This window comes from Bradyrhizobium sp. SZCCHNS3052 (genome assembly GCF_032484495.1).
GTDB lineage: Bacteria > Pseudomonadota > Alphaproteobacteria > Rhizobiales > Xanthobacteraceae > Bradyrhizobium.
The window spans coordinates 1-43,508 of record NZ_JAUETB010000021.1 but is presented as its reverse complement, the minus strand read 5'-3'; the positions used below and the strand labels follow the sequence as shown (position 1 = coordinate 43,508).

Genomic DNA, 43,508 nt, shown 5'->3' with positions numbered 1-43,508 from the left:
CGATGAAGGCGCGGATCGACGAGCTTGAACGGCAGAAGGCGGAGATCACACAGCGCCTGTCAGAGGCTCCCGCCGACGTTCCCGACATGCATCCCAAGATCGCCAACGTCTACCGCAAGAACGTGGCCCGGTTCACCGAGGCGCTCACCGATCCGGATGGCGGGCGCGAGGCAGCCGAGGCGCTGCGCTCGCTCATCGGCGAGATCGTACTCAAACCCGGCAAGAAGCGTGGCGAGGTCCATGCTGAGCTGCGTGGCGAGCTGATGGGTATCCTTGAATTCTCGAATACCCAGGAAAATCAACGGACTGACCGTCTTATGCCGGCGGTGGCTGCATGTCCCCGCAACCATTGAGACCGACACTCCCGTAGCCGACGAGGCTGCGGGAGTTTTGGTTTGTGAGCTGCTGTGCAGCTGAGGACAGTGCCGTCTCCCCCTGAAGCGTGGCATCGGAAGATCCGGGAATTATCACCAGGACGGCGCTCAGGCGACCATGCGAGCCGGCAGACAATCTGCGAAGCGCGTGAACTGAAGTATTGAGGCATCGGCGAAATTCACAATCCGTCTGCCTGCGGTACAACCCCATTGCCCTGGCGTGGGAGCGAGCTTGCACATTGCGCGAGCGCAGCCGCCGTCACGATGTCAGACGCAGCAGGTTGCGCACGGCAGGGCGCCATTCGCCGGTCATGGTGTATTCGAGGCCGAGACGTGCGCCGCAGGTGATCGCCAGCATCGTCAGCGGCGCCGAGATCGCCAGCGTCGAGAAAGCCGACAGGCCCTGTCCGATCGTGCAGCCCATCGACATGATGCCGCCGGTGCCCATCAGCAGCGCGCCGGTCATGTGACGCTTCAGCTCACGCGCGTCATCGCAGGCTTCCCAGCGGAAGACGCGCGAAAACATTGCCGCGACGAACGAGCCCAGGATCACGCCGGCGACGGAGCCGATCGCAAAGTCGGCCCGGCTGCCCGAAAGCGTGGCGATGTAGAGCACGGTATTGCCGAGCGGGGCAACGAAGGTCAGGGATGCCACGCGCGCCGGATCGAAATCGTCATTGCCGAGCCAGCTGGTGGCGAACCAGCCGAACGCCACCGCGCAGCCTACGGCGAGGCCGGAGAGCAGCAGGCGCGGCGATCTCACGAGGCGCCCGTCGGCCAATGCCCAGGCCGCGAGCGCGACCGCTGCGACGGAAACGGTTGCCGGCCGCGCATATGAGCCAAGTGCGGGCGACAGCAGCATATCCATGCCCTGGGTCATCGTTTCGGGCAGGCGTATGGAGAGCGGCTCGATCAGCGAGATGCGCAGGAATCCCGTGAGCCCGCGCATCGCGGCCAGGGCTGACACGCCCAGCACCAGAAACACGACGATGGCGCGCAGATCACCGCCGCCGATACGGACCAGTGTCCCGAAGCCGCAGGTGCCGACCAGGGCCATCCCGATTCCGAACGACAAGCCGCCGAGGATGGCGCCGCCGAGCGGAATGGACGACGTCAAGTAGATCGAGCGCGACAGGTCGATCAGGCCGAAGCTGGCGAGCAGCTGGGTTGCGACCAGCGCGACCGCGGCCGCCAGAGCGAAGGATTTGAGTCGCCGGGTATCGGCGCCGAAGAACGCGTCCTCCAGCATCGCGAGCGTACAGAAGCGGCCGGCGCGACCGGCGACGCCGAGAACGGCGCCCGCGAGGAGCCCACACATGAACGTCAGTGCTGATGGGCTGAGCATTCCTCTCCGACATCCTCGTTGGTTTCCTGGCATTGTGCGCCAGGAGCGGCGGGGACGCCAGACCTCTTGCGCCGCTACGGGGCGCGCCGATGCGAAGCCTGAGACCGCGAGGGCCAACCGGTCAGCGGCGGCGCTTGCGGACCGGCTCGCAATAGACGTCGTAGATCGCCGTCAGGATCTTGCGGACATCTTCGCTCGCAAGGCTGTAGTAGATCGTCTTGCCCTCGCGCCGCGTCGTGACCAGCCGGTCGAGCCTGAGACGGGCGAGCTGCTGCGAGACGGTCGACTGCCGCTCGCCCAGGAACTGCTCGAGCTCGGTGACGGATTTTTCGCCTTCGGCAAGGATGCAGAGCAGCAAAAGCCGGGACTCGTGGGACAGCGCCTTCAGCATCTCGCTGGCTTCCCGCGCCTTCTCGATCATCTGCTCGAGCTCGGCAGAGGTTTCGATGTCCTTCAACTTCGGCAGCGGCATGAATTCTGAATCCCTCGGTTGGCGTCAGGAGCGGGCCGGAGCCCCGCTTGTAGCATTCATTATGCGGCCGAGCAGCCCAAAGAAGAACGCATCGCCGGGATAACCGCGGATGCGTCCGATCTCGCGGCCCTGATCGACCACCACGAAGGTCGGGGTGAACGCTCCCGGATCGATACCGGAAAGGTCCGTCGGCAGCGGCTTGGCAAGGTCGACCCGTCGCAGCGGCAGCGCGCGCCCCTCGTCGGTCTTGTCATAGATCGGACCGATTTCCGCGTTGAAGCGGGCGCACCAGCCGCAGCCCGGACGTTCGAACATCACGAGCTCGGAGGCGAACGCCGGGGACGAGAGGCAAATGCCGGTCACTACGGCTCCTGCGAGCGTTGCGAATCCGCGCGATGCACGTCTGCTGGTCATGCCGAGATCCTCTCTGGACTTGGCGGCCAATCTATCATTAAATTCGAATATGTACTAGTGCGCGATTTCCGAATCCTGCCCGGCAGGCCGGGCACGTAGCGCTGGCCGACCGGGGGGAAAGATGGATCTCGACGTTACGCTGGGCGCCGCGCTGGCCGCGGGTCTGTTGTCGTTTCTGTCACCGTGCATTCTGCCGCTGGTCCCGCCGTTCCTGTGCTACATGGCCGGCGTCTCGGCGGCCGACGCGATCGGCGAAACCAGCATGGCCCAGCGGCGGCGGACGGTGCTGACGGCGCTGTGCTTCGTCGGCGGTTTTTCGCTGGTGTTCGTCGGTCTCGGCGCCACCGCCTCGGTGTTCGGAAGGTTCATTGCCGGCCATCTCAGCCAGCTCGGCATCCTCGCTGGCCTCGTCATCATCACGATGGGGCTGCATTTCCTCGGGGTGCTCCGGATTCCGCTGCTGTACCGGAGCGCCACGATCGACGTCGGAAGCAAGCCGGCCGGCCTGCTCGGTGCGTTCGTGATGGGACTTGCCTTCGCCTTCGGCTGGACGCCGTGTGCGGGGCCGGTCCTTGCCGCCGTCCTGATGATGGCCGGCGCGGAGGCGACGGTGGGGAAGGGCGCGCTGCTGCTCGCCGCCTATTCGGTCGGGACCGGCATCCCGTTCCTGATCGCCGCTGCCTTCACGGGACAGTTCATGACCATGCTCAAGGGCATCAAGCCGCATCTCCCCCTGGTCGAGAAGACGATGGGCGGCTTTCTCGTCCTGACCGGCGCGGCCTTTCTCGCCGGCGTGATCCCGCGGATGTCGGAATGGATCTTCGAGCGCTTTCCGTCGCTCGCCACCATCGGCTGATCAGCCGAAGCGGAAGTCCAATAGATTGACGAAGGACTGCAGTTCGATCTCATAGCGATGCACCAGGCCGGCGTCGCTCTCGCGCGCCGCGCGGCCGATCTCGCCGGCACTCGTCGTGGCGCCGTCGATCAGGCGGCGGAACTCGGCCTGGCTCGCCACGTCGGGCGCGGCGAGGCCGTTGCAGCGTTGCAGCCGGTCGCGCAGCGCTGTGCCGGCCTGGACGACCTCGCCAGGCTCGGCCTTGCCCGCAGCGAACCGCGCAGCTGCGTTGCGCAACGCGTCCATGACGGGTGACAGGTCGAACACGCAATCGCTGAGTTCGACCACGCCGGCGTCCTGCCTCAGGGCGTGAAGCGACCGGCGCAACGCGGCAATGGCCGCCGCAGCGCGTGCCCCGTCACCTGCGGTCAGCGCTTCGTCCGCCTGCTTCAGGCGATCGTTTCCGGTGGCGATCAGCTCTGCAAAGGATTTGGCCGAATAGGGCGCATTGGAGCGCTCGGCGAGCCGGCTGAGCCTGCCCCAGGCGATCCGGGCGTCGTCGAGCTCGATCTGCGCCAGGCCCACATTGCCGGTGCGGCCATAGCTCGCGGCTGTGCGCAGGCTGGCCATCGCCGAGCGCATGAAGGCAGCAACGTCCGCGTTCTCTTCGGCGTGCCCACGGACGCCATGTGTGAGGCATGACAGCACGAGCGACAGCATGATGACGCGGCGCAGCATCGAATGTCCTTTTCACATTCTGTTATTCGAATATCATGTATCGAAATTCCGTGGACTTGGCAAAGTGGACTTGGCAAAGCGCGCGAGCGGGCTGATGACGACGAACCGGACGATGACACGGCGCGATCTGGTTGCGCTGCTGCCTGCCGCGGCGGCCGTCGGCCTGGCGTCAGCGCCGGCGCAGGCCGACGCGGCGCTCGGCGACGACGGGCTCTATCACCAGTCCTGGTTTCTCAACAGCTTCCTGGACCTGCGCGAGGATCTCGAAAGCGCGGCGTCGGACGGCAAGCGGCTTGCGATCATGTGGGAGCTGCGCGGCTGCCCGTATTGCCGCGAGACGCATCTGGTGAACTTTGCCGATCAAGAGATCACGGACTACATCCGCGCCAATTTCGAAGTGCTGCAGCTCAACCTGCTCGGCGCGCGCAAGGTGATCGACTTCGATGGCAAGGAGCTTGCCGAGAAGGAGCTCGCCGAGCGCTACGCGATCCGCTTCACGCCGACGTTCCAGTTCTTTCCGCCATCGGCCGAGGGGGTCTCTGCGAAGGAGCCGCTCGCGCGCGAGGTGGCGCGCGCGCCGGGCTATCTCAAGCCGCCGCATTTCCTCGCAATGTTCCGCTTCGTGCGCGAGAGGGCCTATGAGCGCGGCACATTCCGCGACTATCTCGCTTCGACCAAGGGTTGAGTGCAGTGCGGCATCGAAATACGCTTGACACCAATCACATTATCAAATCATAATTATTGAATATGATGGATCGTAAGTCCGTCGTGTCATCGTAAGGCGAGGGGACGCCTCGCCGGTCAGGGTGGAAACATGCGCCGTTTGATTCCGGCCGCCTTGCTCTGCGTGTTGCTGTCGGCAGCCGCGCGGGGTGACGAGCCGATCAGGCTCGATGTCGTCGACTATGCCATTCCGAAATCGCTGACGGGCGCGCCCGGCAATGCCGATGCCGGCAAGAAGGTGTTCTTGACGCGGACGCTGGGCAATTGTCTCGCCTGCCATCAGGTGTCGTCGCTGAAGTCGGAAGAGTTTCACGGCGAGTTCGGTCCGTCGCTTGACGGCGTCGCGACCCGCTACAACACGGCGCAATTGCGCCTGATCGTCGCCGATCCCAAGCGCATCTTCACCGATACGGTGATGCCCGCCTTCTACAAGAACGACGGACTCAATCGCGTCAGGCCGGAGTTCGTCGGCAAACCCGTCCTCACCGCCGCGCAGGTCGAGGACGTCGTCGCCTTTCTCGAAACATTGAAGTAACCGCCTCTGGAGGATGATGCATGGGCGCAATCAACAGACGACAGGCGTTCCTTCTCGGCGGCGGTTTCGTCGCCCTGACGGTGCTGCCGATGGCCGCCAACGCCGAGCCGAGCAACGACGCGGCCGAGATGATCAAGAAGTTCACCGGCGGCAAGGAAGCGGCCAAGGGCAAGATCACGCTCGATCTGCCTGAGATCGCCGAGAACGGCAACACCGTGCCGCTCGCGCTCTCGGTCGAAAGCCCGATGACCGCCGAGAACTACGTCAAGGAAGTGCTGTTCGTGGCCGACGGCAATCCGAATGCCGGCGTCGCCACGCTGATGTTCACGCCGATGTCCGGCAAGGCCGAGGCATCGATCCGCATCCGTCTGGCGCAGACCCAGAACGTGATCGCGGTCGCGAAGATGAGTGACGGCTCGCTCTTCACGGAGCGCAAGACCGTCAAGGTCACCATCGGCGGCTGCGGCGGCTGAGACAGGGGAGAGACGAACATGGCAGACAAGCCGCGGATCAAGCTTCCGAAGGAAGCCAAGAAGGGCGAGATCATCCAGATCAAGACGCTGGTCTCGCATCTGATGGAATCGGGTCAGCGCAAGGATGCGCAGGGCAAGCCGATCCCACGCAAGATCATCAACAAGTTCACCTGCGAGTTCAACGGCAAGCCGGTGTTCTCCTGCGCGCTGGAGCCGGCGATCTCCGCCAACCCGTACATCCAGTTCGACGCAAGGATCGACGAGGAAGGTACGTTCAAGTTCGCATGGACGGATGATGATGGCTCCGTGGTGACGGCCGAAGAGAAGATCGCGTTGAAGGCCTGATCGGCAGCGTGTGATCGCTAGGAGGAGTGACGGATGTCCATTCGCTACGGTTCTCTCGCCGTCCTGGCTTCGGCCGCGCTGGCCCTGTCGGCAGTCGCGACGTTCGGCCAGGAGGCCGAACGGAAGGGCATTCCGGCGCCTCCCGGTCACGTCTTCAAGACCATCATCTCGGGCTATCAGTTCCGCACCAAGGAAACGCGCGCGCTCCAGGATGACGACCTGGAGAATCCCGGCTTCCTCGCGGTGGAGCGGGCCGCCGACGTCTGGAAGACGGTCGACGGCAGCGAAGGCAAGTCGTGCATGAGCTGCCACGGCGAGGCGGAAAAGACCATGAAGGGCGTCGGCGCCGCCATGCCCAAATGGAGCGATAAGCTCAACAAGCCGGTCAATCTCGAGCAGCAGATCAACATCTGTCGCACCGAGCACATGAAGGCGCAGCCCTGGGCCTTCAAGTCGAAGGAACTGACGGACATGACGGCGTTCGTCCGCTACCAGTCGCGCGGCATGCCGGTGGCGGTGAAGACCGACGGTCCGATGTCGCCATGGTTCGAGAAGGGCAAGGAGATCTACTATACGCGGGTCGGGCAGCTCGATCTCGCCTGCGCGTCCTGCCACGAGAAGAACAACGGCAAGTTCATGCGCGCCGATTTTCTGAGCCAAGGCCAGATCAACGGCTTTCCGACCTACCGGCTGCGCGATCAGCGCCTGATCCCGCTGCACGAACGGTTCGAGGGCTGCATGTTCGACGTTCGCGGCGTGCCCTACAAGCCGCTGTCGGACGAGTTCCTCGCGCTCGAAGTCTACGTCGCCTGGCGCGGCATCGGGCTGCCCGTCGAGACACCGTCGGTCCGCAACTAGCCGCGGACACAAGGAAGATACATCATGATATCGCGTCGCGAATTCGTTCAGGTCGCATTGGCGGCGGCTGCCCTGGCGGGTGGCTCCGGTCTTGCGGGTGCGACCCGCGCCTTTGCTCAGCAGAAGCTGACCGAGAAGGAGCTGCTGGCGTTCGATCCGGTCGGCAACGTCACCTTGGTGCATGTCACCGACATCCACGGCCAGCTGATGCCGCTGTATTTCCGTGAGCCGTCGACCAATCTCGGCGTCGGTGACGCCAAGGGCCAGCCGCCGCATGTCACCGGCAAGGATTTCCTCACCCGCTTCGGCATCGCGCCGGGCTCGTCGTCGGCCTATGCGCTGACCTCGGAGGATTTCGAGGCGCTCGCCAAGACCTACGGGCGGATCGGCGGGCTCGACCGCGCCGCCACCGTCATCAAGGCCATCCGCGCCGAGCGCGGCGACAAGGTCGTGCTGCTCGATGGCGGTGACACCTGGCAGGGCTCATGGTCGTCGCTGAAGACCCGCGGCCAGGACATGATCGACTGCATGGCGCTGCTGAAGCCGGATGCGATGACGGGGCATTGGGAGTTCACCTACGGCACCGAGCGCGTCAAGCAGGCGGTCGATGGTCTGGGCTTCCCTTTCCTCGGCCTCAACATCCGCGACACCGAATGGAACGAGCCGGCGTTCGAAGCCTCGACGATGATCGAGCGCGGCGGCGTCAAGATCGCGGTGCTCGGCCAGGCCTTCCCGTATACGCCGGTCGCCAATCCCCGCTGGATGATTCCGAACTGGTCGTTCGGCGTGCGCGAGGAGGATGTTCAGACCCAGGTCGACAAGGCGCGCAAGGACGGCGCCGGCCTCGTGGTGCTGCTGTCACACAACGGCTTCGACGTCGACCGCAAGCTGGCCAGCCGCGTCAAGGGTCTCGACGTCATTCTCACGGGTCACACCCATGATGCGCTGCCTGAGGCCGTGAAGGTCGGCAAGACGCTGCTGATCGCGTCGGGCTCCTCCGGCAAGTTCGTCTCGCGGCTCGATCTCGACGTCAAGGACGGCGAAGTGAAGGGCTATCGTTACAAGCTGATTCCGCTGTTCTCCGACGTGATCACGCCGGATCCGGCGATGGCGGCCAAGATCGCCGAGGTGCGCAAGCCGTTTGCCGCGGATCTCGCCCGCCCGCTGGGGCGGACCGAGACGCTGCTGTATCGCCGCGGCAATTTCAACGGCACGTTCGATGACCTCATCTGCCAGGCGCTGCTGCAGGAGCGCGATGCGGAGATCGCGCTGTCGCCGGGCTTCCGCTGGGGCACCAGCGTGATGCCGGGCCAGGACATCACGTTCGAGGACGTCACCAACGCCACCGCGATCACCTATCCGGCCGTCTATCGCATGGGCATGACCGGCACGCGGCTGAAGGAGATCATCGAGGACGTCGCCGACAACCTGTTCAACGTCGATCCTTACTACCAGCAGGGCGGCGACATGGTCCGCATCGGCGGCATGTCCTACGCCATCGACGTCAACAAGCCGCAGGGGCAGCGCATCTCCGACATGCGCCTGATCAAGACCGGGGCCGCGATCGATCCGACGCGGGAGTATCAGGTCGCGGGCTGGGCCAGCGTCAACGAAGGCACGCAGGGGCCGCCGATCTGGGAGGTCGTGTCGAGCTATCTGCAGCGCCAGAAAACCGTTCGTCTCGAGCCCAACCGGGCCGTCAAAGTCTCCGGAGTGTGACGACGATGTCCAAGGACAAACTACTTCCCTCAGCCCCACGCGCGTCGCGCCGTGGTTTCCTGACTGCAGCCGGCGGTCTTGCCGCCACGGCGCTGGCCTCGCAGGCGCGTGCCGGCGTCGGCAATCCCGCCAACCAGCCGCCGAACGTGCCGGAATGGACGCGGACCCTCGGCGAGGGCGTCGCTGTGCGCCCCTATGGCAAGCCGTCGAAGTTCGAGAAGGACGTCGTCCGCCGCGACGTCGAATGGCTGACGGCTTCGCGCGAATCCTCGGTCAGTTTTACGCCGCTGCATGAGCTCGAAGGCATCATCACGCCGAACGGGCTGTGCTTCGAGCGCCATCACGGCGGCGTAGCCGACGTCGATCCGGCCGATCACCGGCTGATGATCCATGGGCTGGTCGAGCGGCCGCTGCTGCTGACGCTCGACGAGCTCAAGCGCTACCCGCGCGTCAACCGCATCCACTTCATGGAATGCGCGGCCAACTCCGGCATGGAGTGGCGCGGCGCCCAGCTCAATGGCTGCCAGTTCACGCATGGCATGATCCACTGCGTGCAATATACCGGCGTCTCGCTGCGCACCCTGCTCGAAGAGGCCGGCGTCAAGACCAACGGCAAATGGCTGCTGGTCGAGGGCGCCGACTCCGCGTCGATGGATCGCAGCCTGCCGATCGAGAAGGCGCTCGACGACTGCATCATCGCCTACAAGATGAACGGCGAGGCGCTGTATCCCGAGCAGGGCTATCCGATGCGCCTGGTCGTGCCGGGCTGGCAGGGCAATCTCTGGGTCAAGTGGCTGCGCCGTATCAAGGTCGGCGACCAGCCTTGGCACACCCGCGAGGAAACCTCGAAATACACCGATCTCTTGCCGAACGGAAAGGCGCGGCGCTTCACCTGGGCGATGGATGCCAAGTCGGTGATCACGAGCCCGAGCCCGCAGGCGCCGATCAAGCACGGCAAGGGCTTCACGATCGTCTCAGGGCTGGCGTGGTCGGGCAACGGCAAGGTCAAGCGCGTCGACGTGTCGCTCGATGGTGGCCGGAACTGGTGGCCGGCGCGGATCGACGGCCCGGTGCTCGACAAGGCGCTGACCCGGTTCTACTACGAGTTCGACTGGAACGGCGAGCCGCTGCTGCTGCAGTCGCGCGTCCAGGACGAGACCGGCTACGTCCAGCCGTCCAAGGCCGAGCTGCGCAAGGTCCGCGGCTACAACTCCATCTATCACAACAATGGCATCCAGACCTGGCATGTGCAGGCAAACGGTGAGGTCGAGAATGTCGAGGTCGCCTAAGCTGATCATTGCAGTCGCAGCGCTGGCAACGCTCGCGGGCTCGGTGGCGTTCGCCGGCGGTCCGAGCGAGAAGACCGAGGCCAAGTCCGATGCCAAGCCGGCGCAGCGCTTCAACATCGGCCGCGCGCCGAGCGCCGAGGAGATCCGCGGCTGGGACATCGACGTCCGTCCGGACGGGCAGGGGCTGCCAGTCGGCAAGGGCACCGTCGCCCAGGGCGAGAAGCTGTTCATGGACAATTGCGCCAGTTGCCATGGCGAATTCGGCGAGGGTGCCGGCCGCTGGCCGGTGCTCGCCGGCGGCAAGGGATCGCTGACATCAGACAATCCGGTCAAGACGGTCGGTTCCTACTGGCCCTACGCCTCGACGCTGTTCGACTACGTCCGCCACGCGATGCCGTTCGGCAGCCCGCAGTCGCTGAAGGTCGACGAGTACTACGCGCTGGTCGCCTATGTGCTGTATCTGAACGACGTGATCACCGATCAGAACTTCGAGCTGAGCAACAGCAATCTCGCCACGATCAAGATGCCGAACGAGGGCGGGTTCATCATGGATGATCGGAGCACGAGCGAGAAGGCGTTCTGGCAGAAGGATCCTTGCATGAAGAACTGCATCGCGCCGGTCAAGATCACCGGACGCGCGACAGCGGTCGACGTCACGCCGGAAGACAAGGACGGCAAGCCGCGAGGCGTCGAGTGAGGATTGCCGGATGCAGCCGCCGCCAGATGCTGTTGGCGGCCGCATCCGTCGCCCTGGCCGGAAGCGGGGGTGCGTCCATCGCCACTGCAGCCGAGCCACATAGGCTCGCGTTGCAGATCAGCGACGAGGATCCGGCCAAGATGCGCGCGGTGCTCGACGTGGCCGCGAATGTCTCCCGCCACTATTCGGGCGAGGGCGCGGAGGTCGAGATCGTGATCGTCGCGTTCAATGGCGGCCTCGACATGCTGCTGGCCGACCGCTCGCCGGTGAAGGAGCGGGTGCTCGGCTTCGCCAAGTCGATGCCCAATGTGAGCTTCATCGCCTGCGGCAATACCTTGGAGACGCTCGCGAGCAAGGAGGGACGGCAGCCGCCTCTGCTCGACGGTGTCACGGTCGTCAAGACCGGGGTCGCGACCCTGCTGGAGCTGTCCGAGAAGAACTGGACGATCGTGCGTCCCTGAGGAATTTGCGATGCGGTGGTGGCTCGCTCTTGTCGTCTCGTTCATTGCGTCGATCGCCTTCGCGGCCGAGGAGCCGCGCGAGCTCACGATCGGCGGGCGTACGGCGCTCGGCACGCTCCGACTGCCGGCGCAGTCTGGACCGGATGTGCCGCTGGTGCTGATGACGCACGGCACGCTCGCGCACAAGGACATGGAGACCATCCAGGGCCTGTCCAAGGCGTTGGCCGAGCGGGGGATCGCCTCGCTCGCGCACAATCTCGTGCTCGGTCTCGATCGCCGCACTGGCATGTACGATTGTGCCAAACCCCATGACTATGTGACGGACGATGCCGTCGTGGAGATCGCCGCCTGGCTGAGTGAAGCGCGCAAGACGTCGTCGCACGTCTTCGTCCTCGGTCATTCGCGCGGCGCCAATCAGGTCGCGCGCTATCTGGCCGCCAATCCCAAAGCGGCGGTCGACGGTGCGATCCTGCTGGCGCCCGCGACGGCGAGCATCGAGGCCGGTTTGAGAGACGCCTATGCGGAGAGCTACGGCCAGCGATTGGCGCCGCTGCTCGACAAGGCTGAGGCAGCGATCGCCGCCGGGCGCGGCGGTGATTGGATGTCGGTGCCGGGCTTCATCTATTGCCGCGATGCCAAGGTGACGGCGCGCGCATTCGCAGCATTCTATCGCGCCGACCGGCGTCAGGATACGGCGGCGCTGGTCGCCGATGTGAGCCTGCCGGTTCTGGTGCTTGCGGCAGCGCAAGACAAGACGGTACCGGACGTGGCAGCGTCGTTCGCGCCGCTGGCGTCACGCGCCGGCAGCCGTGTCCGACTGGAGACGATTGACGACGCAGATCACTTCTTTCGCGATCTCGCCGCCGAGGATGCCGCTGATCGCATCGCAGGATTCATTGCAGCCGCGCGTTAGGAGCCACCATGGAACGTCGATCTTTGATGCAAGCCGGTCTTGCCGGCCTGTTTGGAATCTTCGGTGTCAGCAGCGCACGCGCGGCGACGGAATCTCCGCGCCAGCGCGTCGCCTATCATCTCGCCGATCAGGACCGCGCCCTGTTCGTTCTCGGCAACCTCCAGAACCACGTCGATGGCACCGGAGGACCTGGACGCGCAGACATTCGCCTGGTGATCCACGGTCCGGGCTTGCGGGCCTTTCATGCGATTTCGGCCGACCAGACCATCTCGGCTCTGGCCGAGCGCCTCATGAAAGCCGGCGTCGGCTTCGAGGCCTGTGCGAACACCATGAAGGCGCAAGGCGTGAAACTCGACGATCTCTTGCCAGGGTTCGCGGTGGCGGAGAAGGGCGGCGTCGTGCGCCTCACGGAGCTGCAGCAGAGTGGATACGCCTACCTGCGCCCGTGACGGGCGCATGCGTCCTTGCCGATGCCGCCCGGCATGTTGAGCGGCAGGCCTGAACGACGGGAGCGCCTGTGCTCACCGCATTGATCGACCTTCTGGGTGAGGAGCTGGTGTCGCTGCTGTGCGGGCTCGCGGCCGGCGGCGCGTTCGGCTTCTTCGCCCAGCGCAGCCGCTTCTGCCTCCGGGCGGCCACGGTCGAGTTCGCGCGCGGGCAGGGCGGTCCGCGGCTGGCGGTGTGGCTCCTCACCTTCGCGTCGGCGCTGCTGGGCACCCAGACGCTGGTGGCGATGGGCCTGCTCGACGTCTCCGAAGCGCGCCAGCTGGCGCAGCAGGGCAGCATTTCCGGCGCGATGATCGGCGGCACGCTGTTCGGCTGCGGCATGATCCTGGCGAGAGGCTGTGCCAGCCGTCTGCTGGTGCTCTCGGCCAACGGCAATCTGCGGGCGCTGCTGTCCGGCCTCGTCTTCGCGGTGACGGCGCAGTCGGCCTATCGCGGCCTGCTCGCGCCGGCACGCGAGTGGCTCACCAATCTTTGGCTCGTCGACGGCGGACCGTCGCGCGACATCATGAGCCTGTTCGGCGGGGGTACGCCCGAGAAGCTCGGCTTCGGCATGCTGTGGTTCCTGGCCGGGCTCGCCGCCGTGTCGAAGTTTCAGGTTGGCCCGAAGATCCTGCGCTCGGCGGTGGCCGCGGGCGCGGCGGTCGCCGGGGGCTGGCTCCTCACTTATCAGCTCGGCCAGGCCTCGTTCTCGCCGGTGCCGCTGAAGAGCCTGACATTCAGCGGTCCTTCGGCGGAGCTGCTGATGCAGGTGCTCGCCAGCCCGCAACTGAAGCCGGGCTTCGATCTCGGCATCATTCCGGGTGTGTTCATCGGCTCGTTCGTTGCGGCCGCGCTGGCGCGTGAACTCAATCTCGAAGGCTTCTCGGATGGGCGCGGCATGCGCCGTTACATGATCGGCGCCGTCCTGATGGGATTCGGTGCGATGCTGGCGGGCGGCTGCGCCGTTGGCGCCGGCGTAACCGGGGCATCGGTGTTTGCGCTCACAGCGTGGATCGTGCTCGGTGGCATGTGGTTGGGTGCGGCCGTCACCGATTTTGTCGTCGACCGCTGGCTGTTCGCCACCAAGCCGGCGCAGAGCCCGGTTCAGTCCCCCTCCGTCATGCCTTCTTGAGGCATCCTGCGGAAGCGAGCCTGCTTCTGCTGAGCGGCATTGGACATGCAGCGTCAAGGCGCAGCATCCATGAATCTCCGGGACCTGTCTGTCACAGGCTCGTCGACGCGTGGCGTGTCGGCGCACTTCAAGCCTCCGACGAAGAACATTGTCCGATCAGATCGGATCGAGCCCGAAGACACGCGTCTTTGCGTCGTCACGCCGGAGCGCAGATCGCGTAGTCCGCGGATCGGCCACAGGAGATGCGTGCCGACCACGGCATTCGGACCATCGTGCCCGATCATGACGTTGGTAGATTCCAGTCCGGAGATCCCGCCCGTTAACCAATTTGCGAAGGTCGGGTGATACCGTCGCGAGGGGACGACGCAATCATGCGGCGGACCGATACGAATCGCCGGGACTACGAAAGGCACGCGTGATGTCGCAACTCTCCATTCGAGCAAAAATGGCGGCCGTCATTGCGCTGCTGCTGGTGGCGATGACCATCGTCGGGTTGCTGGCCGTCCGCGGCATGCAGACAATCAATACGCATACCGAACAGATCGCCAAGAACTGGCTGCCGAGCGTGCGCGTGCTCGGCGAGTTGCGTTCGGCGATCAATCTCAATCGGGCGCAGCTGCGAGCCTACATGACGGCTGATACGACTGAGGAGAAGGACAATCTCGACCGCAATATGAAGGCAACGCTCGCCGTCATCGCGACGGCGCGCCGCTCCTATGAGGCGATGATCTCGTCGGCCGAGGAGCGCAGCCTGTTCGAGAGCTGGTCGCGGGGCTGGGAGCAATATGTCAGGGCTGCCGATGGTGTGCTCGAGGTGCTGCGCGCAGGGAACGGCAACGCGACCAAGCAGGCGAGCGATCTGTTCAACAAGACGGTCCGGAGCGTCGCCAATCAGTCGGACGAATTTCTTCGAAAGCTGATTGACCTCAACAATCGTGGCGCCGACGCCGAAACCAAGATCGCCGCGGATGGCTATGCCGAGGCATTTGCATTGATGTCGACGGTCATCGTCCTTGCCGTTCTCACCGGCATCGGCGTCGGAAGCTGGTTCGTTCGCGACATTTCCCGGTGCATCGCTTCCATCATCAGGCCGATGCAGGCGCTCGGTGAGGGTAACCTGGCGATTGAGATCCCCTATCGCGGTCAGAAGACCGAAGTAGGCATGATGGCCGACGCCCTGGAGGTCTTCAAGACCGCCTTGATTGCGAAGAAGCAGGCCGACGATATCGCTTCGAGAGAGGCAGAGGTGAAACTGGAACGCGGCCGGCGCCTCGACGAGATCACTGGCCGCTTCGAGGCCGTGGTCGGCGAGATCGTCGATACCGTGTCCACGGCATCGAGCACTTTGGAAGGTCACGCCGGCGGGCTCAGCAACACGGCGAGCCGCGCACAGAACCTGGCCACATCCGTCACCGCGGCTTCCGAGGAAGCCTGCACCAATGTGCAGTCGGTGGCATCTGCGACCGAGGAGCTCTCCGCGTCCGTCAACGAGATCAGCAGGCAAGTCCAGGATTCGGCCCGGATGGCCAATGAGGCGGTGGCACAGGCACGCAGGACCAATGAACAGGTCGGCGAGCTCTCGAAGTCCGCTGCCCGCATCGGCGACGTCGTCGAGCTGATCAATACGATTGCCGGACAGACCAATCTGCTCGCGCTGAATGCAACGATCGAGGCCGCACGCGCCGGCGAGGCCGGCCGTGGATTTGCGGTGGTCGCATCCGAGGTCAAGGCGCTGGCCGAGCAGACGGCGAAGGCCACGGGCGAGATCGGCCAGCAGATCTCCGGCATCCAGTCCGCCACCCAGCAATCGGTCGGTGCCATCCGCGACATCAGCATCACCATCGAGAAATTGCAGGAGATTTCGTCGACGATCGCATCGGCCGTGGAGCAGCAGGGCGCTGCCACGCAGGAGATCTCGCGCAACGTCCAGCATGCGGCGGCGGGAACGCAGCAGGTCTCAGCCAACGTTGCGGATGTGCAGCGCGGTGCCGTCGATACCGGAACCGCCGCATCCCAGGTGCTGTCCGCCGCGAAATCGCTGGCCGACGACAGTGCCAGACTGAGCATGGAAGTGAAGAAGTTCATCGCCGGCGTGAGAGCCGCCTAGGAACTCGCGGCGACTGAGAGCCGCGCAGATCCGATCTCGCCGCCATTCGCCGGCCCGCGTCGGAGTGCTGGACAGGTGCGCAGGCCCGGCCACCACGCGCCGGGCATCGCTTCTGCGTTGGCCTGCGAGCCTCATCTCGAGGACTTCTCCCGCGGCCGCGGCAAGCGGCGCGACCGAGTCGCGTGGTGACGATGGACCTGCGAGAGGCCGCGCCGACATGAACAGAGCGTGGGGCTGCGGCGGATCATGCGCCGCTGCGGTTTGCTCGGGGCTGCCATCCCCGAGGTCGTCCGTGCCGCTGATTCCTCGCCGTCACGCTGCCGCAGGATCTCGCCTTTCACCTATCGGCACCGGCCGATTTATAATTGCATAAATTCGAATATATGCATATAGTAGCGCGCGTCGGTCGCGGCGCTGGGCCGCGTCAGCGGGGAGGGCCCGTCGTGGCAATGATGAACGACGTCATGGTCAAGGATCTGGGCGAGTCCGGGCACATCGACTGGTCGCCTTATCTGGTCGGCGCCGGCATCGGCATCCTCAGCTGGGTGGCCTTTGCCGGGTTCGGCGACCCACTCGGCGTGACGACGGCGTTCTCGCGCATCGCGTCGCTGTTCGCCGTGCCGGTGATCGGATCCGACGCCGTCGCCGCCAACAGTTATTGGAAGTCGATGCCGCTGAAATGGGATTATGGCGTCTGGTTTCTGGTCGGCATTCCGCTCGGCGCATTCTTGTCGGCGGTCATCTCCGGCACGTGGCGGCTCGAACTGGTGCCGGAGGTCTGGCGGGAGCGCTTTGGTCCGTCGGTGTTCAAGCGCTTCGTCGCTGCGTTTCTCGGCGGCATCGTCATCATGTATGGCGCGCGTCTGGCCGGCGGCTGCACCAGCGGCCACGGCATTTCAGGCGGTCTGCAACTGGCGCTGTCGAGCTGGCTGTTCCTCGCCGTGATGTTCGCGACCGGCCTGGTTGTGTCGCGCGTCATGTTCCGCAAAGCATAGGAGGAGGGCCATGACGTCATTGATGAGCATCGCCGGTCCGCTGTTGATGGGCGCCGTGTTCGGCTATCTCCTGCAGCAGGGCAAGGTCACGAGCTGCAACGTGATCGAGAACCAGTTCCGGCTGCGCGACTTCACCGTGCTGAAGGTGATGGGCACGGCGATCGTGGTCGGCGGCATCGGCGTTCTGCTGCTGGTCGATACCGGCAACACCAAGTATTACGTCAAGGACGCCAACATGCTTGCGGTCGCGCTCGGCGCGGCGCTGTTCGGCGTCGGCATGGTGGTTTACGGCTACTGCCCGGGCACTGCGCTCGGCGCCATTGCCAGCGGCAGCGTTCATGCTGCAGTGGGCGCTTTCGGCATGATCGTCGGGGCGATCCTCTATGCGCTGAGCTTCGACTGGGTGAAGGCCCATGTCCTGAATGTTTGGGCGCTCGGCAAGGTGCGGCTGCCCGACATCACCGGCGTGCCGGATGGCGTCTGGTTCGCCGCGCTCGCGATCGGTGCAGGTGCGTTCTTCTTCTGGGTCGAAGCGTCCGCGGCCAAGGCGAAGCGGACACAGGGCTAGGCTGAGTCGCCCGAGTGCCCCTATGTCAAACAGTGAGAGGTTCCTCCCATGCTATCAGGACTGTTCAGCAGGTTGACCGGGTCGACCAGCGTGCCGGCGATCGAGCATGATGAGCTGGTGCGGGCGCATCAGCAGCGGAGCTGCGTCATCGTCGACGTGCGCGAGCCGCATGAGTTCAAGGGCGGCCACATCCCCGGCGCCGTCAATCACCCGCTGTCGCGTTTCGACCCGGGCAGCCTCGTGCACGACAAGCCGGTGGTTCTGATCTGCCAGGCCGGCGGCCGCTCGGCCACCGCCCTGCGGCGGGCGCTGTCGGCCGGGCGGCAGGATATCCGCCACTATGCCGGCGGCATGAGCGGCTGGCGGGCGCGCGGCGGTCCTGTCGCCTGAACGCGCCCTGCCGGACAGGTCGGACGCTCTGCTCTGTCAGCATGTTCCGACGGGACTTGTGAAGGGTTGAGGTGAAGTGATCTGCAACCAGCATGGATTGCGGCAGGTTAAGAGCAGAGTGTGCGGCGGAAGGCTCCGATAGCCGTTCCCGCCCCGCAGCAGCTAATTTGTTGTTGGTCCAGTCCATTGGTTGACTCGTTCAGGAATAATTAGTTGCAACGCTGCAATACTCGAACACCGGTCGACGTTCGAGGATCGCATGTTGAAGTTTGTTGGCTTGAGAACCCGGCTCACCCTTTCTCTGGTGATCGGTGCGGCAGCGACGGCCCTCTTCGTGCTGCTGGTCGCCATGTGGATCATCGGCGGCATCATCGACCGCGCCAATGAGCGCGAGCTCCACGCCCAATATGACGCCTTCAATTCGCGCCTGCAGCTGGAGGCGACCCGCGCGGAAGCGATGAGTGCGGTGGTCGCCAAGATCCCCGCTGTCCAGGACGCCGTGGCGCAGAACGACCGCGACGCCTTGATGCGGCTGTTCGGCGCGGGCATGGCCAGCCTGAAATCCGATTACGGCGTCGACCAGTTTCAGTTTCACACGCCGCCGGCGATGTCCTTCCTGCGGGTGCACCAGCCGGCCAAGTTCGGCGACGATCTGTCGGGATTCCGCAAGACGGTGGTGGCCGCCAACACCGACCGCAAGCCGATCGTCGGGCTGGAGGGCGGCGTTGCCGGCCTCGGCCTCCGCGGCGTCGTACCGATCGTTTCCGCCGGCAAACATCTGGGCTCGGTCGAGTTCGGCCTGACCTTTGGCCAAAACTTCTTCGACGAGTTCAAGCGCAGCCGGAATGTCGAGGTTGCGTTCCGCCTGGCTGGCGACACCGGCTTCAAGCTGTTCGCGACGACGATCGGGGAGACCTCCTTCTTCGCAAGCGGCGACTATCGGGAGGCATCGGCCGGCAGCTTCCTGTCGCGCCAAGGACAGCTCGAGGGTGTTCCGGTCGTCGCGCTGCTGGGCCCGATCAAGGATTTCTCCGGCAAGCCGATCGGGGCCGTCGAGATCATCATGGACAACAGCGAGTTCATCCAGGCTCGCAATCGCGCCGGGGCGTTGGCGATCGGGATGACGCTGGCCGGCCTCGTGCTGATCGCGCTCGCCGGGCTGCTGATCGCGCGCAGCATCTCCCGCCCGATCGTCCAGATGACGAGCGCCATGCGCGAGCTCGCCGACGGCAACCTGGACGTTCGCGTCCCGGCCGACTGGCGCAAGGACGAGGTCGGACAGATGGCACGCGCCGTTTCGATCTTCAGGGACAACGCCGTCCGGATGAGGGATCTGCAGGCGGAGCAGGAGAAGGCCCAGGCTCGTGCCGAGGAGGACCGGCGCCGCATGCTGATGGAGGTGGCCGATGGCTTCGAGGCCAGCGTCCGCGGCGTCGTCGACGCCGTGTCGGCTGCGGCCATCGAAATGGAGGCGACCGCCCGTTCGATGTCGGTGACGATCGATCAGTCGAAGCAGCAGGCCCTGACGGTATCGCAGGCGTGCGGCTCCGCGTCGGACAATGTCAACACCGTTGCCTCGGCGGCCGAAGAGCTGTCATCCTCGATGAACGAGATCAGCAAGACGCTCGAGCGTGCGTCGTCCGTGGTTCGCAAGGCCGCGGACGAAGGGCAGCAATCCAACGACAAGGTGCAGCGGCTCAACATTGCGGCCAGCAAGATCGGCGAGGTCGTCGCACTCATCACCCAGATCGCCAGCCAGACCAATCTGCTGGCGCTGAATGCGACGATCGAGGCCGCGCGCGCCGGCGAGTCGGGCAGGGGATTCGCCGTCGTCGCCAGCGAGGTGAAGACGCTGGCGACCCAAACGGCCAAGGCGACCGAAGAGATTGGTGCTCAGATCGCCGCGGTTCAGGCCGAAACCGCCGCCGCGGTCCAGAGCATCGGTATGATCTGCACCACGATCCAGGAGGTCGACGAGATCTCGACCATCATCGCCTCATCGATCGCGCAACAGGACGCCGCGACCCGCGAGATCGCCGGCAATGTGAACGTCGTCGCCGGCAAGACCCAGGACGTCACGCGCAACATCGCGGGCGTCACGTCCGGGGTCGTGCAGACCGGCCACGCCGCCAACGAGGTGCTGTCGGCGGCCGGCGAGCTCGCGCAGCAGTCGACCCGGCTGCGTAGCGAGGTCAACCAGTTCCTAGCCCATATCAGGGCGGCCTGACCGGTCGTTGGGTGGCTGAAGTACAAGCTCGCCGACACGCCGATCGCTCCGGCGTATCCGCCACGGGCGCGAGCCGGGGCGGGGGCTCCTGTCCCGTGGCTCATCCCTGCTTCGCGGCCGCCTTCTCGAGCCGCTTCGCCATCACGCGCCAATAGGTGGCCGGCATGAAGCGCTGCAGGAGATCCATGAAGCGCGCATCGCCGCCGATCAGGATGCGGGGCTCATTGCGCTCGATGCCCTCGATGATCCGCGACGCGGCGTCGCGCGGGCTGGTCCTGGCAAGCCGCTCGAACCGCTCGATGGCCTGCACGCGGCGCGCATTGTCGGTCATGCCCTGGCCGGCGCGGGCATTGCGCGCAATCGCCGTGGCGATGCCGCCGGGATGCACGACGGACAGCCGCACGGGACTGCCGGCGGCTGTGAGTTCGTGACGCAGGCTCTCGGAAAATCCCCTTACTGCGAACTTTGCCGCGGCGTAGGCCGATTGGCCGGGCGGAGCGATGATGCCGAAGATCGAGGACAGGTTGACGACGTGCGCTTCGCGCTGGCGCGAAAGATGCGGCAGGAACGCGCGCGTGCCGTGCACGACGCCCCAGAAATTGATGTTGAACAGCCACTCCATCTCCGCCTGATCGATCTCGGCGAAGCTGCCGAACAGTGCCACGCCAGCATTGTTGACGACGATGTTGAGGCCGGGATGCGCGCGGGTTGCGTCTACTGCGAACTGGGTGACTGCAGCCACATCGCTGACGTCCAGCCGGTGCGTGGTCACCTTGCGGCCGCTTGCGGTGAGCTCGGCGGCGAGGCTTGCGAGGCCCGCCTCGTCGCGGTCGGCGAGCGCGAGATCGCAACCGCGGGCCGCCAGCTCCTGCGCCAGCGCACGGCCAATGCCGCTGGCTGCGCCTGTCACGGCGGCAGATGCGCCTCGAATGATCGTCATTGTCGCTTCACTCCCCTGATCGACCGGTTCTGCGTGCCTGTTCCAATTGCAGCTGGGTTTTCTGCCACTTTTTCTGATTGGAACCGAACCATCCGGCCGTTCAGCTTTTAACTCACATTACTTTGCGAGCACACATTCGTGGAGGACCTGCATGGGACAGTCGCAACCTTTTCGCGCCACCGCACTGATCGTGGAAGACGATCTGGCGCAGCGCGAGATGATCACGCTGCTGCTCGAAGAGAGCGAGTACGACGTGATCGCGTGTGAGAGCGCGGAGGCCGCCGAACTCGTCCTGAACAAGCCGGGTCATCGCATCGTGCTGCTGATGACCGACGTCAATCTGGCGGGCCGCATGAACGGGGTCGAGCTTGCCCATCTCGCCAAGGCGCGTCACCCCCACATCAATGTGGTCGTCACTTCTGGCCGGCCGTTGTCGCAGCCGCTGCCGGGCGGCACGAAGTTCTGGAGCAAGCCGTGGGCGCCGCTGGACGTGCTGCGCGAAGCCGAGGTGACGCTCGAGCGCACGCCCGATATCAGGTGAGGCGTGTTGCGTGGCAACCGCCGACCGGTGGAGACGTAGGATCGGCTAGCGGGTCGAGCTGACTGAGAGCCGGGTGGAAGCCGCGCTCCCACCCGGGAAGTGCAACTACTTCTTCTTGGCAGCCTTCTTGGTCTTCTTCGCAGCTTTCTTGGTGGCCTTTGCGGCCTTCTTCGCCTTCTTCGCCATGGAATCCTCGTCAGGAGTTGATGGATTGCAACGCGACTTTGAGGCTTCGCTGGCGCACGCCAGCCATGCATCAGCCTCGGGTGTCGATCCCAGCAGATTCGCGAAGCTCTGCCTCACGCTGTCACCAGCGCGGTTGCGCTTATCCACAGCTCGATGCATTCGCCGGCCAGTTGCGCCGCTGGCGCTCGGGGGCGTGACAAGGTTAGCGGATCGTAAAAGGTGTCTTCATTGATTCAAAACCAAGGCGCAACCTTGGTTGGGCCCTTGAGGAACCGTTAACTGCGCCGCGCCCATGTTGCCTCGAGCAACAGGGTAGCTCATGAGCGCGGCGTTATTGAACATCGAGGACAGGACCTGCGGCGTCCTGCTGTCGGGATGCTGAACGTTCCGACGCTGTGGACCGCCTTCGTGGTCAATTTCCTCGCGTTGGGCCTGATCTGGGCCTACGTGATGCGCAGCTATCCCAATCTGGATTCGGCGCGGTACTGGACGGCATCTGCGTTCATGTGCGCGCCGGCGGCGGCGTTCGCGCTGACGCGGTTCTATTTCGGCTCGTTCGTTCCGCTGCTGGTCGGCGGCTCGCTGATGACCTTCGCGATCTGCCTCGCGGCGATGGGCGTCGAGCGCTTCTATGGCTCCAGGGCGTCGTGGCGGCTGAGCTTGACCGTCGTCGCGATGACCTGCTCGTCGATCGCATTTTTCCAATACGGATACGACCACGGCCCGCTGAGGATCCTGTGCTACTCGATCGGGCAGGCGGTCCCCATGGCGATCATCGCGCGGCTGGTGCTGGATGCGAGGCGCGGGCCCGTCAATCCGGGAGCGCGGCTGGCCGGCCTGCTGTCCGTTCTGATCATCGCGGTGTTTGCCGCGCGCTCGATCGGGGCGTTCATCGGCGCCGATTTCAATTTCAGCCGCTCCACCAGCGGTCAGGCCGCCGCGGTGCTGCTGCTGATCTTCCTGTCGATGTCGCTCAATTTCGGCTTCCTGCTGATGGCGGTGGACCGGCTGCGCAACGAGGTCGCCGACCTCGCGCTGCTCGACGATCTCACCGGCGTCGCCAACCGCCGTCACCTGATGCAGCGCCTGAGCGAGGAATGCGCGCGCGCCGAGCGCTCGCGGCGGCCGTTCGCGCTATTGGTGATCGATCTCGACGGCTTCAAGATCATCAACGACACCCATGGCCATGCTGCCGGCGATGCCTGCCTGCAGCACTTCACGCTGATGGCCCAGACCCGGCTGCGCCCCGGCGACATGCTGGCGCGCACCGGTGGCGACGAATTCTGCATCGTGCTGCCGGCGTCCGCCTTGCGCGAAGGCGCGATGATCGCGCGGCGCATCCTGCAGGTCTGCCGCGACGATGCGGAGGCCTGTGCCGGCGCCGAGGTGCCGATCGAGGTCTCGATCGGCGTCGCCGAATGGACCGAGGATGTCGGCGCCTTCCCCGACCGGCTGATGGCGCGGGCGGACCAGGCGCTCTATGCCGCCAAGAAGGAGGGCAAGAACCGCTATGCCGTCTTCGCCGCCGACCACGAGACGCCGACATTGGCGCCGGACCAGATCGAGCCGATGATGGCGCCGCCGCGTCGGCAGGATGCCGCTGCCGGGTAGCCGGTGCTAACGTTGCCGACCATGAGGCCGGTCCTGTTCTCCCTCCGCGCAGCGCTCGCGCTGCTTCTCGTCGCGCTGCCTCTGCCTGTTGCGGCTGAGGATCTCACGTCGCTCGCCCGTTCGTCCGGCACGCCGGACATCCCGGGACTGAAGATGGTCTGGCTGGCGCCGTGGGGCGATCCGCACCTCGCCCATCCCTGGACCAACATCATCGTCCACCAGACCGAGGGCCCGGCCGGGTCGGCGCGAGCGGGGGCGCTGGCGCAGGCCAAGAATCCGAAACGGCGCGGCGTCACCGTGTGGGTGGAAACCGACGGCACGGTGTATTGGGCGGTGCCGGACACCCTGGTGACCTTGCATGGCGACGGCGCCAACCGCAACGACAGCCGCTATATCGACAACGGCCCCACCTATCGCAAGGTCGTGCGCGACAATTCCATTGGAGTGGAGTTCGCCGGCAACTATCCCGACGTCACCACGCCTCCGACGGACGCCCAGGTCGCCGCCTGGCGCGTGCTCTCGAAGCTGCTTCGGCTGCGCTATGGTATCGCCCGGGAGCGGATCTATGCGCACAACTGGATCGACTACAAGGACGCCCGCTACTGCGAGGGCTGTGCGCTCGCCGAGCTCGCCCGCGCCGCGCCCGACTAACTGCACCTAACAAGAAGCCGGCGTCTCCGCCGGCTCCGATCGCATCCAAAAACCACCTTCAAGCAAGCCGCGCGTCTAGTGCGCGGCCTCCAGGGCCGCCGCTTCCTGCCTGGCGATGGCGCCCTTGACGGCGGACTGCACCTTCTCGAACGCGCGCACCTCGATCTGGCGCACGCGCTCGCGCGACACGCCGAACTCGGCCGCCAGGTCCTCGAGCGTCATCGGCTCGTCGGCCAGGCGCCGCGCCTCGAAGATGCGGCGCTCGCGCGCGTTGAGCACGCCGATCGCGCCGTTCAGCGCCTGCCGCCGGTGGTCGTATTCCTCGTGCTCGGCCATGATGGCTTCCTGGTTGGGCGTATTGTCGACCAGCCAGTCCTGCCATTCGCCCGCTTCGCCGTCGTCGCGGATCGGCGCGTTCAGCGAGGCGTCGCCGCCGAGGCGGCGGTTCATGTCGACCACGTCCTGATCGGTCACGCCGAGGCGCTTCGCGATCAACTTGACCTGATCCGGATGCAGATCGCCTTCATCCAGCGCGTTGATGCGGCTCTTGGCCTTGCGCAGGTTGAAGAACAGCTTTTTCTGGTTCGCGGTGGTGCCCATCTTCACGAGCGACCACGATCTCAGAATGTACTCTTGTATCGACGCCTTGATCCACCACATGGCGTAGGTGGCGAGGCGAAAGCCCTTCTCGGGCTCGAACCTTTTCACCGCCTGCATCAGGCCGACATTGCCTTCCGAAACGACTTCGGATATCGGCAGGCCGTAGCCGCGATAGCCCATGGCGATCTTGGCCACGAGCCTGAGGTGGCTGGTAACGAGTTTATGCGCTGCGTCGCTGTCGTCATGCTCGCGCCAACGCTTGGCGAGCATGTACTCCTCCTGCGGTTCCAGCATCGGGAACTTGCGGATCTCGGCGAGGTAGCGTGAAAGTCCCGATTCTCCGTTGAGAACCGGCAGTGTAGCTGTACGGGCCATCGAGCGCCCTCCAGTTGGTTCAGGCCCCCGATAGCGGCGGGCCAGGCAAAGCGGTCGCTTGGTTAAAGCCGGCCGGTTTGCGACGTTCCATGCGTCGACCATTCGACGCAGGCGCAACATACACCATTTTCGCCCCCCGGTGGAAGGATTCCGGGGGTCACGACCCCGTGTGGCTCCATTAAGTTTTTGACATGCTTGCGTTTTTCTGAAGGTCCTGCGTCATAGCGCCGCTCGCAGGGCCTCCCCCAAAAGAGAAAGATCCTCCGGAAGCTCCGATTCCCAGCGCATTATTTCTCCCGTCCGGGGGTGCTCGATCACCAGCAGATAGGCGTGCAGGGCCTGCCGCCCGAGCGCCGCCAGCGCGTCCCGCGCGGCCGGCGCGAGCTGGTTCGCCTTGGTCTTGAAGTGCGGGCCATAGACGGCATCGCCGAGCAGCGGATGGCCGAGATGGGCCAGATGCACCCGGATCTGGTGGGTGCGCCCGGTCTCGAGATGGCAGGCGATTAGCGACGCCACCGGCTTGCCGTCGCGGCCAGGAAAGCTCTCCTGCACCTCGTAATGGGTGATGGCCTCGCGCCCTTTTGCGCGCACCGCCATCTTGTCGCGGGCATGCGGATGCCGGTCGATCGGCGCATTGATGGTGCCATGCGACCGGTGCGGCACCCCCCACGCGAACGCCAGATAGCCGCGCTCCATCGCGCCGGTGCGGCCGTGGTCGGCGAACTGTGCGCTCAGCGAGGCGTGCGCGTGATCGTTCTTCGCCACCACCATCAGCCCGGTGGTGTCCTTGTCCAGCCGGTGCACGATGCCGGGCCGCTTGACCCCGCCGATCCCGGAAAGACTGGCGCCGCAATGCGCGATCAGCGCGTTCACCAGCGTTCCCGTCTCGTGTCCGGCGGCGGGATGCACAACGAGGCCGGCCGGCTTGTCGATGACGACGATGTCGTCGTCCTCGTAGATGATTTTCAGCGGGATCGCCTCGGCGGCGGGCTCGGCCGGGACGGCCTCCGGCACGTCGATTGTGATCGTGTCGCCGGCGGCGACGTGATAAGCGGGGTCCCGCACCGCCGCCGCGCGGAGCGACACCTGGCCGGCCAGGATCAGCGCCTTCAGCCGCGACCGCGACAGCTCCGGCAGCCTGGCCGCGAGCACGCGATCGAGCCGCGGCGAGCCTTCGTCGCCGGCGACCGTGACCGTCATCAGACCGTGGGATTGTGAAGTCGAGATGTCCATGAATTCTACCGTTGCGCCCGAGCCGTCCTCGCCCGAGCAGGCCCAGCTGATGGCGCGGCTGCGGCGCATGATGATGATCGCGGGCGTGACCACCTCGATCGCGATCGCAGTGCTTCTGGTCGCCATCGGCTACCGCCTTTTCCGCGGCGATGGAAGCACAGCTTCGGGCCCCGACCTCACCGCCATGCTCCCAAAGGGCGCCCGCATCGTCGCCACCGGCACCGCCGGCGACCGCCTGGCGGTGACGCTCGATGTGGGCGGCACCACCGAGATCCGCACCTTCGACGCCAAGACCCTGAAACCCACCGGCCGCCTCCGCTTCGCGGTGGAGCCGTGAGGGCAGGGCGGTTTCGCCCGGCCATTTCGGCCCTTTCTCTTTTTGACTTTGGCCCATCTCCCCGCCCGCGGGCAGTCAGCGCCTCCCCCGCCTGCGGGGGAGGTCGCATCGCATCGAAGATGCGATGCGGGTGGGGGAACTCTCTCCATTGGCACCGGCGACGTGGCGCCCCCACCCCAACCCTCCCCCGCAAGCGGGAGAGGGAGCCCACCGCCGTCGCGGCCGCCTGACTCCATCCCCATTGATGACCACTTCCCTCACCACCCGGGCAGTGAACTCCCCTCCCCCTTGCGGGGAGGGGTCGGGGGTGGGGGTCCCCACGGGGACTCTCTCCTCCGCCCGCCCCCACAAATTCTGCATCCCCCGTCTTGCGGCGCGGCGATTTCGAGGCTATGCGGTTCACCTCACGCTCCCTTCGTCTAGCGGTTAGGACGCGGCCCTCTCAAGGCTGAAACAGGGGTTCGATTCCCCTAGGGAGCGCCAATATAATCAATGACTTGCCTGGATTCCACGAAAGTCGTCGAATATCCGTGGAATAAGCGTTCGCGGACAACGGCGGACTTTCCGCATGCTGTCCGTCGGGGGCAGAGGTCCCCACGCCGGATGCGTCCAAAGCGATAGTGGCGACAGTTGCTGTCGAGCAGCGCTTGTCACATCATACGGTGCAGGCTGCCCTGACTGCGGCTGTCCAAGTATATGGACTTGGGTAGGCGGTCGTCCGGCTTATAACCTGAAGGTCATAGGTTCAAATCCTGCTCCCGCAACCTACGCAGCGAGTGCGAGGAAGCCTATCGATACCGGAATTTGATTCCATCGAAATCGGCCGCTCCAGCCCTCTTCAGTGTGAGGTTGAACACGACGAGGGAAATCACGCCTGTCTTCCTCGGCGCTGACCATCGTTCGAAATGGACGACATCTTCATCAGGCCAAGTACCCAACACGCAGCCTAATACGAGAGAATTGACGTGAATCCCTAAGGGGATTACGCTAATCCGCGTATTAGCGTCTTGAAGCGCATCGCTGCGCAAAAGGGAGTGTTATGGCGACTGAGAAGACTTTCGGCGGGGCCATCGCCGAGGCTCGAAAGGCAAAGAGCTGGAGCTTAAAAGATCTAGCATCGCGGATTTTGCGCGAAGATGAGGAGCCTATCTCACCGCAATATCTGAACGACATTGAACACGATCGCCGCAGCCCATCTTCTGATCGCATGGTGCAGCAGTTCGCTGACGTGCTCGGTATCAATCGCGATTGGCTCTACTACTTAGCGGGACGGTTTCCTGAGGATGTCCGAGTCCGCAACCTCACAGAAAAAGAAGTAACCGACGCGATGCTTGCTTTCCGAGGTGGGCCGCCCAAAGGAAGGACGCGGCGCTAGGGTGCGATACGTTCCGGACAAGACTGGCAGATTTTCCCAGCGCCCGCACTTCAAGCCGCAGGAGCTTGATCGGGAGTGCGAGAGTATCGTTGCCTGCTTTCTGAAGGAGCGTCGTGGGGAAGTCAGCTATCCCATTTCGACGGATGAATTAACAGTGCTGATCGAGCGCGACACGGAGTCCCTCGATCAATTCGCCGATCTTTCGGAGTACGGCCCCAATGTCGAGGGGCTGACCCTCTTTCAGCCCGGCCGTAAGCCGCAGGTCAAAATCTCGGCTCGTCTGGCAGAGGACGAACGTCGGCAAAATCGCCTTCGTACGACCTTGGCCCATGAGTACGGGCATGTCCGCTTTCATGCCATTCTCTGGGATATGGAGCCTCCCAGCGCCGATCTACTAAGGCGCAAACCTACCGCCAACATGCAAATCTGCTACCGCGATACCATGCTGGATGCCGCCCAAACGGATTGGATGGAATGGCAAGCAGGATATGCGAGCGGTGCGTTCCTGATGCCAGCATCGGCGCTTCGGCAGCTCATCAGGTCGTACATGGAACGGCACGGACTGTTCGGAGTCGTTGGCGAACGCGATCCTCACGGACATGACCTGATTGATATCGTGAGGGGTGGGTTCGAGGTTTCGGGCGACGCGGCCCGTATCCGCCTCCTCAAGCTTGGAATTCTCGGCCCGACAGGCGCCGGTCCCTCACTTTTCAGCTGGTAATCCACAGGCACCAGAGCCCAGCATCCCACGGGTTGTACTTGCTCCGCTCCCGTGATACGCTTTTTAGCAGATCGGCGGATATGCTGTCGAGCTGAGAAAGGCAATATTGATGTCAAAGCACTGCAAAAGCGGACTTGATGACCGTTGTCGTGACCGAGATGGCGAGATTCGCCAGAAGCGCGGCGACACCCTGATCGGAACATTGCGCAAGACTTACGGGGATGATTTTGCGCCCGGCGTTCGCAGCGACATGCGGCTCGACACGCTGCGCGATCGCATGGGCGCTTCGCTTTCCAAGATTCTCAAGGGAGATTGAGTATGTCGGACCACCAGCACGAAGTGCGTATCCACATCGATCAGAAGCAGCTGCACTCGCCGAACCCGACGTCGGGGGCAGATTTTTACGAACTCGGGCATGTGCCGGAAGGCAAGGTGCTCTACAAGGAGGTTGAAGGCGACCAGGAAGACGGGCTCGTGCGGATCGACGGCCCGACGATCCATCTAACAGATGACGAGCACTTCCATACCGGTGACGCTCCCGAGAAGCACTACATCATCATCGTCAATACCGATCCCGTCGTAATCGACCATGACGTTCTGACGTTCGATGAACTCGTCAAGATCGCGTTCCCAGTTCCGCCGACCGGCACGGACCCGGAATTCACGGTGAGCTTTGAACACGCCAAGAGCATCCCGCATCACGGCGACCTCCCTCAGGGCGGGTCCGTCACGGTCAAGAAACACGGTACCATCTTCGATGTCGATCATACCAATCGATCGTAGCCCTGACCTGCAGCGGCTACGCAAGGACGGCTACAACGTTCTCGTGACGAACGCCGGCAATCTGGTTGTTCAAGACGTGCCCTACGTCAACAACAAGCGCGAGATCGTCATTGGCGCGCTCGCGTCGAATCTCGATCTTGCGGGCGATATCACCGCGCAGCCGCAGGACCACACGGCCAAATTCGTGGGCGAATATCCCTGCGACAGCCAAGGGAATACGTTGACTGTCCTTCAGCATATCAGCGGGTCATTCGACCTTGGCAGCGGATTTATTGCCCAACACTCATTCTCCCGAAAGCCGGCGTGCGGGCATTACGAGAATTACTATGACAAGATGACGGCTTATATCGCGCTTCTCGGCAAGCACGTCGCGGCAATAGACCCCTTGGCCACGGCCAAGACACACAGGGTCATTGAGCCCGAGGACGACAACTCACCCTTCAATTATCTTGATACAGCGTCGGCACGGGCAGAAATCAATACAATTACCGCGAGGCTCGCTGAGGATGCGATCGCAATTGTGGGGATTGGCGGGACCGGTTCTTACGTTCTCGACATGGTCGCCAAAACGCCTGTCAAAAAGATCCATATCTTTGATGCTGATCGATTTCTGACACACAACGCCTTCCGGGCACCCGGCGCGCCAGCAATCGAAGCGTTGCGGGAACAGCCTCTTAAAGTGGAATATTTTGCGTCGATCTATGCCCATATGCATCGTGGAATCGTCCCGCATCCCGTCCTTATTGATGCGACGAATCTCGACGAGTTAAGCGGCATGTCGTTCGTCTTCCTCTGCATGGAAGGCGGAGCCGCCAAGCGCGCAATCGTGGACAAGCTTGAGGCGCTGGGGATACCGTTCGCCGATGTCGGAATGGGCCTCTATGCCAAGCGCAATTCCCTTGGCGGCATGCTACGTAGTGTCATCAGCCTTCCCGATGGTCGCGAAAGCGCTCGGGCTCGAATCTCCTTTGCGACCGACGATGCAAACAACGAATACGACAAGAACATCCAGGTTGCCGATCTCAACTCGCTCAATGCTTGCCTCGGCGTGATTGCCTGGAAGAAACTGCGCGGCTTTTACTTCGATTTAGGTAAAGAGCGATTTGTCTCTTATACAATTGCAAATAGCCTGCTCGCCAAGGGCGATACCGTATGAACAAGATTGACTCCATCCGCCCCGAATTCGTCGATCGGATACCGAAAGTCCTCGACAATGGAGTTGTCTACATCTCGCGGAAGTACGAAACGGCGGCCCATAGCTGCTGTTGCGGATGCGGCACCAAAATTGTGACTCCTCTTAAGCCGGGCCGCTGGCGATTGGAGACGCTGGGCGACTCCATCAGTATCTATCCATCAATCGGTAATTGGAGCGCTGGCTGCCAGTCTCACTACTGGATCAGGGGCAATCGTATAGATTGGGCGCTTGGCTTTACGCCTGCTCGGATCGCCGCGAACCGGGCAGGTGACCGGCGCGTACGGCAACAGGCGCACACCGAGCGCTACCTGAGAGAGCGGGGCTTCTGGGGCCGTTTTTGGGACGGTATCCGGGGCGTTTGGCAAGCGTTCAATGGCTGGTTTTGACGTCGTAAAGGAAACTTGCAGCCGGGCCTGAAATGCCCTGAAAACCATCCGACGACAATTGCCGGGTGCGAGGAACCGGCTTCCAACGGCAGGTTTGGCCGTGCGCGCCGACTTGCGTCAGCCTTGAGTTGCGATTGCCTGATATTCGCGCAAGTATTAGAAAAATTTGGCCGCTTATCGATTCTTCCCGGTATTCATGACAGCTTATTCGCCCCAACAGGGCACTCTCTTCGCCCCTCGGCAACTCTCGAAGGACGCTCTTGCGCGATTGCTCGAGACAGTCTGCGTCCGTATGACCCGTACCGCGCCTTCAGGATCGGCGGATTGTCCGGCCTGCCGCAATGCACATGGTCAGTCCGTTCCTGCCAGGCCGGAGGAGTGAATGACGACTCTTGATAATCCTATTCTCAATAGCCCGTTTGGGTACCCATCGCGCCATTGGGCGTTAGACGATGCGGGTAAACCGACAGGCGCAATAAAAGAGGAGCGGCGAAGATCCGAATACATCGTCCCAATCGCCACGTCCAAAAGAAAGGCAGGCGGTCAGGAAGAATTGGTGTTCGCCGACATCGAAGGGGCGTCAGCCACTCGGGCAAATGACACTGTCAATGAAATCCGGGCAAGCGTCGATGCCTGGAGGAATTTATCCACTATCCCGACCGGGGTTACCCATGAAACCGCACGCCTCATCATGCACTGGCGTGACAAGGCGCGTGAGCGACCGCTGTTCTTCTGTCAGGTCGAGGCCGCAGAAACTATTATCTGGCTCGCAGAGGTCGCCGCAAAAAGCGCCCGATATTCCCGCTTCCTGGACATCGTGAAAGACCGTTGCGAGGATGCCAACCCCGGTCTTCTCCGCTTGGCGATGAAACTTGCAACGGGCGCCGGTAAGACGACGGTGATCGCAATGTTGATTGCATGGCACGCGATCAATAAGGCGCGTCGTCCCAATTCAAAAGTTTTCTCGGATGCATTCCTTATCGTCTCCCCTGGCATAACGATCCGTGATCGGTTGCGCGTACTCATGCCGGAGGCGCCAGACTCGATCTATGATCGCCTCTCGATCGTTCCTCGCGACATGATTGATGATCTGAAGAAGGCCCGGATCGTCATTACCAACTTCCACGCTTTTCAAAAGCGCACAAAGACCGATATCGCCAAGGGCACGCGTGAGGTGCTGCGCGGTCGCGAGGATCAGGCGTCCTTCGACGAGCGTTTCCTCGAAACCGACGGCGAAATGCTCCAACGCGTAATGCAGCCGCTGTTGGGGCGTAACGGCATTATTGTCATCAATGACGAGGCACATCACTGTTACGAGGCGCGTTCTGGCGGCGAAGAGGTTGTCATGCGAGCCGAAGAAGAGACAGCCTCAGAGGCCAGGGCCGAAGCTGAAAGCAACAGGAAGGCTGCCCGCGTTTGGATCAATGGTATTCGGACGGTTGCGAAGCTGATCGGCGTGAAGGTTGTCTACGATCTTTCCGCGACGCCCTTCTTCCTCCGCGGCTCGGGGTTTCGCGAAGGTGAGCTGTTCGGCTGGGTCGTATCTGATTTTTCCCTAATGGACGCGATAGAGTCCGGCATCGTCAAGGTTCCACGTGTGCCGACCCATGATGATGTGGTGGCGCGCCAAGAGCCCATCTTCCGTCATGTTTACAAACATGTTCGCGAGAAGCTGCCTAAGAAAGGGCGCGCCAAGCAGAAGGACATTAGCCCCGACGAGCTGCCTCCCACTCTGGAAGCAGCTTTGAAAGCACTCTACCGCGACTATGACCAGCGATATCAGGAATGGATGTCCAAGGGAGCGGAAACGCCGCCCGTGTTTATCGTTGTGGCCAACAACACGGCCACATCAAAGCTGATCTACGACTGGATTGCAGGTTGGTGTGAGAATCCAGATGAAGAGGAGATCGCCAAACAAAAATGGAAGACCGGCAATCTCCCGCTGTTTCGCAATGTCGAAGGTGGCAAGCCGATCGATCGGCCTCGCACAATCTTAATCGACTCCGAGCAGCTTGATTCCGGCGAGGCGATTTCTGCCGACTTTAAGAAGATCGCCGGTGCTGAGATCGACGCATTCAAGAAAGAGCTGCGGCAGCGCGACCGGTCCCGCGACGTCGACAAGATCGACGACGCTGAACTCTTGCGCGAGGTCATGAACACCGTTGGCCGAAAGGGCCGTTTGGGCGAACAGGTCCGTTGCGTTGTTTCTGTTTCGATGCTGACCGAAGGATGGGATGCCAACACAGTCACGCATGTGCTTGGCTGCCGTGCGTTCGGCACTCAGCTTTTGTGTGAGCAGGTCGTCGGGCGCGCGTTGCGCCGCGTGTCTTATGAACCGGATGAGAATGGGATGTTCCGTCCAGAGTATGCTGACGTTCTCGGCGTGCCCTTTACCTTTATGCCGGCTAATTCAGCCAAGGACTTCACGCCACCCAAGCCCCGCACGCGCGTGTTTGCCGATGGAACAAGGCCCGCGCCCGAAATCCGCTTCCCCCGCGTCGACGGCTATCGCGTCACCTTCCCGAAAGGCCGCCTCAGTGCGACCTTCTCGGAAGACAGCCGCTACCGCATTGGGGCGGATGTTCCTATTCCGAAGGAGACCGAGGTAGATCCGCTGATCGGGTTGCAGAATGTCCTCGACCTGTCGGAACTCGATGCAATCCGTCTACAAACTGTTGCCTATATGCTGGCGAAACGTGCCCTCGAAAAATGGGCGCGTATGTCTGAGAACCAAGAGGGCGAGCCTCACTTTCTATTCCCGCAATTCCTGATTATCGCACGGAGATGGCTGGCCGAATGTCTCGAGCTCCGCGACGGCCGAACAGTTGGCTATCTTTCACTCGCTGGCTATCGCGAAGAAGCAGTTCAGCGCATCGTTCGCGCATGCGCCAAGAGTCTTTCAATGGCTGACCGCGAAGATATTCGTCCGGTGATGAATGCTTATAACTCTGACGGGTCGAGCAAGCACATCGACTTCTATACGACTAAAGAGACACTGCTAACGTCAAATCCCGAGAAATGCCAAGTCAACTACGTAGTCTATGACAGCGACTGGGAGGCGGCCTTTGCCGAACGGCTGGAGCGGATCGACCGAGTTCGCGGCTATGTCAAAAACCACGGTCTCGGATTCGAAGTGCCTTATGTCTTCATGGGCGACGAGCGAGCGTATCGCCCCGATTTCATCGTTCATTGGGATGATGGAAATCACGATCCCTTGCGAATGATCGTGGAGATCAAAGGGTTCAGGGGGCCAGACGCACAGGCCAAAAAGGATACTTTGGCTTCACTCTGGGTGCCGGCGGTAAACAATGACGGTCGTTTCGGTCGCTGGGGGCCTCCGGTCGAGATCACCGAGCCGGTCGATATGGATAAAGCTTTTATGAACATGGTGACGGCATTCGAAACGGCTGCCGCCGCCGCGCAGCTTATTTCAAAAGCTGCGTGAGGGGGAACGATGGCTAAGAAACCAAAAAATCCGAATACGATTGCGGTGGAGGCGCTCCGGCATGAAAACGCGAAGCGCCGCAATATCCCAACTATGGAGCTGCAAAGCTTTGTCAACGAAGACGAGGCCCAGCCGGTCAAACTGTCCTTTGATCGCCGCTTCTCGCCTCAGGACTCTCCCAAGCTTTACGCCCGCAACCCCGATCTCGATCCTCAACTGGTGTGGGCGGGGGCGCGCAATAGCGATGGACAAGTACAATTGGCGTGGAAGGGTAAAGATGACGAAGATCGCAGTCCTTTGACCGTCGATGCAGTGCCGATCTATACGGCCGAAAAGATTCATCCGAAGGCGATCATCGACGACATCCTGCGCAGAGCGACGGCCAATAAAAGTACGCCCGACGATCAACCGGACCTTTTTGCTGATTTCAATGGTCTCGACGAAGAGGATCGTCTCGACTTTTATCAGCACGATCAGCACTGGACCAATCGCATGATCCTGGGCGATAGCCTCCAGGTCATGGCGAGCCTTGCAGAAAAGGAAAGCCTACGCGGTAAAGTGCAGTGCGTGTTTATGGATCCGCCTTATGGAATCAAATTCAATTCTAATTGGCAGGTGTCAACTCGCGATCGTGATGTGAAGGACGGGAAGCGCGACTTCGAAAGCCGCGAGCCGGAGGTTGTAAGAGCGTTTCGCGACACCTGGGCGAACGGCATCCACTCGTATCTCGATTACATACGTGACAGAATAGTAGTTGCCAGAGATCTCCTGAATGATTCAGGGAGCATATTCTTCCAAATAGGCGAAGAGAATAACCACCTGATACGCTCCCTTCTTGATGAGGTTTTCGGGGCAAGCAATCACATAACGACCTTCGTCTTTAATAAGACTGCGGGCTCGACCGCCGAGTATGTTCCTGGCGTATACGACGTCATCATTTGGTACGCGAAGGATCGCTCTCGCCTCAAGTACCGGCAGCTTTACCGGCTGAAAAACGTTGGAGGACAGGGATCGTCGGCCTACGGGCGGGCGCTCCTCCCTTCTGGGCGAGTTCGCGCGCTGACAAAGGCGCAAAAAGCGCGCCCCGAGACCATACCGCAGGATTGGCAGATCTTTCGCATTGATAATCTGACTAGCCAGAGCGTGGGACGCGAGAAAGGGGAAGGTGCCGCATCGTGGTTTGGCGTCGACTTTGAAGGTCGCGTCATCAAACCGAGCGAAAAGGTCCGCTGGAAGACAAACGAAACCGGCATGCGTAGACTTCTGCGATCGTCGCGCCTCTCGGCGACGGACGCAGGATTATACTACGTCAGATACATTGATGATTTCCGCGCATTCGCGATTGACAATATCTGGAATGATACCGTTATCGCGGGGTTTGCTTCCGACAAGCAATATGTCGTCGAAACCTCGCCGAAAGTAGTTGAACGCTGCCTGCTGTTCGCGACCGACCCCGGCGATCTTGTTCTCGATCCCACCTGCGGTTCTGGAACGACGGCCTATGTCGCCGAACAATGGGGCAGGCGCTGGATCACAATAGACACGTCACGCGTCGCACTCGCTCTCGCCCGCTCTCGCCTGATGGGAGCACGGTACCCCTTCTATTCTCTCAAGGACAGCGAGGCTGGCTCGAAGGAGGAGGTGCGTCTATCTGGCCTTACATCGAATAGCAGCAAATTCACCAACGATGTATCGCACGGCTTTGTATACGAGCGTGTCCCGCACATCACATTGAAGTCAATCGCCGGCAACGCCGAAGTCGATCTTATCTGGGAAAAATGGCAGGATACGCTGGAGCCGTTGCGCAAGCAGTTAAACGTTGCCGCCAAGGTCTCTTGGGAGGAATGGCAGATCCCCATCGGCCCAATTTACCCTTGGCAGGAAAAGGCCGCCAAACTGCATACTAAGATCCTCGATCTTCTTGCTGAGCGCGACGATCTGACTGGCGACGAGGAGGCGGACCTGACCAAACATGAGCGGAAGATTGCGAGGGTGCTTAGGGATCTTAATGCGAGCTTGAAGCGCGACTATACGCTGGACAATCTGCCCGAATATCCTGGCGATCCTCTGCCGGCCAAAGCGTTGCCCATCCATCAAGCTTGGTGGGACGCCCGCCGCAAGCGCCAAGCCGAGATCGACGCTTCGATTGCGAGGAACGCTGACATCGAGCTGCTGGCAGATCGTCCGGTTGTGGCAAAGAACGTGGTCCGAGTTGCGGGGCCCTTCACCGTTGATAGCCTGTCACCCCATCGCGTGTTACCAGCTGATGAGGACGACCCATTCTTTATCGCCCAGCTTAACGCCGCAGAAGATGAGGGTGAGTCTATTTCGACCAATCGCTTCGCTGGCCGGTCGCGCGAGGACGTCGCTGCAGAGAGTGACGATTTCGTCCGGGTTGTTCTCGACAACCTCAAAACGGCCGGTGTCGGTAATACCAAAAGAAACGAACGCCTTCGCTTCACAGGTTTGCGTCCCTTCCCCGGCAGATACCTTAGTGCCGAGGGACGATATACCGAGGGCGAAACCGAGGGAGCACCGGAACGAAAAGCTGCGATATTCATCGGCCCGGAGTATGGAACTGTTACTCGCGCGATGGTCCTATCAGCCGCTCGCGAGGCTGCCGATCTGTTTGACGTCCTTGTGGTTTGCGGATTTGCCTTTGAAGCACATGCATCGGCCGACACGATGAATCTCGGGCGCCTCACCGTGCTCAAGGTAAACATGAATCAAGATCTGCGCATGGGTGACCGCCTCAAGTCGGTCGATCAGGGGAACCTGTTTGTTGTCTTTGGTGAACCTGACGTGGACTTCCGCAAGCGGCCCGATGGTAGCTACGAACTCGAAATTCTAGGCGTCGATATTTTTAATCCGAACTCGGGCGAGCAAAAATCTTCGACCAAGGTTGAGGATGACGTAGCCTGCTGGTTCGTTGACGACGATTACAACGAAACGAGCTTTTTTGTTCGTCAGGCTTACTTTCTTGGCGGAAAAGACCCCTATGAGAAGCTTAAGGCAGCTCTTAAGGCCGAAGTCGATGAAGATGCGTGGTCCGTCCTCTACTCGTCAGTCTCCCGGCCTTTCGATCCCCCCTCAACCGGGCAAATCGCCGTCAAGGTCATCAATCATTTCGGCGACGAAGTTATGAAGGTTTACAATATCCGCGACGCGCGGAGGGTAAAATGAGTGGGGCGGGATTTTACGAGAGATTGGAACAGGAGCGACACGACGATCCTCAATTAGTTAGAGTGGTTCTTGATACCGTGGACGAACTTCTCTCCAAGTCTACGGACGAGCGTCGGCCTGGCATGCTGCTCGGCAAGATCCAGTCCGGAAAAACCCGGGCTTTCCTCGGCATCATCGCCGCCGCATTTGATCGCGGCTTCGATGTGGCCGTTGTGTTGACCAAGGGCACAAGAACCCTTTCCCAGCAAACCGTCAGCCGCATTCAAAAGGATTTTCAGACATTTCGCGCCGGTGAAGAACTGGAAGTCTATGACATCATGGCGGTCCCGGACCTCTCGGCGTGGGAGATCGACGAACAGAAGCTTATTTTTGTCGCGAAGAAGGAGGCAAATAATATGAAGCGCCTCCTCAAGCTCTTCCGGGAAACGCACCCCGCCCTTTTATCCAAGCATGTTTTGATAGTCGATGATGAGGCTGATTTCGGTGGCATTCGCTTCACAAAAAAGAAGGGGGAGCCTGACATCGAGCAAGGGCGCATCGCTGGCCGAATTGATGAACTACGCCGCGAATTAACAGGATGCGCCTTTCTCCAGGTAACTGCGACGCCCTATTCTCTCTATCTTCAGCCCGAAGACTACCCCATTCAGCCGGGTGCCAATTTTACCTTTGAGCCTAAGCGGCCAGCTTTCACGAAGCTCGTCCCCATCCACAGCGGCTATGTCGGAGGTGATCACTATTTCGGAGAGCACACCGAAGATGAGGCGGAATATTATCTTTGGCACCCCATCGAGGACAATGAGCTTTTGGCTTTGCGCAAGGAGGATCGGCGGCGTGTTAAGAAGGAGCAGGCCCTTACGCATGCGAACATCGCGGGCATACGACACGCGCTGATTACTTTCGTGACGGCAACCGCCATTCGTCGTCTCCAACAGAAGACGGCAGGGCAGCGGCCAGATCGTTACTCGATGATTGTCCACGTCGAGACATCGCGTACCGCTCACGCCTGGCAGCACACGGTTGTTGGAGAGTTGATCGAGTCAATGCAGGAGGCTCTGGCTCAGGGCTCCCCAATCTTTTCCGAACTTGTGAACGCCGCCATTGATGATTTGGCCCGGTCCCTCAAGTCTGGTGGACGGCAAATGCCGGATCGCAAGACGATCCTGGCTGAAGTGCGCGACTTCTTCCTGAAGGGTGCGGTGGCGACTGAGAAGGTCAATTCGGACAACGAAGTCCAGAAGCTCCTGGACGAGAACGCTGAGTTGAAGTTGCGTACGCCCTGTAATGTCTTTATTGGCGGCCAGATTCTCGACCGCGGCATTACCGTTCCGCACCTGATTAGCTTCTATTACGGCCGATCTCCGAAGAGGATGCAGCAAGATACGGTTCTGCAACACGCCCGTATGTATGGCGCAAGGCCACGAGATGATCTTGCGGTGACGCGATTCTACACAACGGCTCATAACTTTCAGGCGCTTCGCGCGATCCACCAGTTCGATTCCGCCCTGCGTCACGCCTTTGAAACCGGAGCGCACGACCGGGGTGTCGCCTTCATGGTCAAGGATTCCAGCAATCGGGTCATTCCGTGTGCGCCGAACAAAATCCTTGTTTCGGATATCGTTGCACTAAAGCCGGGAGGTGCACACCTGCCGGTGGGCTTTCAAACCAGGGCAAGATCGACGCTGGCACCCATAATGCAGAAGTTGGAGAAATTGATTCCGATTCAGAAGCTAGACTCCGGTCGTCCAATTTCCATTCCAACTGAGACCGCAATCAAAATCATTGACCTGATCGAGGGGTGTTACGAATTCGAGCCAGGTTATGGATTTGACTGGGAAGCCTGCCGGGCAGCCATTGAATACTTTTCAAAAATTGCTTCTCCACCAGCGAACAGAGGCAGCTGCCTGATCTTGGGTGGAACAAATCGCCGTCTAAGCCGCCAGCGCGCCGGAGGCCGCTTCTCCGACGCACCTCATACCATGCAAGACCGCGCCACCGTTCGGTCGATCGTGGGGCACCAGCCAATCCTGGTCCTGTCTCATCAAGAGGGGCGAGAGGTGGATGGTTGGCGGGACGTACCCTTCTGGTGGCCTGTCTTGTTCGCACCCGCCGAGTCGGCGCCGAGTATTTTCGCTTCCACAATGCGAGACAACAGCGTCGAGGAGGATAACGAAGATGAATAAGAGCAGTGCCGTGGCAGTGTATCGAAATCGACGCCGTCCGTCTCGATCAGCGATGATATTGTCGCCTCGGGCCGGAGCGTTCGCATGAATCGAGTGACCTGATCGGCTGGGCGGATAACCCCAAGTCCTCTCCAATCCGGTCCGGTAGCCGCCCGAACCGTCTGGCTTGCGTTGGCTTCGGCGCGACGGTATTGGCCGTTGCTTTTCGTGCCTCCGAAGTCCTTCGACCGCCGCGTCGCCGGTCGTGTCCCTATGCCGCATCAGCTCCGGTCATCATGGCTGTCTCGCGTCGGTGTGTCGGTACTGCCGCGTCCGGCGCGACCTCGAATGGGCTGATCAGCCCGAGGGCCGGCCAAAGCCTCGATCGCCTTCCCGCGACGGCTACGCCGGCTTTTTTCCCCTGCCGCCAAGCGGCGGCATTCCTCGCGGGAAGCCAAAAAAGCCGGCTCTCGCCGTCCTCCGCTTGCGCTTCGGGCCTGACGGCTGCGGGCCGATCGCTCCCCGGACCAAGGACCGCCATCGAGGCCGCGATGGGCGCGGCCCGAGCAAACAGACGGAGACCACCATGGCAACCATCGGCACCTTCACCGCGTCGGACAACGGCTACACCGGATCGATCAAGACGCTGACGCTCAACATCAAGGCCAAGTTCGTCGCGACCGAAAAGGACAACGACAAGGCGCCGGACTACCGCATCTTCGCCGCCACGGTGGAGTTCGGCGCGGCTTGGAAGAGGACCGCCCGCGACAGCGATCGGGAATATCTCTCGGTCAAGCTCGACGATCCGAGCTTCCCGGCGCCGATCTACGCATCGCTGGTGAAGGTCGACGGTGACGACGGTTTTACGCTGATCTGGTCGCGCCGCAGCGGCGACTGATCCATCGCTGGATCGTCCGCCCCGCCTCTTCGAAGGCGGGGCTTTTGCATATTCATTGCTGTTAGCAAGGAAGGCCAAAGGCTCTTTTTCTGAAGAGGGATTGCTAAGGGCTCCGCCCTCGCGCGGGCAAGGGTGAAGCACGACAACGTGCCGGCCGGAGCGGTCTCCCCGGTCTTCCGCGCCTCTCACTGATGCCAAGAGTCTCGCACTGAAACGGCGCTTGCAGACGCGCACGGATCTCGCGCGCCCTTGTCAGGCGGGTGATCCCCCTCCACTCCGGCCGCCCTTGCCCTTGCTACCCCAGGTCTCGCCGACGGGCAGGGTTGCAGCGCAGCGCTGCGCTTCAACCTCAGACCCGAAGGAGAAAACAATCATGACCATGATGACTTTGTCGCAAGGCCAGCAACCTGTTTCCGGCGGCTTTCGCGTGGACGTATCGCGCGGCCAGCGCATCGGCCGGGTTTCGTCGGAGTGGTTTGCGCGTCCCGATGACGAGCGCTACCTCAACCTGCCGGACCTCTATGACGCCGTGCGCAGCCGGGCAGAGTGCGCCGAGGTGCGCACCGTGGAAAGCGCGTCCATCCGCGTCGAAGCTGCCCGTGAGAATGCCGAGCGGCTGGCCCTGATCGTTCCCGGCCGTGACGAACCCGTGGCGCCGACGCATTGGAGTTTTGGGCAGTTATGCACGCTGGTTGGCGCGCCAAGCGCCTATCTGCGGCAGCTGCCTGCAGCCTTGTCAGCAATCAATCTGCAACATGGGTTGCTGTCGCACCGCGCCGAGCTGATCAAAACCCTGGAAACCGACAGCGGCCGGATCGAGCTTCGCGCTGTCACCGGACCGGATTACGGCCGCATCTGGGATCACGAACTGGTTGCGGCCGTCATGCAGATCGCCGGCAATGGCACCAGTGACACACGATGGAAAGTACCGGGCGTGCTCGACTGGTCGAGCATGACTCATAACCCGTTTGTGGATGTGACCAAGGACATCACTACGCTCTACGCCAGTGACCGCGACGTGTTCCTGTTTTTGGTCGACGACACCAATCCGATCGAAGCGGGACGGCTGCCTGACGGTTCGCCGGACGTCTACTTCCGGGGCTTCTATTGCTGGAACTCCGAGGTCGGCAGCAAGACCCTCGGCATTGCGAGATTCTATCTGCGTGCCGTCTGCATGAACCGGAACCTCTGGGGCGTGGAGAATTTCGAGCAGATCACGATCCGGCATTCGAAGTTTGCCGCGCAGCGCTTTGCGCATGAGGCCGCACCGGCGCTGACGAGCTTTGCCAACTCCTCCCCCGCGCCATTCGTCGCCGGCGTTGCAGCTGCACGGCAGCGGGTTGTCGCCCGCACGGATGAGGATCGGGAGAGCTTTTTGCGCAAGAGCGGTTTGTCCAAAGCCGAAACGTCGAAGGTAATTGAAGCCGTTCTCGGCGAAGAGAATCGCAAACCGGAGAGCATTTTCGACTTCGTGCAGGGCATCACGGCGGTCGCGCGCAACAAGGCGCATCAGGACGCCAGGCTGGAGCTCGAATGCAAGGCCAGGCGCCTGATGGAGCGCGCCATCTGAACAACGGCCGCGCAGCCGGGGTGACATCGGTTGCGCGGCCGTCTGTAGCCCCGATCTGCAGCGTCGCCGCCTGGGCAGGCTCGACCGGCGGGGCAGCTGCGCGCAAACGGCCGGAGCTCGCCGGGCCTCCGGCCCGGCTCACGTCAGAAGAAGAATCCAACAGTGGATCACAAGTACGACCTCCAAATGGGGCGGACGAATCCGTCCGTCGTCTTTGAATTACGCGGGTTGCGCTATCTCACAAGATCGTCGGCTGTCGCGACTTCACGACGTCAAGCGATGGCTAGGACGTCGGCCTGCAGTGACGTTGCTGACGCTCACGTCCCGCTGAGAGCCTGCCGAACATACGACACTCGTTTGCAGTGGCTACGAAGAAAGTCAGTCGCAGCGCTGGCGTGGACGCGCTTGGAAATGGCTTCAACCTTGATCCTGCGAGCGCTGCATCTCTTTGGACCAACGTTGTCAGATTGGCCATGATCGACATCGGCCTGCGCCAGCAAGTGTATTCAGTCTGCAGCCGGACGGCCGAGAGATCGTCGGACGTGCAGCCGTCGAAGGGAACTTCGCTTCATTGTTCTGCACATAAACGGCACGAATTCCGAACTTGGACCGCAGCTCGTTGGCTGCATCGCAGTGGCCTGATCGACACTCCGATCGCAAGACCTATGCGACGTAGCGGCTGAGATAGGGCTGATCCACAAGCCTCGGAAGAAGACGAGAAGCCAAGCAAAGGCTCAAGGAAGGAAGGGAAGGGATTTTTCACACCCTATGCACCTCCGGTGCTGACGCTTCGCGGGTCGCATGCGGCTATCTCATTGGGGTGAACCAAACATTCTCTCTGAAGCGGTGTTTTCACGAGCGGGCGCGAGTGAATACGGCGGTCTTGCCGAACGGTCGACAAATCAAGGCTCGCCAATCACTTGCCGGCGTTTTGGCGCGTGTACGAGCGGAATTTCCCGTCTCACTCTCGATCCATGGTGAGTTTGCTTCGGCTTAGGCCCCAAAGCTGTCGGCTCTCGCGATCTGAATTTGAAGTTTCGCAGATCGCTTCCTGAAGGCTGCAGTTCGATTGCGAAGCGCGCAGTGGCGCGTCCCCAGCCGGTAATCCCGTGCACGATCCAGCGGCCACTGCAGGCCCGGGAAGCTCCGTCCAATTTGTCTTCCCGGCTCTCGGTCAATCCCGCTCGTACTCGCGGTAGCGGAGCTTGATCCTCACGCCAGAC

41 protein-coding genes, 1 tRNA gene and 1 pseudogene are annotated in these 43,508 nt (G+C 62.3%); 35 read left to right on the top strand and 8 right to left on the bottom strand.

Annotated features, from left to right (window positions below):
* Nucleotides 1-353 (top strand): annotated as a pseudogene (locus QX073_RS33775) (recombinase family protein); the annotation flags it as partial.
* 280 nt (nucleotides 354-633) lie between these two features.
* On the opposite strand, the gene QX073_RS33770 reads toward QX073_RS33775, so the two are convergent.
* From QX073_RS33770 to QX073_RS33760, 3 genes are all read right to left on the bottom strand, one after another.
* On the bottom strand, nucleotides 634-1,719 hold the full coding sequence (locus QX073_RS33770; protein WP_315718316.1) for a YeeE/YedE family protein: 1,086 nt from the start codon (nucleotides 1,717-1,719) through the stop codon (nucleotides 634-636).
* A gap of 121 nt (nucleotides 1,720-1,840) precedes the next feature.
* Entirely contained in the window at nucleotides 1,841-2,191 is a 351-nt protein-coding gene (locus QX073_RS33765; RefSeq protein WP_315718315.1) for a metalloregulator ArsR/SmtB family transcription factor, read from the bottom strand.
* Nucleotides 2,192-2,215: 24 nt separating this feature from the next.
* Entirely contained in the window at nucleotides 2,216-2,605 is a 390-nt protein-coding gene (locus QX073_RS33760) for a thioredoxin (RefSeq protein WP_315754880.1), read from the bottom strand.
* 121 nt (nucleotides 2,606-2,726) lie between these two features.
* Between QX073_RS33760 and QX073_RS33755 the strand changes: the two genes are divergently transcribed.
* Complete coding sequence (locus QX073_RS33755) at nucleotides 2,727-3,461, top strand: cytochrome c biogenesis CcdA family protein (protein WP_315778323.1); 735 nt, start codon at nucleotides 2,727-2,729, stop codon at nucleotides 3,459-3,461.
* On the opposite strand, the gene QX073_RS33750 is transcribed toward QX073_RS33755, so the two are convergent.
* Nucleotides 3,462-4,178: a hypothetical protein gene (locus QX073_RS33750; protein WP_315718313.1), complete on the bottom strand. Its 717-nt coding sequence runs from the start codon at nucleotides 4,176-4,178 to the stop codon at nucleotides 3,462-3,464. It abuts the gene before it with no gap.
* 94 nt (nucleotides 4,179-4,272) lie between these two features.
* Between QX073_RS33750 and QX073_RS33745 the strand changes: the two genes are divergently transcribed.
* The 17 genes from QX073_RS33745 to QX073_RS33665 all read left to right on the top strand — a co-directional run bounded on the left by QX073_RS33745 (nucleotide 4,273) and on the right by QX073_RS33665 (nucleotide 20,096).
* Nucleotides 4,273-4,863 carry a thioredoxin family protein gene (locus tag QX073_RS33745; RefSeq protein ID WP_316171758.1) on the top strand — a complete coding sequence of 197 codons (591 nt, stop codon included), beginning with the start codon at nucleotides 4,273-4,275 and terminating at the stop codon, nucleotides 4,861-4,863.
* A gap of 129 nt (nucleotides 4,864-4,992) precedes the next feature.
* Nucleotides 4,993-5,436 carry a sulfur oxidation c-type cytochrome SoxX gene (gene soxX, locus QX073_RS33740; RefSeq protein WP_315755995.1) on the top strand — a complete coding sequence of 148 codons (444 nt, stop codon included), beginning with the start codon at nucleotides 4,993-4,995 and terminating at the stop codon, nucleotides 5,434-5,436.
* 20 nt (nucleotides 5,437-5,456) lie between these two features.
* Nucleotides 5,457-5,909, top strand: coding sequence for a thiosulfate oxidation carrier protein SoxY (gene soxY, locus QX073_RS33735; RefSeq protein WP_315718310.1), 453 nt, complete (start codon nucleotides 5,457-5,459; stop codon nucleotides 5,907-5,909).
* Between the two features lie 18 nt (nucleotides 5,910-5,927).
* Nucleotides 5,928-6,254 carry a thiosulfate oxidation carrier complex protein SoxZ gene (gene soxZ, locus QX073_RS33730; protein ID WP_315718309.1) on the top strand — a complete coding sequence of 109 codons (327 nt, stop codon included), beginning with the start codon at nucleotides 5,928-5,930 and terminating at the stop codon, nucleotides 6,252-6,254.
* Between the two features lie 33 nt (nucleotides 6,255-6,287).
* The gene (soxA, locus tag QX073_RS33725) at nucleotides 6,288-7,112 is read left to right on the top strand and encodes a sulfur oxidation c-type cytochrome SoxA (RefSeq protein WP_315718308.1); all 825 of its coding nucleotides are present in this window, start codon (nucleotides 6,288-6,290) and stop codon (nucleotides 7,110-7,112) included.
* 24 nt (nucleotides 7,113-7,136) lie between these two features.
* Nucleotides 7,137-8,831, top strand: a complete 1,695-nt coding sequence (gene soxB, locus QX073_RS33720; RefSeq protein ID WP_315718307.1) for a thiosulfohydrolase SoxB — start codon at nucleotides 7,137-7,139, stop codon at nucleotides 8,829-8,831.
* Nucleotides 8,832-8,836: 5 nt separating this feature from the next.
* Entirely contained in the window at nucleotides 8,837-10,120 is a 1,284-nt protein-coding gene (soxC, locus tag QX073_RS33715; protein WP_315826663.1) for a sulfite dehydrogenase, read from the top strand.
* Nucleotides 10,059-10,817 carry a cytochrome c gene (locus QX073_RS33710; RefSeq protein WP_316193877.1) on the top strand — a complete coding sequence of 253 codons (759 nt, stop codon included), beginning with the start codon at nucleotides 10,059-10,061 and terminating at the stop codon, nucleotides 10,815-10,817. The genes soxC and QX073_RS33710 overlap by 62 nt, the downstream gene beginning before the upstream one ends.
* Before the next feature lie 26 nt (nucleotides 10,818-10,843).
* Entirely contained in the window at nucleotides 10,844-11,278 is a 435-nt protein-coding gene (locus QX073_RS33705; protein WP_316193896.1) for a hypothetical protein, read from the top strand.
* A gap of 10 nt (nucleotides 11,279-11,288) precedes the next feature.
* Nucleotides 11,289-12,191 carry an alpha/beta hydrolase gene (locus tag QX073_RS33700; RefSeq protein ID WP_315718304.1) on the top strand — a complete coding sequence of 301 codons (903 nt, stop codon included), beginning with the start codon at nucleotides 11,289-11,291 and terminating at the stop codon, nucleotides 12,189-12,191.
* 8 nt (nucleotides 12,192-12,199) lie between these two features.
* On the top strand, nucleotides 12,200-12,640 hold the full coding sequence (locus QX073_RS33695; protein ID WP_409978004.1) for a DsrE family protein: 441 nt from the start codon (nucleotides 12,200-12,202) through the stop codon (nucleotides 12,638-12,640).
* Between the two features lie 68 nt (nucleotides 12,641-12,708).
* Nucleotides 12,709-13,809 carry a YeeE/YedE family protein gene (locus QX073_RS33690; RefSeq protein ID WP_316193878.1) on the top strand — a complete coding sequence of 367 codons (1,101 nt, stop codon included), beginning with the start codon at nucleotides 12,709-12,711 and terminating at the stop codon, nucleotides 13,807-13,809.
* A gap of 418 nt (nucleotides 13,810-14,227) precedes the next feature.
* The gene (locus QX073_RS33685; RefSeq protein WP_316193879.1) at nucleotides 14,228-15,916 is read left to right on the top strand and encodes a methyl-accepting chemotaxis protein; all 1,689 of its coding nucleotides are present in this window, start codon (nucleotides 14,228-14,230) and stop codon (nucleotides 15,914-15,916) included.
* 452 nt (nucleotides 15,917-16,368) lie between these two features.
* A complete protein-coding gene (locus tag QX073_RS33680) occupies nucleotides 16,369-16,911 on the top strand; it encodes a YeeE/YedE thiosulfate transporter family protein (protein WP_316193897.1) in 543 nt (180 codons plus the stop codon).
* 10 nt (nucleotides 16,912-16,921) lie between these two features.
* Nucleotides 16,922-17,479: a YeeE/YedE thiosulfate transporter family protein gene (locus QX073_RS33675; protein WP_315718301.1), complete on the top strand. Its 558-nt coding sequence runs from the start codon at nucleotides 16,922-16,924 to the stop codon at nucleotides 17,477-17,479.
* A gap of 48 nt (nucleotides 17,480-17,527) precedes the next feature.
* A complete protein-coding gene (locus tag QX073_RS33670; RefSeq protein WP_315718300.1) occupies nucleotides 17,528-17,869 on the top strand; it encodes a rhodanese-like domain-containing protein in 342 nt (113 codons plus the stop codon).
* A 259-nt stretch (nucleotides 17,870-18,128) separates the two neighbouring features.
* Nucleotides 18,129-20,096, top strand: a complete 1,968-nt coding sequence (locus QX073_RS33665) for a methyl-accepting chemotaxis protein (protein ID WP_316193880.1) — start codon at nucleotides 18,129-18,131, stop codon at nucleotides 20,094-20,096.
* Between the two features lie 100 nt (nucleotides 20,097-20,196).
* Here QX073_RS33665 and QX073_RS33660 read toward each other — a convergent pair whose 3' ends face one another.
* The gene (locus QX073_RS33660) at nucleotides 20,197-21,036 is read right to left on the bottom strand and encodes an SDR family NAD(P)-dependent oxidoreductase (RefSeq protein WP_316193881.1); all 840 of its coding nucleotides are present in this window, start codon (nucleotides 21,034-21,036) and stop codon (nucleotides 20,197-20,199) included.
* A 151-nt stretch (nucleotides 21,037-21,187) separates the two neighbouring features.
* On the opposite strand from QX073_RS33660, the gene QX073_RS33655 reads away from it, so the two are divergent.
* Complete coding sequence (locus tag QX073_RS33655; protein ID WP_315718298.1) at nucleotides 21,188-21,577, top strand: response regulator; 390 nt, start codon at nucleotides 21,188-21,190, stop codon at nucleotides 21,575-21,577.
* Between the two features lie 105 nt (nucleotides 21,578-21,682).
* Here the strand turns inward: QX073_RS33655 and QX073_RS33650 are convergent, their stop codons facing one another.
* Entirely contained in the window at nucleotides 21,683-21,910 is a 228-nt protein-coding gene (locus QX073_RS33650) for a hypothetical protein (RefSeq protein WP_315718297.1), read from the bottom strand.
* 228 nt (nucleotides 21,911-22,138) lie between these two features.
* Between QX073_RS33650 and QX073_RS33645 the strand changes: the two genes are divergently transcribed.
* Entirely contained in the window at nucleotides 22,139-23,374 is a 1,236-nt protein-coding gene (locus tag QX073_RS33645) for a GGDEF domain-containing protein (protein ID WP_315718296.1), read from the top strand.
* A 21-nt stretch (nucleotides 23,375-23,395) separates the two neighbouring features.
* Nucleotides 23,396-24,025 carry a peptidoglycan recognition family protein gene (locus tag QX073_RS33640; protein WP_315718295.1) on the top strand — a complete coding sequence of 210 codons (630 nt, stop codon included), beginning with the start codon at nucleotides 23,396-23,398 and terminating at the stop codon, nucleotides 24,023-24,025.
* A 75-nt stretch (nucleotides 24,026-24,100) separates the two neighbouring features.
* On the opposite strand, the gene rpoH is transcribed toward QX073_RS33640, so the two are convergent.
* Together rpoH and QX073_RS33630 are read right to left on the bottom strand one after the other, a co-directional pair.
* Nucleotides 24,101-25,000, bottom strand: a complete 900-nt coding sequence (gene rpoH, locus QX073_RS33635) for an RNA polymerase sigma factor RpoH (protein ID WP_315754871.1) — start codon at nucleotides 24,998-25,000, stop codon at nucleotides 24,101-24,103.
* A 219-nt stretch (nucleotides 25,001-25,219) separates the two neighbouring features.
* The gene (locus tag QX073_RS33630) at nucleotides 25,220-26,200 is read right to left on the bottom strand and encodes an RluA family pseudouridine synthase (protein WP_316227062.1); all 981 of its coding nucleotides are present in this window, start codon (nucleotides 26,198-26,200) and stop codon (nucleotides 25,220-25,222) included.
* A 31-nt stretch (nucleotides 26,201-26,231) separates the two neighbouring features.
* Here QX073_RS33630 and QX073_RS33625 point away from each other — a divergent pair, with 31 nt between their 5' ends.
* The 13 genes from QX073_RS33625 to QX073_RS33565 all read left to right on the top strand — a co-directional run bounded on the left by QX073_RS33625 (nucleotide 26,232) and on the right by QX073_RS33565 (nucleotide 42,285).
* Nucleotides 26,232-26,570 carry a hypothetical protein gene (locus QX073_RS33625; RefSeq protein WP_315718294.1) on the top strand — a complete coding sequence of 113 codons (339 nt, stop codon included), beginning with the start codon at nucleotides 26,232-26,234 and terminating at the stop codon, nucleotides 26,568-26,570.
* Between the two features lie 408 nt (nucleotides 26,571-26,978).
* Nucleotides 26,979-27,053, top strand: a tRNA-Glu gene (locus QX073_RS33620).
* A gap of 556 nt (nucleotides 27,054-27,609) precedes the next feature.
* Nucleotides 27,610-27,945, top strand: coding sequence for a helix-turn-helix domain-containing protein (locus tag QX073_RS33615; protein WP_229194844.1), 336 nt, complete (start codon nucleotides 27,610-27,612; stop codon nucleotides 27,943-27,945).
* Between the two features lies 1 nt (nucleotide 27,946).
* Nucleotides 27,947-28,666 (top strand): hypothetical protein, encoded by a 720-nt coding sequence (locus tag QX073_RS33610; RefSeq protein ID WP_316227061.1) that lies wholly within the window; start codon nucleotides 27,947-27,949, stop codon nucleotides 28,664-28,666.
* 109 nt (nucleotides 28,667-28,775) lie between these two features.
* Nucleotides 28,776-28,982 (top strand): hypothetical protein, encoded by a 207-nt coding sequence (locus QX073_RS33605; RefSeq protein ID WP_316227060.1) that lies wholly within the window; start codon nucleotides 28,776-28,778, stop codon nucleotides 28,980-28,982.
* Between the two features lie 2 nt (nucleotides 28,983-28,984).
* Nucleotides 28,985-29,449 (top strand): multiubiquitin domain-containing protein, encoded by a 465-nt coding sequence (locus QX073_RS33600; protein ID WP_316227059.1) that lies wholly within the window; start codon nucleotides 28,985-28,987, stop codon nucleotides 29,447-29,449.
* Nucleotides 29,424-30,605, top strand: coding sequence for a ThiF family adenylyltransferase (locus QX073_RS33595; RefSeq protein ID WP_316227058.1), 1,182 nt, complete (start codon nucleotides 29,424-29,426; stop codon nucleotides 30,603-30,605). The genes QX073_RS33600 and QX073_RS33595 overlap by 26 nt, the downstream gene beginning before the upstream one ends.
* Complete coding sequence (locus QX073_RS33590) at nucleotides 30,602-31,030, top strand: DUF6527 family protein (protein ID WP_316227057.1); 429 nt, start codon at nucleotides 30,602-30,604, stop codon at nucleotides 31,028-31,030. Before QX073_RS33595 ends, QX073_RS33590 begins: the two co-directional genes overlap by 4 nt.
* A 382-nt stretch (nucleotides 31,031-31,412) precedes the next feature.
* On the top strand, nucleotides 31,413-34,475 hold the full coding sequence (locus QX073_RS33585) for a BPTD_3080 family restriction endonuclease (RefSeq protein WP_316227056.1): 3,063 nt from the start codon (nucleotides 31,413-31,415) through the stop codon (nucleotides 34,473-34,475).
* 9 nt (nucleotides 34,476-34,484) lie between these two features.
* A complete protein-coding gene (locus QX073_RS33580) occupies nucleotides 34,485-37,658 on the top strand; it encodes a site-specific DNA-methyltransferase (RefSeq protein WP_316227055.1) in 3,174 nt (1,057 codons plus the stop codon).
* Between the two features lie 122 nt (nucleotides 37,659-37,780).
* Complete coding sequence (locus tag QX073_RS33575; RefSeq protein ID WP_316227054.1) at nucleotides 37,781-39,838, top strand: Z1 domain-containing protein; 2,058 nt, start codon at nucleotides 37,781-37,783, stop codon at nucleotides 39,836-39,838.
* 565 nt (nucleotides 39,839-40,403) lie between these two features.
* Nucleotides 40,404-40,715 carry a DUF736 domain-containing protein gene (locus QX073_RS33570; protein WP_316227053.1) on the top strand — a complete coding sequence of 104 codons (312 nt, stop codon included), beginning with the start codon at nucleotides 40,404-40,406 and terminating at the stop codon, nucleotides 40,713-40,715.
* Nucleotides 40,716-41,094: 379 nt separating this feature from the next.
* Nucleotides 41,095-42,285: a DUF932 domain-containing protein gene (locus tag QX073_RS33565; RefSeq protein ID WP_316227063.1), complete on the top strand. Its 1,191-nt coding sequence runs from the start codon at nucleotides 41,095-41,097 to the stop codon at nucleotides 42,283-42,285.
* Nucleotides 42,286-43,508: the final 1,223 nt, after the last annotated feature.

Bases quoted from the DNA above. Each gene is read 5' to 3' on its own strand.
- QX073_RS33765 (WP_315718315.1), bottom strand. From the start codon at position 2,191: ATGCCGCTGCCGAAGTTGAAGGACATCGAAACCTCTGCCGAGCTCGAG.
- QX073_RS33605 (WP_316227060.1), top strand. From the start codon at position 28,776: ATGTCAAAGCACTGCAAAAGCGGACTTGATGACCGTTGTCGTGACCGA.
- soxZ (WP_315718309.1), top strand. From the start codon at position 5,928: ATGGCAGACAAGCCGCGGATCAAGCTTCCGAAGGAAGCCAAGAAGGGC.
- QX073_RS33750 (WP_315718313.1), bottom strand. From the start codon at position 4,178: ATGCTGCGCCGCGTCATCATGCTGTCGCTCGTGCTGTCATGCCTCACA.
- QX073_RS33755 (WP_315778323.1), top strand. From the start codon at position 2,727: ATGGATCTCGACGTTACGCTGGGCGCCGCGCTGGCCGCGGGTCTGTTG.
- QX073_RS33685 (WP_316193879.1), top strand. From the start codon at position 14,228: ATGTCGCAACTCTCCATTCGAGCAAAAATGGCGGCCGTCATTGCGCTG.
- QX073_RS33640 (WP_315718295.1), top strand. From the start codon at position 23,396: ATGAGGCCGGTCCTGTTCTCCCTCCGCGCAGCGCTCGCGCTGCTTCTC.
- QX073_RS33625 (WP_315718294.1), top strand. From the start codon at position 26,232: ATGAATTCTACCGTTGCGCCCGAGCCGTCCTCGCCCGAGCAGGCCCAG.
- soxB (WP_315718307.1), top strand. From the start codon at position 7,137: ATGATATCGCGTCGCGAATTCGTTCAGGTCGCATTGGCGGCGGCTGCC.
- QX073_RS33570 (WP_316227053.1), top strand. From the start codon at position 40,404: ATGGCAACCATCGGCACCTTCACCGCGTCGGACAACGGCTACACCGGA.
- QX073_RS33580 (WP_316227055.1), top strand. From the start codon at position 34,485: ATGGCTAAGAAACCAAAAAATCCGAATACGATTGCGGTGGAGGCGCTC.
- QX073_RS33600 (WP_316227059.1), top strand. From the start codon at position 28,985: ATGTCGGACCACCAGCACGAAGTGCGTATCCACATCGATCAGAAGCAG.
- soxY (WP_315718310.1), top strand. From the start codon at position 5,457: ATGGGCGCAATCAACAGACGACAGGCGTTCCTTCTCGGCGGCGGTTTC.
- soxX (WP_315755995.1), top strand. From the start codon at position 4,993: ATGCGCCGTTTGATTCCGGCCGCCTTGCTCTGCGTGTTGCTGTCGGCA.
- QX073_RS33595 (WP_316227058.1), top strand. From the start codon at position 29,424: ATGTCGATCATACCAATCGATCGTAGCCCTGACCTGCAGCGGCTACGC.
- rpoH (WP_315754871.1), bottom strand. From the start codon at position 25,000: ATGGCCCGTACAGCTACACTGCCGGTTCTCAACGGAGAATCGGGACTT.
- QX073_RS33655 (WP_315718298.1), top strand. From the start codon at position 21,188: ATGGGACAGTCGCAACCTTTTCGCGCCACCGCACTGATCGTGGAAGAC.
- QX073_RS33670 (WP_315718300.1), top strand. From the start codon at position 17,528: ATGCTATCAGGACTGTTCAGCAGGTTGACCGGGTCGACCAGCGTGCCG.
- soxA (WP_315718308.1), top strand. From the start codon at position 6,288: ATGTCCATTCGCTACGGTTCTCTCGCCGTCCTGGCTTCGGCCGCGCTG.
- QX073_RS33705 (WP_316193896.1), top strand. From the start codon at position 10,844: ATGCTGTTGGCGGCCGCATCCGTCGCCCTGGCCGGAAGCGGGGGTGCG.
- QX073_RS33585 (WP_316227056.1), top strand. From the start codon at position 31,413: ATGACGACTCTTGATAATCCTATTCTCAATAGCCCGTTTGGGTACCCA.
- QX073_RS33660 (WP_316193881.1), bottom strand. From the start codon at position 21,036: ATGACGATCATTCGAGGCGCATCTGCCGCCGTGACAGGCGCAGCCAGC.
- QX073_RS33680 (WP_316193897.1), top strand. From the start codon at position 16,369: ATGAACGACGTCATGGTCAAGGATCTGGGCGAGTCCGGGCACATCGAC.
- QX073_RS33695 (WP_409978004.1), top strand. From the start codon at position 12,200: ATGGAACGTCGATCTTTGATGCAAGCCGGTCTTGCCGGCCTGTTTGGA.
- QX073_RS33675 (WP_315718301.1), top strand. From the start codon at position 16,922: ATGACGTCATTGATGAGCATCGCCGGTCCGCTGTTGATGGGCGCCGTG.
- QX073_RS33565 (WP_316227063.1), top strand. From the start codon at position 41,095: ATGATGACTTTGTCGCAAGGCCAGCAACCTGTTTCCGGCGGCTTTCGC.
- QX073_RS33645 (WP_315718296.1), top strand. From the start codon at position 22,139: ATGCTGAACGTTCCGACGCTGTGGACCGCCTTCGTGGTCAATTTCCTC.
- QX073_RS33590 (WP_316227057.1), top strand. From the start codon at position 30,602: ATGAACAAGATTGACTCCATCCGCCCCGAATTCGTCGATCGGATACCG.
- soxC (WP_315826663.1), top strand. From the start codon at position 8,837: ATGTCCAAGGACAAACTACTTCCCTCAGCCCCACGCGCGTCGCGCCGT.
- QX073_RS33760 (WP_315754880.1), bottom strand. From the start codon at position 2,605: ATGACCAGCAGACGTGCATCGCGCGGATTCGCAACGCTCGCAGGAGCC.
- QX073_RS33575 (WP_316227054.1), top strand. From the start codon at position 37,781: ATGCTGCTCGGCAAGATCCAGTCCGGAAAAACCCGGGCTTTCCTCGGC.
- QX073_RS33745 (WP_316171758.1), top strand. From the start codon at position 4,273: ATGACGACGAACCGGACGATGACACGGCGCGATCTGGTTGCGCTGCTG.
- QX073_RS33630 (WP_316227062.1), bottom strand. From the start codon at position 26,200: ATGACGGTCACGGTCGCCGGCGACGAAGGCTCGCCGCGGCTCGATCGC.
- QX073_RS33615 (WP_229194844.1), top strand. From the start codon at position 27,610: ATGGCGACTGAGAAGACTTTCGGCGGGGCCATCGCCGAGGCTCGAAAG.
- QX073_RS33710 (WP_316193877.1), top strand. From the start codon at position 10,059: ATGGCATCCAGACCTGGCATGTGCAGGCAAACGGTGAGGTCGAGAATG.
- QX073_RS33700 (WP_315718304.1), top strand. From the start codon at position 11,289: ATGCGGTGGTGGCTCGCTCTTGTCGTCTCGTTCATTGCGTCGATCGCC.
- QX073_RS33665 (WP_316193880.1), top strand. From the start codon at position 18,129: ATGTTGAAGTTTGTTGGCTTGAGAACCCGGCTCACCCTTTCTCTGGTG.
- QX073_RS33770 (WP_315718316.1), bottom strand. From the start codon at position 1,719: ATGCTCAGCCCATCAGCACTGACGTTCATGTGTGGGCTCCTCGCGGGC.